This is a genomic window from Pectobacterium zantedeschiae (genome assembly GCF_004137795.1).
In the GTDB taxonomy this organism is placed as follows: domain Bacteria; phylum Pseudomonadota; class Gammaproteobacteria; order Enterobacterales; family Enterobacteriaceae; genus Pectobacterium; species Pectobacterium zantedeschiae.
This window is the reverse complement of record NZ_NWTM01000001.1, coordinates 2,417,219-2,474,889: the sequence shown is the minus strand read 5'-3', so window position 1 is coordinate 2,474,889 and position 57,671 is coordinate 2,417,219. Positions and strand designations below refer to the sequence as shown.

General features: G+C 51.4%; 53 protein-coding genes (2 of these 53 running past the window's edge). 33 read left to right on the top strand and 20 right to left on the bottom strand.

Translation table 11 applies throughout. The features are described 5' to 3' along the window. From CLR69_RS11195 to CLR69_RS11165, 7 genes are all read right to left on the bottom strand, one after another. Positions 1–645: the 5' portion of a 4-hydroxy-tetrahydrodipicolinate synthase family protein gene (locus tag CLR69_RS11195; protein ID WP_129703124.1), read on the bottom strand. It extends 273 nt beyond the left edge of the window; the window shows 645 of its 918 coding nt (coding positions 1–645); the start codon lies at positions 643–645; its stop codon lies off the left edge, out of view. A gap of 68 nt (positions 646–713) precedes the next feature. Then, complete coding sequence (locus CLR69_RS11190; RefSeq protein WP_129703126.1) at positions 714–1,418, bottom strand: TetR/AcrR family transcriptional regulator; 705 nt, start codon at positions 1,416–1,418, stop codon at positions 714–716. A 59-nt stretch (positions 1,419–1,477) separates the two neighbouring features. Then, complete coding sequence (locus CLR69_RS11185) at positions 1,478–2,758, bottom strand: M20 aminoacylase family protein (protein ID WP_129712681.1); 1,281 nt, start codon at positions 2,756–2,758, stop codon at positions 1,478–1,480. Next, on the bottom strand, positions 2,751–4,496 hold the full coding sequence (locus CLR69_RS11180) for an ABC transporter ATP-binding protein (RefSeq protein WP_129712680.1): 1,746 nt from the start codon (positions 4,494–4,496) through the stop codon (positions 2,751–2,753). Before CLR69_RS11180 ends, CLR69_RS11185 begins: the two co-directional genes overlap by 8 nt. Next, positions 4,493–5,428 carry an ABC transporter permease gene (locus tag CLR69_RS11175; protein WP_129712679.1) on the bottom strand — a complete coding sequence of 312 codons (936 nt, stop codon included), beginning with the start codon at positions 5,426–5,428 and terminating at the stop codon, positions 4,493–4,495. Before CLR69_RS11175 ends, CLR69_RS11180 begins: the two co-directional genes overlap by 4 nt. 1 nt (position 5,429) lies before the next feature. Next, a complete protein-coding gene (locus CLR69_RS11170) occupies positions 5,430–6,416 on the bottom strand; it encodes an ABC transporter permease (RefSeq protein WP_129712678.1) in 987 nt (328 codons plus the stop codon). A 53-nt stretch (positions 6,417–6,469) separates the two neighbouring features. Continuing rightward, positions 6,470–8,056 carry an ABC transporter substrate-binding protein gene (locus CLR69_RS11165; RefSeq protein WP_129703135.1) on the bottom strand — a complete coding sequence of 529 codons (1,587 nt, stop codon included), beginning with the start codon at positions 8,054–8,056 and terminating at the stop codon, positions 6,470–6,472. Between the two features lie 782 nt (positions 8,057–8,838). Here CLR69_RS11165 and CLR69_RS11160 point away from each other — a divergent pair. Further along, positions 8,839–11,097, top strand: a complete 2,259-nt coding sequence (locus CLR69_RS11160) for a molybdopterin-dependent oxidoreductase (RefSeq protein WP_129712677.1) — start codon at positions 8,839–8,841, stop codon at positions 11,095–11,097. A gap of 65 nt (positions 11,098–11,162) precedes the next feature. Then, the gene (gene tcdA / locus CLR69_RS11155) at positions 11,163–11,981 is read left to right on the top strand and encodes a tRNA cyclic N6-threonylcarbamoyladenosine(37) synthase TcdA (RefSeq protein WP_129703139.1); all 819 of its coding nucleotides are present in this window, start codon (positions 11,163–11,165) and stop codon (positions 11,979–11,981) included. Positions 11,982–11,995: 14 nt separating this feature from the next. Here tcdA and csdE read toward each other — a convergent pair whose 3' ends face one another. Together csdE and csdA are read right to left on the bottom strand one after the other, a co-directional pair. Next, positions 11,996–12,451: a cysteine desulfurase sulfur acceptor subunit CsdE gene (gene csdE / locus CLR69_RS11150; protein WP_129703141.1), complete on the bottom strand. Its 456-nt coding sequence runs from the start codon at positions 12,449–12,451 to the stop codon at positions 11,996–11,998. A 67-nt stretch (positions 12,452–12,518) separates the two neighbouring features. Next, the gene (gene csdA / locus CLR69_RS11145; RefSeq protein ID WP_129712676.1) at positions 12,519–13,724 is read right to left on the bottom strand and encodes a cysteine desulfurase CsdA; all 1,206 of its coding nucleotides are present in this window, start codon (positions 13,722–13,724) and stop codon (positions 12,519–12,521) included. Between the two features lie 183 nt (positions 13,725–13,907). Here csdA and CLR69_RS11140 point away from each other — a divergent pair, with 183 nt between their 5' ends. The 4 genes from CLR69_RS11140 (at position 13,908) to rlmM (ending at position 17,200) form a co-directional block, all read left to right on the top strand. Beyond that, positions 13,908–14,129 (top strand): YgdI/YgdR family lipoprotein, encoded by a 222-nt coding sequence (locus CLR69_RS11140; RefSeq protein WP_012773616.1) that lies wholly within the window; start codon positions 13,908–13,910, stop codon positions 14,127–14,129. Between the two features lie 536 nt (positions 14,130–14,665). Further along, complete coding sequence (locus CLR69_RS11135; protein ID WP_129703146.1) at positions 14,666–15,589, top strand: transcriptional regulator GcvA; 924 nt, start codon at positions 14,666–14,668, stop codon at positions 15,587–15,589. A 122-nt stretch (positions 15,590–15,711) separates the two neighbouring features. Next, positions 15,712–16,107 (top strand): DUF423 domain-containing protein, encoded by a 396-nt coding sequence (locus CLR69_RS11130; RefSeq protein WP_129712675.1) that lies wholly within the window; start codon positions 15,712–15,714, stop codon positions 16,105–16,107. After that, positions 16,100–17,200: a 23S rRNA (cytidine(2498)-2'-O)-methyltransferase RlmM gene (gene rlmM, locus CLR69_RS11125; protein ID WP_129712674.1), complete on the top strand. Its 1,101-nt coding sequence runs from the start codon at positions 16,100–16,102 to the stop codon at positions 17,198–17,200. The genes CLR69_RS11130 and rlmM overlap by 8 nt, the downstream gene beginning before the upstream one ends. Before the next feature lie 56 nt (positions 17,201–17,256). Here the strand turns inward: rlmM and xni are convergent, their stop codons facing one another. The 3 genes from xni to queF form a co-directional block, all read right to left on the bottom strand. Beyond that, complete coding sequence (gene xni / locus CLR69_RS11120; protein ID WP_129712673.1) at positions 17,257–18,054, bottom strand: flap endonuclease Xni; 798 nt, start codon at positions 18,052–18,054, stop codon at positions 17,257–17,259. Between the two features lie 65 nt (positions 18,055–18,119). Beyond that, complete coding sequence (gene ppnN / locus CLR69_RS11115) at positions 18,120–19,484, bottom strand: nucleotide 5'-monophosphate nucleosidase PpnN (RefSeq protein ID WP_107171152.1); 1,365 nt, start codon at positions 19,482–19,484, stop codon at positions 18,120–18,122. A gap of 457 nt (positions 19,485–19,941) precedes the next feature. Continuing rightward, complete coding sequence (queF, locus tag CLR69_RS11110) at positions 19,942–20,790, bottom strand: NADPH-dependent 7-cyano-7-deazaguanine reductase QueF (RefSeq protein WP_129712672.1); 849 nt, start codon at positions 20,788–20,790, stop codon at positions 19,942–19,944. A 70-nt stretch (positions 20,791–20,860) separates the two neighbouring features. Between queF and syd the strand changes: the two genes are divergently transcribed. The 4 genes from syd (at position 20,861) to CLR69_RS11090 (ending at position 23,961) form a co-directional block, all read left to right on the top strand. After that, entirely contained in the window at positions 20,861–21,409 is a 549-nt protein-coding gene (gene syd, locus CLR69_RS11105) for a SecY-interacting protein (protein WP_129712865.1), read from the top strand. 900 nt (positions 21,410–22,309) lie between these two features. Beyond that, complete coding sequence (locus CLR69_RS11100; RefSeq protein ID WP_129703155.1) at positions 22,310–22,660, top strand: YqcC family protein; 351 nt, start codon at positions 22,310–22,312, stop codon at positions 22,658–22,660. Next, complete coding sequence (gene truC, locus CLR69_RS11095; RefSeq protein ID WP_129703157.1) at positions 22,653–23,438, top strand: tRNA pseudouridine(65) synthase TruC; 786 nt, start codon at positions 22,653–22,655, stop codon at positions 23,436–23,438. Before CLR69_RS11100 ends, truC begins: the two co-directional genes overlap by 8 nt. A 67-nt stretch (positions 23,439–23,505) precedes the next feature. Continuing rightward, entirely contained in the window at positions 23,506–23,961 is a 456-nt protein-coding gene (locus CLR69_RS11090) for a flavodoxin (RefSeq protein WP_129703159.1), read from the top strand. Positions 23,962–24,067: 106 nt separating this feature from the next. On the opposite strand, the gene CLR69_RS11085 is transcribed toward CLR69_RS11090, so the two are convergent. The 4 genes from CLR69_RS11085 to map form a co-directional block, all read right to left on the bottom strand. After that, on the bottom strand, positions 24,068–24,457 hold the full coding sequence (locus CLR69_RS11085) for a DUF3461 family protein (RefSeq protein WP_010284811.1): 390 nt from the start codon (positions 24,455–24,457) through the stop codon (positions 24,068–24,070). Positions 24,458–24,726: 269 nt separating this feature from the next. Continuing rightward, positions 24,727–25,554 carry a 2,3,4,5-tetrahydropyridine-2,6-dicarboxylate N-succinyltransferase gene (dapD, locus tag CLR69_RS11080; RefSeq protein ID WP_005975903.1) on the bottom strand — a complete coding sequence of 276 codons (828 nt, stop codon included), beginning with the start codon at positions 25,552–25,554 and terminating at the stop codon, positions 24,727–24,729. A 28-nt stretch (positions 25,555–25,582) separates the two neighbouring features. Further along, entirely contained in the window at positions 25,583–28,267 is a 2,685-nt protein-coding gene (glnD, locus tag CLR69_RS11075) for a bifunctional uridylyltransferase/uridylyl-removing protein GlnD (protein ID WP_242451640.1), read from the bottom strand. 143 nt (positions 28,268–28,410) lie between these two features. Beyond that, entirely contained in the window at positions 28,411–29,205 is a 795-nt protein-coding gene (gene map / locus CLR69_RS11070; RefSeq protein WP_129703163.1) for a type I methionyl aminopeptidase, read from the bottom strand. A gap of 344 nt (positions 29,206–29,549) precedes the next feature. Here map and rpsB point away from each other — a divergent pair, with 344 nt between their 5' ends. From rpsB to tilS, 19 genes are all read left to right on the top strand, one after another. Beyond that, on the top strand, positions 29,550–30,275 hold the full coding sequence (gene rpsB / locus CLR69_RS11065) for a 30S ribosomal protein S2 (protein ID WP_010284816.1): 726 nt from the start codon (positions 29,550–29,552) through the stop codon (positions 30,273–30,275). 134 nt (positions 30,276–30,409) lie between these two features. Next, positions 30,410–31,261 (top strand): translation elongation factor Ts, encoded by an 852-nt coding sequence (tsf, locus tag CLR69_RS11060; protein WP_010296401.1) that lies wholly within the window; start codon positions 30,410–30,412, stop codon positions 31,259–31,261. A gap of 169 nt (positions 31,262–31,430) precedes the next feature. Next, positions 31,431–32,156: a UMP kinase gene (gene pyrH, locus CLR69_RS11055; protein ID WP_005975910.1), complete on the top strand. Its 726-nt coding sequence runs from the start codon at positions 31,431–31,433 to the stop codon at positions 32,154–32,156. A 125-nt stretch (positions 32,157–32,281) separates the two neighbouring features. Then, positions 32,282–32,839 (top strand): ribosome recycling factor, encoded by a 558-nt coding sequence (gene frr / locus CLR69_RS11050; protein ID WP_129703167.1) that lies wholly within the window; start codon positions 32,282–32,284, stop codon positions 32,837–32,839. 442 nt (positions 32,840–33,281) lie between these two features. Beyond that, the gene (gene ispC, locus CLR69_RS11045) at positions 33,282–34,478 is read left to right on the top strand and encodes a 1-deoxy-D-xylulose-5-phosphate reductoisomerase (protein ID WP_129712670.1); all 1,197 of its coding nucleotides are present in this window, start codon (positions 33,282–33,284) and stop codon (positions 34,476–34,478) included. Positions 34,479–34,675: 197 nt separating this feature from the next. Then, positions 34,676–35,437 (top strand): (2E,6E)-farnesyl-diphosphate-specific ditrans,polycis-undecaprenyl-diphosphate synthase, encoded by a 762-nt coding sequence (gene ispU / locus CLR69_RS11040; RefSeq protein ID WP_129712669.1) that lies wholly within the window; start codon positions 34,676–34,678, stop codon positions 35,435–35,437. A 9-nt stretch (positions 35,438–35,446) separates the two neighbouring features. Next, on the top strand, positions 35,447–36,304 hold the full coding sequence (cdsA, locus tag CLR69_RS11035) for a phosphatidate cytidylyltransferase (RefSeq protein WP_129703173.1): 858 nt from the start codon (positions 35,447–35,449) through the stop codon (positions 36,302–36,304). A gap of 21 nt (positions 36,305–36,325) precedes the next feature. Further along, a complete protein-coding gene (gene rseP / locus CLR69_RS11030) occupies positions 36,326–37,681 on the top strand; it encodes a sigma E protease regulator RseP (protein WP_129703175.1) in 1,356 nt (451 codons plus the stop codon). A gap of 35 nt (positions 37,682–37,716) precedes the next feature. After that, positions 37,717–40,149, top strand: coding sequence for an outer membrane protein assembly factor BamA (gene bamA, locus CLR69_RS11025; protein ID WP_129712668.1), 2,433 nt, complete (start codon positions 37,717–37,719; stop codon positions 40,147–40,149). A gap of 140 nt (positions 40,150–40,289) precedes the next feature. Then, positions 40,290–40,787 (top strand): molecular chaperone Skp, encoded by a 498-nt coding sequence (gene skp / locus CLR69_RS11020; RefSeq protein ID WP_010296419.1) that lies wholly within the window; start codon positions 40,290–40,292, stop codon positions 40,785–40,787. Positions 40,788–40,790: 3 nt separating this feature from the next. After that, positions 40,791–41,813 carry a UDP-3-O-(3-hydroxymyristoyl)glucosamine N-acyltransferase gene (gene lpxD, locus CLR69_RS11015; protein ID WP_129712667.1) on the top strand — a complete coding sequence of 341 codons (1,023 nt, stop codon included), beginning with the start codon at positions 40,791–40,793 and terminating at the stop codon, positions 41,811–41,813. Positions 41,814–41,914: 101 nt separating this feature from the next. After that, complete coding sequence (gene fabZ, locus CLR69_RS11010) at positions 41,915–42,370, top strand: 3-hydroxyacyl-ACP dehydratase FabZ (protein WP_010284842.1); 456 nt, start codon at positions 41,915–41,917, stop codon at positions 42,368–42,370. 4 nt (positions 42,371–42,374) lie between these two features. After that, positions 42,375–43,163: an acyl-ACP--UDP-N-acetylglucosamine O-acyltransferase gene (lpxA, locus tag CLR69_RS11005; protein WP_129703180.1), complete on the top strand. Its 789-nt coding sequence runs from the start codon at positions 42,375–42,377 to the stop codon at positions 43,161–43,163. A gap of 3 nt (positions 43,164–43,166) precedes the next feature. Beyond that, entirely contained in the window at positions 43,167–44,318 is a 1,152-nt protein-coding gene (gene lpxB, locus CLR69_RS11000) for a lipid-A-disaccharide synthase (RefSeq protein ID WP_129703182.1), read from the top strand. Positions 44,319–44,339: 21 nt separating this feature from the next. Further along, positions 44,340–44,936, top strand: coding sequence for a ribonuclease HII (rnhB, locus tag CLR69_RS10995; RefSeq protein WP_129712666.1), 597 nt, complete (start codon positions 44,340–44,342; stop codon positions 44,934–44,936). A 76-nt stretch (positions 44,937–45,012) separates the two neighbouring features. Next, the gene (gene dnaE / locus CLR69_RS10990) at positions 45,013–48,495 is read left to right on the top strand and encodes a DNA polymerase III subunit alpha (protein WP_129712665.1); all 3,483 of its coding nucleotides are present in this window, start codon (positions 45,013–45,015) and stop codon (positions 48,493–48,495) included. Positions 48,496–48,507: 12 nt separating this feature from the next. Beyond that, the gene (gene accA, locus CLR69_RS10985) at positions 48,508–49,467 is read left to right on the top strand and encodes an acetyl-CoA carboxylase carboxyl transferase subunit alpha (RefSeq protein ID WP_129703188.1); all 960 of its coding nucleotides are present in this window, start codon (positions 48,508–48,510) and stop codon (positions 49,465–49,467) included. Positions 49,468–49,618: 151 nt separating this feature from the next. Further along, entirely contained in the window at positions 49,619–50,008 is a 390-nt protein-coding gene (locus tag CLR69_RS10980) for a VOC family protein (protein ID WP_129712664.1), read from the top strand. Then, entirely contained in the window at positions 49,998–51,332 is a 1,335-nt protein-coding gene (gene tilS / locus CLR69_RS10975) for a tRNA lysidine(34) synthetase TilS (RefSeq protein ID WP_129712663.1), read from the top strand. Before CLR69_RS10980 ends, tilS begins: the two co-directional genes overlap by 11 nt. 109 nt (positions 51,333–51,441) lie before the next feature. Here the strand turns inward: tilS and rof are convergent, their stop codons facing one another. Both rof and CLR69_RS10965 read right to left on the bottom strand, forming a co-directional pair. After that, positions 51,442–51,702, bottom strand: a complete 261-nt coding sequence (gene rof, locus CLR69_RS10970) for a Rho-binding antiterminator (RefSeq protein ID WP_012773648.1) — start codon at positions 51,700–51,702, stop codon at positions 51,442–51,444. Further along, the gene (locus CLR69_RS10965) at positions 51,689–51,889 is read right to left on the bottom strand and encodes a YaeP family protein (RefSeq protein WP_015731006.1); all 201 of its coding nucleotides are present in this window, start codon (positions 51,887–51,889) and stop codon (positions 51,689–51,691) included. The genes rof and CLR69_RS10965 overlap by 14 nt, the downstream gene beginning before the upstream one ends. 240 nt (positions 51,890–52,129) lie before the next feature. Here CLR69_RS10965 and CLR69_RS10960 point away from each other — a divergent pair, with 240 nt between their 5' ends. Beyond that, positions 52,130–52,684 carry a YaeQ family protein gene (locus tag CLR69_RS10960; RefSeq protein ID WP_129703194.1) on the top strand — a complete coding sequence of 185 codons (555 nt, stop codon included), beginning with the start codon at positions 52,130–52,132 and terminating at the stop codon, positions 52,682–52,684. A 68-nt stretch (positions 52,685–52,752) separates the two neighbouring features. After that, a complete protein-coding gene (nlpE, locus tag CLR69_RS10955; protein WP_129712662.1) occupies positions 52,753–53,451 on the top strand; it encodes an envelope stress response activation lipoprotein NlpE in 699 nt (232 codons plus the stop codon). A gap of 72 nt (positions 53,452–53,523) precedes the next feature. Here nlpE and mutS read toward each other — a convergent pair whose 3' ends face one another. Further along, a complete protein-coding gene (mutS, locus tag CLR69_RS10950; RefSeq protein WP_129712661.1) occupies positions 53,524–56,088 on the bottom strand; it encodes a DNA mismatch repair protein MutS in 2,565 nt (854 codons plus the stop codon). A 101-nt stretch (positions 56,089–56,189) separates the two neighbouring features. Between mutS and CLR69_RS10945 the strand changes: the two genes are divergently transcribed. Together CLR69_RS10945 and CLR69_RS10940 are read left to right on the top strand one after the other, a co-directional pair. Then, a complete protein-coding gene (locus CLR69_RS10945) occupies positions 56,190–56,369 on the top strand; it encodes a hypothetical protein (protein ID WP_129712660.1) in 180 nt (59 codons plus the stop codon). Positions 56,370–56,562: 193 nt separating this feature from the next. Then, positions 56,563–57,357 carry a DUF4225 domain-containing protein gene (locus CLR69_RS10940; protein ID WP_129712659.1) on the top strand — a complete coding sequence of 265 codons (795 nt, stop codon included), beginning with the start codon at positions 56,563–56,565 and terminating at the stop codon, positions 57,355–57,357. Between the two features lie 14 nt (positions 57,358–57,371). On the opposite strand, the gene CLR69_RS10935 is transcribed toward CLR69_RS10940, so the two are convergent. Next, positions 57,372–57,671: the 3' portion of a hypothetical protein gene (locus CLR69_RS10935; RefSeq protein WP_129712658.1), read on the bottom strand. 45 nt of this gene lie beyond the right edge of the window; the window shows 300 of its 345 coding nt (coding positions 46–345); its start codon lies beyond the right edge, outside the window; it ends in the stop codon at positions 57,372–57,374.

The window sequence follows — 57,671 nt, the reverse complement described above, 5'->3', positions numbered from 1 at the left end:
AATATTTCCCGTCATGTTGGCTGTTCCATGGCCTCCCAGCGACATGGTTGGCACCACTAAACCTAGGTTGGGCGAGTCGCAGCACATCACCGAAACATCAGGATTACCTGCCAGAACTTGTGCGACCTGACCCACGCGAGTCGTGGATTCTTTATGAATAACGTAGTTCGGGTGTTTGAAAATACGCAGCAGCGATGTCCAGTGCAGATCCGTTTTCACGCGTGGCGGGTTGTTATAAATTCCTAACGGCAAATCGGTCGCGTCTGCAATTTCCAGGAAGTAGCTTTCGATATCGCTCTCGCTGGCACAGATATAAGCCGGTGCGGCGATAATGGCACCGTCTGCGCCGTTGTCATGTGCATAGCGAACATAGTCAATGGTGGTATCGGTATTGTTACCGGTACAGCCGTAGAACAGCTTCATTTTACTGGTGCTGTATTGTGCGGTACGGCGGATGATCGCTTTTCTCTCATCTGGGGACAGCATGGAAACTTCCCCTGTTGAGCCCATAATCAAAACGGCAGCCGTGCCGTTGTCTTCCTGGAATTTTAATAACGTCTCAAATGCGCCGAAATCCACGCTACCATCGTCATTAAAAGGTGTGATGAGGGCTACAAAGGACCCTTCAATTTTTTCTCTGCTCATGTCTGTTTCCTGTCGGTTTAAACATATTATGGATAAATAAAAAATCAGGACGGGTTAATCTCGTCTGCTTAAATACGGATTTTGGGGACTTCAGTCAGCGGTGCTGCGATAAAGCCCGCCTCGACAAAACGTAATAGATGCGACAGCACGCGGTCGTCATCGCGGTTGTCACATAGCCCTTTGGAGAGCAGCGCCAGACGGCCAGAACGCGGATCGGCGTCGGTTAATACGTGCATGGCAGCACCACGGGCAAATTCATAGCGCCAGATCACCTCTGCGCGCGATAACGACGGCAACGCATGAGTAAATGCATCGATAAAACGGTGGGCAACCTGATCGAACTGAGCCGAAAGCAAGGCGGTGACTTCCAGACCTGGCGTCGCGCGTAGGTGCTGTAATAGTCGAACGACAATACGTCCACCGTCAGGCGTGCGGGCCGTTTTAACCAGTGGGCGCAATAGTGCATCCAGCAGCGAGGCAACGGGCAGAACACCACCTTGATTGGCTTTTTCCACCTCATCCAGCAGACGCGTTCTTTCGTCATTTAACGGGCCAAGAACATGGTCCAGCACAGCACGCAGCAATCCTTCTTTCGAACCAAAGTAATAATTCACTGATGCCACGTTCACGTTGGTGGCTTCGGTGATTTCACGAATCGTCGTGAGTTCACTTCCTTTGCTGGCGAAGATCGTGATGGCTTCACGCAGGATGCGCTGTTTAATGTCTGCCTCTTTTTCTTTGCTTTGCGCTTTGGTTTTCAATAACTCCACCATGATTCATCCTTTTTGTTCTTGCGCGACGCCGGATGTACCGTCGTCATGCATTGTTATATTTAGGCCGTGAGAGAATGGGCTGCCGTTCTCGCGATATCACCTTTCGATAAACCCAGCTCCTGATAAACCAAGATCGCCCAATAGCGGATCCCTAATGGGAGCAGCGCATCATTAAAGTCGTAGTGCGGGGTATGCAGGTGATGTACGTTGGCCGTACCTTTGTCGCTGTTTCCTAGCATCATGAACGCGCCGGGACGCTGTTCCAGCATGTAGGCAAAGTCTTCTGCGCCCAGCAGCGGCGTCATGGCGGTTTCAACCTGTTCGAGCCCGGCCACCTGCGCAGCGGCGTTAATGGCTAGTTGCGTGGCGTGTGTATCATTAACCAGCGCGGGATATTGCCGTTCATAGTGCACATCGGCCGTCGCACCAAAGCCCTGCGCAGTGCTGTGCGCCAGTTCTCGCAGACGTATTTCCAGCAGGTGGCGAACGCTCGCCGAGTAGCTCCGCCCAGTTCCCTTAAGGATGACGCTGTCAGGGATAACGTTCGGGGCATTGATATCGCCGCCCTGAATATGCCCAATGCTGAGCACCGCTGCGTCCATCGCGGGGACGTTGCGACTGATTATCGTCTGTAGGCCCAGCATAAATTGTGCGGCAGGCAGCGTTGGATCGATAGAAAGGTGGACGCCTGAACCGCCATGCCCACCTGTGCCGTGAAACGTGACCTGCCAGGTATCGCTGGCCGCCAGCATCGGGCCGCTGCGAATAGCGAACTTACCGACCTCGATACCGGGCTTGTTGTGGAGGCCAAACAGTCGATTGCAGGGGAACGTGGTCAGCAGGCCGTCATTTAGCATGGCAATCCCGCCGCCTAATCCTTCCTCTGCCGGTTGGAAAATAAAGTGCACGGTGCCAGCGAAGTCGGGGTGCAGAGACAAATAGCGTGCGGCACCCAATAGCATGGTGGTGTGTCCATCATGTCCACAGGCGTGCATTTTCCCTGCGTGTACCGAGGCATAAGGCAGAGCGGTTTTTTCACTGATATATAGCGCATCCATATCAGCGCGCAGGCCGATGCTGTCTTCACTGGGATAGCGGCCGCGTAAGGTGGCGACCACGCCCGTTCCACCGATGCCTGTGGTGACGGCAAGCCCCCATTCTGTCAGTTTTTCTGCCACCAGTTGGGCAGTAGCAAACTCTTCGAAGCCGATTTCTGGGTGCTGATGAATATGGTGACGAATCGCAATCAGTTCAGGCAAAAAATCCTGAATGACCGATTCCATCTTCGTTTGGTCAATGACAGTCGATGTGCTCGCTTTGTGTTCACCGTGCTTATCCATGTGCCTGCCTGCTCATCTGCTGTGGAGACACAGGCGCTTCGCGCAGCTCGCTACCGGGGGCGGCATCGATCAGTTTACGGGTATACGGATGCTGTGGCTGATGCCAGATACTGTGGTGATCGCCACTTTCCACACAGCGTCCGTTTTGCATGACCATGACCCGGTCGGCGATATAGCGCACCACCGCGAGATCATGAGAAATAAACAGCAGCGACAGGCCCATTTCGTTTTTTAACTCCACCAGCAGATTGAGAATTTGCGCCTGAATAGAGACATCGAGCGCGGATACGGGCTCGTCGCAAATCACCAGTGAAGGGCGTACTACCAGCGCCCGAGCAATACCGATACGCTGACGCTGCCCGCCGGAAAACTCATGGGGATAGCGATTCAGGCTGCTTTGCGGCAGACCGACGCGCTCGATGATATTGTTGATCGCCTGTTGTCGTTGCGGACGATCGCCAAGGCCATGCACAACCAGCGGTGTTTCAAGAATGTGCTGAATGCTATGGCGTGGATTCAGCGAGGCATAGGGGTCCTGAAAGATCATCTGTACTCGCTGACGTAACGTTTTCAACCGCGATTCTTTTAGCGTGGTGATATCTTGCCCATCAAAAACGATCTGCCCGTGTGAAGGTGGTAACAGACGCAGAATGGTTTTGGACAAGGTTGATTTACCACAGCCGGATTCGCCCACCAGACCCAGCGTTTCTCCGGGTAAAATTGTCAGTGACACATCGTCAACCGCCAGCACCTTGCCCTGCGGTGTTGAATAGCGGGTCTGAATATTTTGCAGCGAGAGCAGCGGTTGCTGGCCCGTATCGATGGCTCGGTGAATCAAGCTAGGTGGCGTCAGCAACGTAAAACTTGAGTCATCGTTCGTCGTCGCGTGATGGATTTCCGCTAGCCGATGGGTACGGTAATGTCTGTCCTGCTCCATATGTAGCGATGTTGCCAGCAGCCCACGTGTGTAGTTATGCTTGGGGGAAACGTTATGCTTGGGTGAAAGGCTGTGCGTAGGCGACTGAAACAGTTCGGCTGCCTGTGCTTCTTCTACTTTTTGCCCGGAATACATCACCGCTACGCGGTCGGCCCATTGCGCTACCAGTCCAAGATCGTGGGTAATCAGCAGCAGGCTCATTGAAAATTCACGACGCAGATTATCCAGCAGTGCCAAAATTTGTGCCTGAATGGTGACGTCCAGCGCCGTGGTTGGCTCATCGGCAATTAGCAAACGCGGACGGCACGCCACTGCCATGGCGATCATGACGCGCTGACGCTGACCGCCAGATAGATTATGCGGATAGTCATCCACTCGTCTGGCTGGCTCAGGGATCTTGACCAGATCCAGCAGCTCGATAGTGCGAGTTCGTGCCTGTGCTGGCGTTAGCGCTTCATGCAACCGCAGCGTTTCACTAATCTGTTGCCCGATAGAGAGCACTGGATTGAGCGAAGTCATCGGTTCCTGAAAAATCATCGACAGCGCATTGCCACGCAGTTGGCGCATTTTTCGATCTGGCAGGGTAAGCAAATCGTGTCCGTCAAACAGAATACGGCCGCTGATTTTTCCCGGCTCGGCGACCAGTCGCATCAGGGACAGCGCTGTCGCGGATTTACCACAGCCAGATTCACCGACTAGCGCCAGCGTTTCTCCGGCATTAATCGTCAGGTTTAGCCCTCGAACAGCTTGGTGGTAGGGAAAATCGACGCGTAAATCTTGAATATCGACCAGTGGCTTCATGCGCTTCTCCCCCCTAAGCGTGGATTCAGGGCATCGTTCAACGCGTCGCCCACCAGATTCAGTGACAGCACGGTTAATACCAGTGCAGTGCCGGGCAGGGCGGTAAGAAACCAGGCGGTACGCAGCGATTCGCGGCCAGCGCCGATCATGCTGCCCCAGCTCACGCGGTTCGGATCGCCAAAACCTAAGAAGGATAAGGCGGACTCAATCAAAATGGCCGAGGCGACCATGACCGACGTGGTGACGATGATTGACGGCAGCGCGTTTGGCAGCATTTCCTGAAAGATGATACGCAGGCTGGAAAATCCCTGACTGCGTGCGGCTAACACAAAATCGCTTTCACGCAGCGAGCGAAATTCGGCCCGCACCAGACGTGCAATCGTTGGCCAAGCGGCAATACCGATGGCCAGAGAAATCAGCGTAACCGAAGGGGAACCGATGGCGACCAGTACCACGACCAGCAAAAAGGTCGGAAAGGTCTGGAACAGTTCGGTGATGTGAACCAACAGGTCATCAATCCGACCGCCAAAATAGCCCGCTAATGCACCGACGACAGTGCCAATTAACAGACTGACCATCACGGCCGAGAAGCCGATTTGCAAGGAAACCTGTGAGCCATGGACGATTCCAGCAGCGACATCTCGGCCCATTGAATCAGTTCCCAGTGGGAAATTAGGGTTTTCACCCGGCCACAAGAAAGGCTGAGCGACCATATCCAGTGGATCGCCGGGATACAGTAACGGCGCAAGCACCGCCATCAGAAATACCGTAATCAGCAACAGCAGGCCAGCCATCCCCGCGGGATTACGGATAAATGCGCGTACCTCCGGCGACAGGCGAAAAGGCGTTTTTAACGTGCGAGTCGTCACTGCGCTAGCGCCATCAACTGTGGCTTTCTTTGGCGCGAGGTTTTCAGGAGAAAGGTCATTCATATCAGCGAGCCTTAATTCGGGGATCGAGCCAGGATTGCAGTAAGTCCACCAGCACGTTAGCCAAAATGACGAGGAATGCGGAAAGCAGCAGGACACCCAGCAAGACGTTGAAGTCGCGTGCCATCACTGCTTCCAGCGCCAAACGGCCCAACCCAGGCCAGCTAAAGACCGTCTCGACCACGGCCGCTCCGCCCAGCAGATTGCCGAAGTGCATACCCGCAACGGTAGTAATTGGCAGCAGCGCACAGCGCAGAATGTGTCTGAGGGTGACCCACAGCGGCGACAGCCCTTTGGCATGCGCGGTGCGCACGAAATCCTGCTGAGCGATTTCCAGCATGGCCGCTCGGGTCAGGCGGGCATAAATGGCAATAAAAAAGCTGCTCAGCGCCAGTACCGGGAGAATGGCATGCTGCAACATATCCTTGAAATATGCCCAGCCAGTCAGATTTGCGCCGATGGTGATGTTGCCGCCGCTTGGCAGCCAATCAAGATGAACGGAAAACAGAATCAGCGTCATCAGGCCGATCCAAAATCCCGGTGTGGAATAGAGCAGCAGCGCGAGCAGAGAAAGCAGGCGATCGGGCCATTTACCCGCCCACACCGCCATTATCGCTCCCAGTGCGATACCGATAACGATGGCGAATACCTGTGACAGCAGCATCAGGAACAGGGTGCCCGGTAGTCGTGACAGAATCAGGTCCATCACCGGTGCGTTGTAGCGGGGAGAAAAACCGAGGCTGAACTGTGCCAAATTGCCCAAATAAACCGAGAGCTGTTGCAGTATGGGCTGATCGAGACCGAATTGGGCGCGTAGGTGTGCCATAGTCGCTTCGGTTGCATTACCAGACTCGCCTGCCAGCACATCAACGGCGTCTCCCGGCACCAACTGCAACAGGAAAAACACCAGAATGATAATGCCAATCGCCGTTGGCAGCGCATGAAGCAGAGTACGCCACAGTACGCGCCCGATTCGTTCTACTTTATTCATCACATACCTTCATGAGAGTTCCCCTGCCAGCGCAGGGGAATGCTGTATTACGATTACTGATCCAGCCACACGTCGGCCAGGCTACCGTTAACACCTTGAATATCCGTGACGACGTTATGCACACGCTTGTTGTAAATGGTCTGGCGCTTAATCTGGAGCAGGTTCAAATCAGGAATATCCGTGGCGATGATGCGTTGGAACTGTTTGTACAATTCCACGCGTTTTTCAGGATCGGTTTCCACCGAAGCCTGCTCAAGCAGACGGTCTACTTCTGGGTTGCTGTAATGTGAGCCGTTGCCGAAAGGCACGCCCGGTTGATAAGTTTTTGACCAGTACAGGCGCTGCACGCCTACCGCTGGATCGAACAGGTTTGAAATAGAGCCGTTGTTGAAGTCAAAGTCGCGGTCGGTATAAACGCGCTTAACAAAAGTGGCAAAATCTTGAGAGCGAATGGTGACGTCAATACCGACTTTAGCCAGCGACGATTTAAGGTATTCCGCTACGCGTTTGAAGCTGTCGCCATAGGGCATGAAGTCATGTACCAGCTTGAAGCGGATACCGTTTGCCTGACGTGGGAAGCCCGCCTCGTCCAACAGCTTGTTTGCTTTGGCAATATCGAAGCCATAAGGTGACGGCGTCGTATCATGGAACTGTGCCAACTCCGGCGTAATCGGCGTTGGTGAGTTGACCGCATAGCCGTACCACACCACGTTTTTCAACACCTCAATATTGATGCTGTGCGCAATAGCCTGACGAACTTTCAGGTTCTTCAGATAAGGGTTATCCAGATTGAACTCGATGCGGGTTTGCGTCGGGCTGTAACCATAGCCAGCGGTTTCAATGCCCAGCTTGGGGTTCTTCTTGATGCGTTCAATTTCACTCAGTGGAACGGGAGAGTCGCTTCCCAGATCCAATGCACCGGTTTCAAGCGCAATCGTGCGAGTGGCGGCATCGGGGATGATCTTCACCACCAGTTTATCGACGTACGGCTTAGGGCTGTCCCAATAGTTCGGGTTACGTTCATAAAGGATATGGCTGCCACGCACCCATTCCTTGAACACAAACGGGCCAGTACCAATCGGCGCGGTATTGTGAGGATTAGACAGAATGTCTGTGCCTTCGTATAAGTGCTTCGGCACGATAGGTGCTTCATTGGCGGAGAATGCGCTCAGCAGATAAGGTGCAGGTTTTGACAGTTCCAGGATCGCGGTGTACGGATCGGGGGTCTTCACTTCGGTGACGTTGGCAAACGTGCCCTGACCACGTGAATTGTATTTTTTGACGGTCAGAATGGAAAACGCGACATCCGCAGAAGTGAAGTCTTGCCCGTCATGCCATTTCACGCCTTTGCGCAGGTGGAACGTATACTGTTTACCGTCCGGGCTAACCGACCAACTGGTCGCAAGCTGCGGGGTTGGTTTCATATCGAAATCGTAATTCAACAGCCCTTCAATCACCTTAGCGTTGATCTTCATCACCGCACCGCTGGTGCTAACCAGGCTGGTTAAGACAGGCGGTTCAGGTTCGGCCAAAAAATTCAGCGTGCCGCCACGTTTAGGCGTCAATGTTTCAGCCTGTGTGGCAAGGCTGAAGAGCGAAGACGTCAGAATCAGCGCTGACAAGAATAGATTTTTTTTCATATTTCCCATCCGTATGCAGAGGGCAGAGGTGTGCTCCCCGCTTTTATTTTTTAATAGCGTGTTTTGAATGATGTGTTTGAGGCGACAACGCACATTTCTCTGAGGAAGAGAAATGAGGGCAACATCGGGGCAGTAATGAGATATACCCGTCATACTTCAAGTTGCATGTGCGTTGGCTGCGCTACTCGGCACACTTACGTGCACCTCGCCCCGTTGGGGCCGCTGCCAGCAGCGTTCAAATCTGCCTTTGGCAGATTTGTCAGTCACCCGAATCACTTACCTAAGTAAGTTCATCTGGATGAAATGAGAGACATCCTGCCTCTCACCGAAGGCTAGCCGTTGGCTGGTCAAATTCGTTCCAGACGAATTTGTCCCTCTCTTGCCGCCTTTCTGAAACTCGAACTATTTAGGGTATAGCTGTGTGGCGTAATGGTTTTCATGCTGCGTTCCTGGTTTGAATAACGAAAAAATAATAAAACTGCATGAATTTTAAAGCGGGTCACTTAAGCCTCATTTTAGGAGAAACATGGAGATGAGGTTCCCACAGGGACACTTCACCCCGTGGTCGCTCCGTGTATCTCGGTTCTTAAAACGATCGGCATTATCCTGAACCACCTCTTTATTTTCTGGTTAAACCCTAGCCCAACATGTGTTTTAAACGAACGTTTAAATATGGATAACGAATGCAAAATTATGCATAAGCTATTCACTCTTCTTGCTGTTGGGGACATAGATAATTCAGGTTATTATCCACCCTGCTAATTACTTATCCTGAGGTTGTCGTGGCGATTAAACGTTATCCACATCTTGCGCATTGGGGCGCGTTTACCGCTGTGGTTGAAGACGGCAGGCTGATTCGATGCGAGCCGTTTGTTGACGATCCTGCACCTTCCGCTATGCTCGATTCCATTGTGCCGCTGGTGTATTCCGACCGGCGTATCCGTCGACCTTCGGTACGTCGTTCCTGGCTCCAAAAACGAGAAAATAGCGACAGGACGCTGCGTGGTCGGGAAGACTTTGTTGAGGTAGATTGGGACGTAGCTCTCGATCTGGTCGCGCAGGAAAATCGCCGTATTCGCGATCGCTATGGTGCGGATGGCCTCTTTGCTGGCTCTTACGGCTGGTCGTCTGCTGGGCGTTATCACCACGCGCGTTCTCAGGTGCGACGCTTCTATTTTTCCGGCGGTGGTGCGGTTGACCAACAGGGAAATTACAGTTGGGGATCCGCGCAATTCTTCCTGCCTTATGTGATTGGCACCTTCCATCCGCTGACGGGCAAGGTGACCGAATGGCGCAGCGTTGCCGAGCACTGTGATATTTTCCTCGCGTTTGGTGGTCTGGCGTTGAGAAATTCGCAGATAGCTTCAGGCGGTGCCGGGCACCATACACTTAAGCCTGCATTGGAAGCACTGGTGGCGAAAGGGATTCCCGTTATTAACATCAGCCCGATGCGCGACGATTGCCCTGAGTTTGTGAATGCCGAGTGGATTCCCATCCGTCCGAATACCGATGTTGCCCTGATGCTGGCGCTGGGCTATGAGATTCAGCGCTTGGGAGCTGATGATAAGGATTTCCTGCAACGCTACTGCGTCGGGTATGAGCAACTGAGTGACTATTTACACGGTCGCGGCGATGGCGTGGTGAAAACGCCCGAATGGGCCAGCGATATCACGGGCATTCCCGCTAAGCGCATCCGGCGTCTGGCGCAGCAGCTAATTGGCGTGCGTAGCTTCATTACCTGTTCTTATTCCGTTCAGCGCGCACACCGTGGCGAACAGCCTTACTGGATGATGATCGCACTGTCTTCAATGCTGGGGCAGGTGGGATTACCGGGCGGTGGCTTCTCCTTCGGCCATGGTTCGATGAACAGCGTTGGTAACGAGCGGATTTCAACGCCTGCGCCCGCTTCGCCTTCCAGCCCAAACGCAGGGAGCGCGATCCCCGTGGCGCGTATCGCGGATATGCTATTGCATCCGGGAACGCCTTATACCTTTCGGGGTGAAACCCATACTTATCCCGATGTTCACCTGATTCACTGGGCGGGCGGTAATCCGTTCCATCATCACCAGCAGTTGAACCGCTTGGTGGACGGTTGGCGTAAACCAGATACGGTGATTGTGCAGGATATCGTCTGGACGCCAGCGGCGCAGATGGCCGACATCGTGCTGCCCGTTACCACTACGCTGGAGCGTAACGATATCGGCGGATCGTCCCGCGATCGCTTTATCTTTGCTATGCATCAAGCGATTACACCGCAGCATCAGGCACGTAATGATGTGGATATTTTCAGCGAGCTGGCAGAGCGTCTGGGCTATAAAGACACGTTTACACAAAATCGCAACGAGCAGCAGTGGGTGGAGCACCTTTATGAGGAATGTCGGGCAAGGCAGCGAGACGCCGCTGACAGCTGGCCGTCATTTGAGGACTTCTGGCAGCAGGGACATGTAGAAATCCCGATGGATGAAAAGCCGTTTGTGTTCTTTGAAGATTTTCGCCGCGATCCGCAGCATCATGCCTTGAGTACACCAAGCGGTAAGATCGAACTGTTCAGCTCGGCTATTGCCAGCTATGGCTATGCCGATTTTGCGCCGCATCCTGAGTGGCAGCCTCCCGTTGAATGGCTAGGGGCCAAAAGTACGGAAGAATGGCCGCTGCACTTTATTTCCATTCAGCCCTCTGACCGTTTGCACAGCCAATTGGCCGCCACGCCGCAGGTTGCCGCGAATAAGACCGCTGGAAAAGAGACGTTGTACATGCATCCGCAGGATGCTACCGCACGGAATATTACCGATCGTTCGCAGGTCGAAGTCAGAAACGCGCGTGGTCGTATTCTGGCTGGCGTACAGATTACTGACGGTGTAACACCTGGCGTGGTGATCATGTCTACTGGCGCCTGGTTTGAGCCCGGTTTTGGTCAGAAAACGTGGCATCCGGTTGAGCAATCAGGAAATGCGAATGTATTAACGCTGGATATCGGCACATCGCCGCTGACGCAGGGGCCGAACGCGATGAGCTGTCTGGTAGATGTTGTGCGGGTTTAGCGCTATTCTGAGCCGCTTTTCGCTGTGTTATTTTCTTGTGATTTTGTTTTCGTAAGGTTGGTTGAATGAATACGCAATTATCCGAAGCCTATTTGCAACGCTTCGGCGGCACCGCACGGTTATATGGTCAACAGGCGCTGGCGCTGTTTTCTCAGGCTCACGTTTGCGTGATTGGTATCGGCGGCGTCGGTTCCTGGGCGGCTGAGGCGCTCGCGCGTACCGGCATCGGCGCGATTACGCTGATCGATATGGATGATGTGTGTGTCAGTAATACCAACCGACAGATCCACGCGCTGCGTCAGCACACCGGGCAGTCGAAGACGGAAGTGATGGCTGAACGTATTCTGGCGATCAACCCGGAGTGCAACGTCACCTGCGTGGATGATTTCATCAGTGCGGAAAACGTGGCGGAGCTGCTCGACCAAAATTTTAGCTATGTGATTGATGCTATTGATAGTGTGCGTCCGAAGGCTGCGCTGCTCTCCTACTGTCGTCGCTATAAGATCCCCGTGGTGACAACCGGCGGCGCGGGTGGGCAGATCGATCCGACTCGGATTGAGGTCGTCGATCTGGCTAAAACCATTCAGGATCCGCTGGCTGCCAAGCTGCGTGAACGGCTAAAGCATGATTTTAACGTAGTGAAAAACAGCAAAGGAAAACTGGGTATCGACTGTGTATTTTCCAGTGAACCGTTGGTTTATCCGCAGCCTGACGGCTCCGTCTGTGCGTCTCGTAGTACGGCTGATGGCGTGATGCGTATGGATTGTGCGTCAGGTTTTGGTGCGGCGACGATGGTCACCGCAACCTTTGGGTTTGTTGCGGTATCTCATGTGCTGAAGAAAATGATAGCGAAAATGGAACGAGCGTCTGCGGTGCAGAAATAGCATAGCGTAATCTGCTATTTGCTCGCTGCTTCTCGTTCGGCAATGTCCTTGATTCTGGCGGCTAAGGCGGCCAGACCGCTTGAACGTGAAGCGCTGAGCTGAGCCCGTAGCCCCAGCGTATCGAACAGCGCCAGCGGATCCTGCTGTAACAGCGCTTCTGGCGTTTTTCCCTCAGCGGCGGTTAACAATACCGCCAGTAATCCCCGCACGATGCGCCCGTCGCTATCACCGTAAAAATGTAGCCTGCCGTCTTCCTGACGTTGGTAACCTAGCCAGACGCGATTTTCACAGCCGGATAATGAAATATCCTCGGTTTTTAGTGCATCAGGCAGCGCTGGTAGCGTCTTTGCCAGCAAAATGAGCTGTCGATAGCGATCTTCCCATGCCCGGCAATTATCAAATCGTGCCAGCAGATCGGCAACGGTGATGGGGGGGCCAAAGGGATGTGTGTTGTCGGTTGTCTCGGTCATAGTCCGTGGTCGATCAATAGGTTGTGGGCGACAATAGTATGTAGTTGATTATCGTTTGTAGCGTCGGTTAGTCACGCAGTAATTCAAGGGCATTGCCCATCGCGGCGATCAGCGCAGCAACATCTTGCTGGTTATTATACGGGGCAAACGAAGCACGGATCGTGCCGCTTACGCCGAGTGCGTCCATTAACGGCTGCGCACAGTGGTGTCCGGCGCGCAGTGCGATGCCGCTTTCGGCCAACAGCGTAATTAGATCGCTGTGGTGTACATCGGCAATATCAAAGGACAGCACGCTGGAATGTGGGCTACGGAAACTGCGAAAGCCGGGAAACTGCGACAGATGCGTTTCGGCAAGCTGCGCCAACTGCTGGCTGTGCTGCTCTGCGGCGTGCCAATCCAGCGTGGTCAGCCAGTCTAATGCTGCAGACAAGCCAAGCACGCCAGCAATATGCGGCGTACCCGCTTCAAACCGCTGTGGAATGGCCTGCGGTAGGAAGCCGTCAAAGGAAACCTGCGTCATCATTTTCCCGCCGCCTTGCCACGGCGTCATGCTTTCCAGCAATGCCGTTTTGCCATATAGCACGCCAATTCCAGTGGGGGCATAAAGCTTGTGCCCGGAAAAGGCGTAGAAATCGATATCCAACGCCTGCACATCTGGTGGGCAATGAACGATGCCCTGCGCGCCGTCAATCACCACCACCGCGCCATAGCGGTGAGCCAGCGTAATCGCACGCGCCAGATCGGGCTGACCACCCGTTACGTTTGACATCTGACCCAGCGCCAGCAGGCGGGTTCTTGGCGTGATCAATGTGGTTAATTGTTCAATATCCGGTAAGAAATCTGCGCCTATCGGTAACTTCACTACGCTTGCGCCAGTTTGCTGCGCCACCATCAGCCACGGAATGAGATTAGCGTGATGTTCCGCTTCGCTAACGATGATTTCATCGCCCGGTTGAAGTCGAGGGCGGGCATAGCTCTGTGCGACCAGATTGATCGCTTCCGTCGTGCCTCTGGTCCAGACAATTGAACGCGGATCGTCCGCATGAAGTAAGGTGGAGACTTGCTCACGAGCGTTTTCAAAGCGCTGCGTTAGCGCCTGTGCGCCGCGATGCTGGCTGCGATGTACCGTGCCACTCTCGCTGCAATAGAACTGCTGCACGGCATCAATGACGGACTGCGGTTTCAGTGCGGTCGCGGCGCTATCAAGATATACCGTCGAATGCTGGAGTGCAGGGAACTGTTGGCGAAAAGTTGCAGGGTTAAACGGTGTCATGAGCATCCTCTTGTAGAGGAGAGATCCTGTCCCATTTTATCGAGAGAGACAAGTTTAGGACTATGCCTAATGCGATTTTATGGAAAAAAAAACAATTATTGCTACGCTTTAAAGTGTTAATTTTCAGGATTTCCTGATGCATAGGGTTAACTAGAAAACATTTAAATTCATTGAGGGTTAACTATGAAGAATAAAATTTCTATTTTTGCCGCTATCGTGATGGCGTTTTCTCTGGCTGCCTGTTCGAGTAATTACGTCATGCATACTAATGACGGGCGTACCATCGTGGCTGAAGGGAAACCGAAGGTTGACGATGAAACCGGTATGATCAGCTATACCGATGCTTATGGTCAGCAACAGCAAATTAACCGAGATAATGTGAAAGAAATGGTGAAAGGGAAATAGTACCGTTTGCCTGCCAGCACACGTTGTCTGTTAATCTGCGCCAGAGTCAAATAAGGCTGTGATAGCGTTCAGATGCGAAACGTGAGCAAAAAAAAGCACCGCAATTTGCGGTGCTACACAAAAAATCACTTTGGACAGACAGGGTAAATGTACAGGAAGTGAATAGGGTAGACTCGCTACCACATCTGCAAAAGGCAGACAAACAAATAGCAAACACAACATCACAACCACAAGCCAAAAGCACCTTAGGTTACCCCTCCGCACTTTTCGTTCCGGCCCAGGAAGTTGCGCTAATATAGGTATTTGCTGGTACATCCTCAACGGACAAATTATAATGTCTCGGATTACAAAAACTAATATATGTACCCGTCATCTTTTTGTTGCAGAAAGTCTGGCTGTTGCCGAAGGTCTTAATCGCTTAGCCAGCTAATTGGCTAGAGATCTTTCCCGTTGTTGCCTTTCTGTATCTTAAGATTTAATGGGTACGAATGTACCTGATAAATCGCTGATTTAGCGCAAACAAAAAGATTTCATTCATGTCAAAACGTCTACCTCCGCTCAACGCATTGCGCGTTTTTGATGCGGCGGCTCGCCATTTAAGCTTTACCAAAGCGGCAGAAGAGCTGTTTGTCACGCAGGCTGCTGTCAGCCATCAGATTAAATCACTGGAAGATTTTTTGGGGCTGAAATTATTCCGCCGTCGTAATCGTTCCCTGTTACTGACCGAAGAAGGTCAGAGTTACTATCTTGATATCAAAGAGATCTTCTCATCGCTGAATGACGCGACGCGTAAGCTGCAATCTCGTAGCGCGAAGGGCGCGTTAACGGTGAGCCTGCTGCCCAGCTTTGCTATTCATTGGCTGGTGCCGCGTCTTTCGAGCTTTAACTCTGACTACCCGGGGATTGATGTTCGTATTCAGGCAGTGGATCGTGACGAAGATCGTCTGGCCGATGATGTGGATGTCGCTATTTTCTACGGTCGGGGAAATTGGCCGGGATTGCGGGTGGAAAAGCTGTACGCCGAGTATCTTCTGCCTGTTTGTTCGCCCGTGTTGCTGACGGGAGATCATCCGTTGAAGACACCGGACGATTTGGTTGCACACACGCTGCTGCACGATGCATCGCGCCGTGACTGGTTGTCCTATACCCGCCAGCTTGGTGTACAGATTAACGTGCAGCAGGGGCCGATTTTCAGCCACAGTGCGATGGTGTTGCAGGCAGCGATTCACGGACAGGGCGTGGCGCTGGCGAATAACGTGATGGCGCAAACGGAACTCGAAGCCGGAAGGCTCGTGTGCCCGTTTAACGATGTGCTTGTCAGCCGGAATGCTTTTTATCTGGTATGTCATGACAGTCAGGCAGAACTGGGTAAAATAGCCGCCTTTCGCCATTGGATTCTGGCGCGGGCAGCCAGCGAGCAGGAAAAGTTTCGCTTCCGCTATGACAACGGTACGCGCTGAAGTTGCAATCGTTGATTGTCGAAGGTGATTGACCGAATAACTCACGTAGATAACTTCGATGATAGATAACTACGATGATAGATAACTACGATGATAGATAACTACGTTTATAGGTAATAACGATGAATAGTCGTTTCATGTTGGTATTTGCTGCTATTAGTGGCTTTACTTTTGTCGCGCTAGGCGCGTTTGGTTCCCACGTTCTCAGTAAAACGCTGGGTGCAACGGAATTGGGCTGGTTGAAAACTGGCCTCGAGTATCAAGCATTTCACACGCTAGCGATTCTGGCGCTGGCGGTTGCGATGCAACAGCGAGCCAATCTGTGGTTTTACTGGAGCAGCGTTTTTCTGGCGTTGGGAACGGTACTCTTCAGCGGAAGTTTGTACTGTCTGGCGCTTTCTCACCTGAAACTGTGGGTTTATGTGACGCCGATTGGCGGAGCCTGTTTTCTGGTGGGATGGGTATTAATGTTGATTGGCGCACTGCGTCTGAAGAGAAAGGCTGAACGCCATGAATAAAGTCATTTTGTATTGCCGCCCTGGTTTTGAGAAAGAGTGTGCGGCGGAAATAACGGAAAAAGCCACGCAGCACAATGCCTTCGGTTTCGCACGGGTAAAAGAAAACAGTGGTTACGTCGTGTTTGAATGCTACCAGCATGAAGATGCCGAGCGTCTGGTAAAAACGCTGCCGTTTCATGAGCTGATTTTTGCCCGTCAGATGTTTGTCTGCGGCGAACTGTTGCGAGATCTACCACCGGAAGACCGCATCACGCCGATTGTTGGTATGTTGACCGGAGCGATTGAACGGGCTGGGGAACTGCGTGTTGAAGTTCCTGACACTAATGAAAGCAAAGAGTTGATGAAGTTCTGCCGCAAGTTCACCGTACCGCTACGTGCGGCGTTGCGTGAACACAAAATTCTACTGGGTTATGAAAAAGCGGATCGACCCGTGCTTCATGTGTTGTTCATTGCGCCTGGCTGCTGCTATGTCGGTTACTCTTATAGCAATAACAACTCACCGTTTTATATGGGGATCCCACGCCTTAAGTTCCCTTCTGATGCGCCAAGCCGTTCGACGCTGAAACTTGAAGAAGCATTTCACGTTTTTGTTCCTGCGGATGAGTGGGATGAGCGTCTGGGCAGCGGGATGTACGCGGTGGATTTAGGCGCTTGCCCCGGCGGCTGGACCTATCAGTTGGTCAAGCGCAGCATGATGGTTTATGCGGTAGACAACGGACCAATGGCACCGAGCTTGATGGAAACTGGGCAGGTGATGCACCATCAAGCGGATGGTTTCCGTTTCGAACCACCGCGCAATAATGTGTATTGGCTGGTGTGCGACATGGTAGAAAAACCCGCTAAAGTCACAAGCCTGATGAGTGATTGGCTGATTAAGGGCTGGTGTCGTGAAACGATATTCAACCTGAAGTTGCCGATGAAGAAGCGCTATGAAGAAGTGTCACAGAATCTGGAACGACTGCGTGAACGCCTGAGTGAGAATGGTATTAATGCCGAAGTACATGCCAAGCATTTGTATCATGACCGTGAAGAAGTCACTGTGCATGTGCGTCGTTTCTGGAGTGCGGTGCCTGGCCGACGCGACGAGCGATAGTACTTGCAGATGCGTATCTGGAGTCATTCAGGTACGCATCTGTATTAATCCTGCTGCTAGTTAGGATGGGGCTGAACGCTGCTCTGCACGGGTAGCCTCAATTGTTGCAGATTGCCATTAAGCGTTAAATCGGTTCGCAGTGTGGCAACCTGACGACTGATCAGCGCCATTTCTTTATGCTGTTCCAACTTTTTACGCCACTTCTCTGGCACGGCATCTAATTGCTGGTACAACGCGTCCAGACTTCCTGCCTGTTGCAACAGCTGTGCGGCACTTTTAGGGCCAATACCCGCGACGCCCGGAATTTTGCTGCTGCTAATCCCTGCCAGCCCCCAGTAGTCAGTCAACTGTTGCGGTGAGACACCAAATTCCTGTTCGATAAACGGCAGATCCAACCAGCGCTTCTGAAAGTAATCCCGGATCTGAATATGTGGTGCCAATAACTGGCAGTACCCTTTGTCGGTCGACACAATTGTCGCCTGATGACCCGCAGAGGACAGCTTGGTAGCGAGCGTGGCAGCCAGATCGTCGGCTTCATTACCGGGGCTATGCCAGCTTTCTACGCCAACTGTGGCAAATGCTGTTTTAATCTGTGGGAGTTCCTGTTTCAGATTATCCGGCATTGGCGTACGTCCCGCCTTGTAGTCAGGCAGGAGTTGATGACGCCAACTGGTGTTGCGATCTTCATCATCAAGTTCTTCATGATCAAAGACGGCAACCGCGTGCGTAGGTTGGCTGTGCTGTATAAGCTGATGCAACGCATGTTGGCATGCCGTTATACAGGGCGAACCTTGTACCGCATGAATGCGACGAATCAGATTGAGCGCGTCGACAATCAGCAAATGGACGGGCATCGCATCATTCCTGAAAGAAGGGGGGAAGTCGGGCTTCCCCACGTAGGTGTTGGTTAAGTGAGCAGTTATGAGCAGATTTCGTAGCACGGAATATAGGCGCTGCCGGGCAGCTTCATGCGCTGCTGTGCGACAAAGCCCTGTAACAGCGTATCCATGCTTTTCATCATCTGCGGGTCACCATGAATTTTGTATGGCCCACGTTGCTCTATAGCCTGAATACCGACTTCCTTCACATTACCAGCCACGATGCCGGAGAATGCCCGACGCAGTGCGGCAGCAAGCTCTTCAGCTGGCTGATTCGGATGCAGGTTAAGGTCGGCCATATTCTCGTGGCTCGGCTCGAAGGGGAGTTGCAGATCCGGTGCGATGCGCAGTGACCAGTTAAAGCTATAGGCATCGCCAGTGTGGCGGCGGCTCTCTTTCACCAGTGGCATTGCTTTCTTCATCTGACGTGCAACTTCCGCGGCGTCATTAATGATGATCGAATAGTAGCGACGAGCCTGACGACCCAATGTGCCAACAATAAATTCGTCCAGCACGCGGAAATAGTCTGCGCTTTCTTCCGGTCCAGTCAGGATAATCGGTAACACCTGTTCGCTATTTTCTGGGTTCATCATGATGCCCAGCAGATAGAGGAACTCTTCTGCCGTTCCAACCCCGCCGGGGAAAATAATGATGCCATGCCCGATACGGACGAAGGCTTCCAGACGCTTTTCGATATCCGGCATGATGATCAGTTCATTGACCAGTGGGTTCGGCGGCTCGGCGGCAATGATGGACGGTTCGGTCATACCGATGAAACGCCCCTCTTTGTAGCGCTGCTGTGCATGGCCGACGGCGGCACCTTTCATTGGTGCTTCCATCGCGCCCGGACCACAGCCCGTGCAGATATTCAGTTCACGCAGGCCAAGCTGGCTGCCCACTTTGCGGGCATACAGGTATTCGATTTCATTAATCGAGTGACCACCCCAACAGACCACCATATTCGGTTCTTCCCCGACGTGGAGCGCCTTGGCATTACGCAGGATAGAAAACACCAGATTGGTGATGTGAGCAGAATTTTCCAGATTCAGGTTTTGATAGCGACCTGCGCTGGCGATTTGGCCGTTGACGAAAAGAATATCGCGCAAAACGGCGAACAGGTTAGCTTGCAAGGCTCGAATGATGTTGCCATCAACGAAGGCGTCTTCCGGCGGGTTCACCAGTTCCAGTTTGACGCCGCGTTCACGGCGCAGCACGTTGATATCAAAGTCTTCATAACGAGACAGTAGCTCTTTACTGTTATCTGTCTGGCTACCGGAATTCAGTACGGCGAGGGAACAGTTGCGAAACAAACGGTAGAGATCGCTGCTGGCCGTGCTTTTCAGCATGTCGACTTCCAACTGCGATAACAAATCCATCGATCCCAATGGGCTGATATGTGTAATCAATTTTGCTCCTTGAAACGCAATATAATTCGCGATGCCATGCTGGCGATTGCGAGCACGTTCCGTTGTTACACGCTCGACGTTTCAGCAACATGGCACGAATGTCATTCATTTAAGCCGTTATGCGGAACGCGTATGGGTTAAATGCCGCTGGCTTAAATAAAACCTACTTGAGCACCGTTCAGACGTTGTGGATCTTTTGTTGTCTGGCATACCACCTTAACGCGCTGCCATCATTTTTTCCAATGTTGACGCCAGTCTATCGCCTAACTTGCGTGACGCTACGCATATACCCGTCATACTTTAAGTTGCATGCACGTTGGCTTCACGACTCAGCACACTTGCGTGTACCTAGCCCCAACGTGCCAATGCTTTGCGTTGTTTAAAACGCTAACGTTTTGTCCTGAAATTCGAATTATTTAGGGTATCTTTGCGCGCAAGCGCGCGGCTTATCAGTCGGTTACTGGCGTGGCAGACGGCCAGTTGGTGCGTTAAACGGAGTGTTACTGCGCCACGGGTTGATATCCAGCCCACCGCGTCGGGTGTAACGCGCATAAACGCTAAGTTTTTCCGGCTGGTAATAGTACATGAGGTCGTTAAAAATTCGTTCCACACACTGTTCGTGAAATTCGTTATGATGACGAAACGAAACAATGTAGCGCAGCAGTGCTTCGCGATTAATGCGCTTACCGCGATAGTGGATCTGTACGGAGCCCCAGTCGGGCTGATGGGTGATCAAACAGTTGGATTTCAGCAGGTGGCTGACCAGTGTTTCTTCAACGATAGTCGCATCCTGTTCGTTTGTTGCCAGATAGTCGGCGTTGAAGTCGTAACTGTCGATCTGGATGTCTTGATCGTCGATGCACTCGCCCGTGAATGCGGCTATCGGTTGACCTTCAAGCTCGCTGAGTTTGAAAAGCGTGACGCTGACGTCTCCCTGTGCGCAGCGCGCCAGATCGTTGGCTAACGTTGTGCGTACGCTTTCCCAACTGTCGAATGTCGTCTGATTAAAGCTGTTCAGATACAGCTTAAAACTTTTTGACTCAATCAGATTCAGGCTTTCGGCATTAAGGTGCATTTCACCAACCGCCACCTGAGGCACACCGCGGTTGTTTAGCCAGGAAAGCTCATAGAGCGTCCAGATATCTGCGCCATGAAAAGGCAAGTTATCAGGATAGATACCGAGTGGATCGCGGTTTAGGCTACGTGGAACGGGTTGCAGAAGATCTGCATCATAGCGATCGTGGTAGGGCGTGGGTTTGCCCAGTGTTAGCCCGCTTAGGGCCTGATGCTTGTCATAAACGGACATGCTGTTACCTTGATGTGATAAGCGTGATGGCGAATAGTGTAACCTTACTAGAAGAGTGATGAGAAAAATTATGGAGCATGAGGTTGTTTCTGCACTGGCGGCGTTCACCCAGCGCTATGTTGCCTGTTGGCAGCAGGAAAAGGGGCATTTGCCTGCCAGTGAAGCCCTTTACGGTATACCTTCCCCGTGTATTGTCGAAAATCATGAGGATACGGTTTACTGGTCGCCACAGCCTTTTGCCCCTTCAGCCGCATTGGATGGTGTGGAACGCGCACTGGAAATCTGCTTACATCCTGATGTTCACGCTTTCTACACCGCGCAGTATGCTGGTGATATGGCGGCGCAGTTTGATTCACTATCTTGCCAACTGTTGCAGGTGTGGAGTGAAGAGGACTTTACCCGCATGCAGGAAAACCTGATTGGCCATTTGTTAACGCAGAAGCGCCTTAAGCTTACACCGACGCTGTTTTTAGCGACGACCGATTCTGAGATGACAATGGTATCGTTGTGTAATGTTTCTGGGGAGATCGTCCTTGAAGAATTCGGAACGAAGAGACGTCAGTGCTTAGCGCCGACGCTGGCGGCCTTTCTTTCAGGACTTAACCCGTTAGCGCTCTAATGGTTAATCGAATTTCACTTTCGGCTTTGTGAGAGATCTCTTACATTTGCTGTAAGAAATATCTTATCTTTAATGTTGAAAATAGGTTTCATTTTTATTTTTTTGTTATAAATCATTTGTTTGAGTCAGTAATTTACAGTGTCTCGTAAGGGCGGTTGAGAAACATTGTCACTTACCCCTTGCCGAAAGCTGACAATTAATACATCTTATTACTTAAATTAGTAACCGGTTACAGTGTGTGTAACGGTGACTGTCGGTAACAAGATAACGTTACTGTACTCGGAGTGTTTTCAGGAAGAGACATTGTTTCAGGAAGGAACAGTAGTTTCAGGAAGAAGCGCGATTTTCAGGAAGAAACACGGTTTCAGGATGAAATCAGGGACACCTCCAGGAAGGAGACCGAGAGCCGATTAGGAATGTCGGTGGGGCAGGAGCCTAAAGGGATTGAATCACGGAAGATACAGGATGGAAACGTCAGGACGAAAGTGGGACGCCAGCAAGGATTGTGGGTCAGGATGACCGAAAAGGAAAAGTTTTCATGGATGAGCAGGGATGCAAATGTGTAGCGGGATAGCTATAAAACGAACCGGGGGTACTGAGCAATCAGTACCCCCAACTTTTTGCCTATCTGACAAGTTCCCCCTCCCCAGGCGCATTGATGTAGCACCCATGCTATGAAGAGAAAATGCGCAAAAAACGTTATACCAGAGTGACCGCTGAAGTTTGACGTGGAAAACGCAGTGATGACATTCAATGTAAAAATGACTATCAGTCACGCTTGCCCTGCTTGCCAGCCACGCTTGCACACATACCATCCAGGAAAATGCACGGATTGGGTCAGGCTGATATCAATGCTATGCTTTGCCGCCATTACTGTTGGCTTCAAGTGCGAGAAACCACATGAGCAGAGAGAATCAGATTCGCCAGTCATTATTCGATATTGAGCGCGCATTGAGGGAAAGCCCTTTTTGGCAGGTTGTTCCACCGGAAGAAGAAGCGTTTAACAGTACTGAGCCTTTTAGCCTCGATACCATGCGTCCCGAAGAGTGGTTGCAATGGGTCTTCTTGCCGCGCATGCACGCTTTGTTGGATAGCGATTTAGCGCTGCCTGCCGAGCTGGCTCTGCTCCCCTATTTTGAAGACGCGCTGGAAGGCACACCGGAACAGACTGCGGCGGTTTTGTTGCGTATCAAGCAGCTTGATGAGCTGTTCAACCCCGATGTACAGGATGGCGCAGTGCACGATGCTTGAGATTATTTATCAGGATGAGCATCTGGTTGCCGTCAATAAACCGAGTGGCTGGCTGGTACATCGTAGTTGGCTGGATCGCAAAGAGAAGGTCGTGGTGATGCAGACAGTGCGCGATCAGGTTGGTCAGCACGTATATACCGTTCATCGCCTCGATAGGCCGACATCTGGCGTTTTACTGTTAGCGTTGTCCAGTGAGGTGGCGCGAGCACTATCCCAGCAGTTTGAATCACATCAGATGCAGAAAACGTACCATGCCGTTGTGCGCGGCTATGTGCTGGATGATGGTGTGATCGACTATGCGCTCACCGAAGAGCTGGACAAGATTGCCGATAAGTTTACTAATCCTGATAAAGCGCCGCAGCCTGCCGTCACGCATTACCGCTCTTTAGCACAGGCTGAGATGCCGGTTGCCATCGGCCGTTACCCAACAGCACGCTACAGTTTGATGGAGTTGAAACCGCAGACCGGGCGTAAACATCAGCTTCGCCGCCATATGTCACATCTCCACCATCCGATTATCGGCGATACCGCGCACGGTGACCTGCGACACAACCGTGGCATGGAGACGCATTTCTCCTGCGGCAGACTCATGCTGCATGCCAGCGAGTTGCAACTGAATCATCCTGTGAGTGGGCTGCCATTGACGTTGCAGGCACGTTGGGATGCACCATGGCAGGGGGTGATGAGACAGTTCTGCTGGCAGGGTATTCTCCCTGATTTTGAAGGGGTTGAGTTTCCCGCCGACTCGGGTCAGGATAGCGGGCATCTCATCGGGTAATATCTGTCGTATTGCCTTTGTATAGCTTTTATATCAAACACATCGAATTCAAAAGGGAGTCAGACGCATGGCGCAGATTGGTATTTTTGTTGGTACGGTCTACGGGAATGCATTGCTGGTGGCCGAAGAAGCCGAAAATATTCTTAAGGATCGTGGTCACGAAGTTAAGGTCTTTGAGGATGCGACGCTGGAGTCCTGGTTGGATTATCGTGAGCATGCCGTTTTAGTTGTAACGTCAACGACGGGACAAGGCCAACTGCCTGATTCTATCGTTCCGCTTTATGCAGCGCTGCGTGAAAAAGGCGGCTATCAGCCCACGTTGCGCTATGGCGTCATTGCGCTAGGTGACAGCAGCTATCCGAATTTCTGCGCGGGCGGCCATCTGTTCGATGCGCTGTTGCAGGAAATCGGTGCTACGCGTCTGGGCGACATTTTGGATATTGATGCGGTCGAAAATCCTGAGCCTGAAGTCATTTCATGCCCGTGGGTTGAAGAATGGGCCGATTTGATTGATGCACAGTGATATGGTGCTGAGATAAGAAACGGGAGCTTGTAACGCTCCCGTTTTTGTTGCTTCTCATCATCACTGTGTGTTTTAGCGACGATGATGCTTAGATACGAGATCGCACTTAGCGATTTTTGGTCAACTTCTCTAAATCCGCTTCGATTTCGGTAATTTTGTTGGAAACGACGCTTTCCAGATGACGCAGATCGTCGAGGATTTTGCGTTTCAGATCGACTTCAACCTGTTCCTGCTGGCAGATCTTGTCTAATTCATCAATCACATAGCGCAGATTTGGGCTGATCTCGTTGATCTCTTTATAGCCCTGCCCGCTGTTGTCTGCCACGATGGTCTTGCGCTGGCGTGGATATTTGAACTTCACGCTTTTAGCAAAAAACTCGCCTTTATCCTTACGGAAATAGATCTTCAGGATGTCGTTATTCGCTTCCTGACGCAGGCTATAGCGATCGATATCATCGGGATTGGTAATGCCCAGGCTTTTTAGATTGTCATACATAGCGTCACCTTCTCGGTTTTTAGATATATCCGTCATACTTCACGTTGCATGTGCGTTGGCTGCGATACTTGGCCAACTTGCATGGGCCTTGCCCCGTTGGGGCCGCTGCAAGCAGCGTTCAAATCTGCCTTTGGCCGAATAGTCCTGATTATCATGCCAGCGAGAACCTACGCTGTTTATACCCGCTATACCGAAGTATTTAGGGGCATATAAATAACTTATCGTTCGAACATAAAGAAACGGCGGGTGATTAACCCGCCGTTTCTAGTTTAGTCGATGGAGCGTAATAGCTCATTGATGCCCACTTTGCCGCGGGTTTTCGCATCCACTTTCTTCACAATGATGGCACAGTACATGCTGTGGCTACCATCTTTGGACGGCAGGTTGCCGGAAACCACGACGGAACCCGCAGGAACGCGGCCATAGTGAATTTCACCGGTTTCACGATCGTAAATACGGGTGCTCTGGCTGATGAACACGCCCATAGAGATAACAGAACCTTCTTCAACGACAACGCCTTCTACCACTTCGGAGCGTGCACCGATGAAGCAGTTATCTTCGATGATGGTTGGGTTAGCCTGTAACGGCTCCAGAACACCACCGATGCCGACGCCGCCGGACAGGTGAACGTTTTTACCGATTTGGGCGCAGGAACCTACGGTTACCCACGTATCTACCATCGTGCCTTCATCGACGTAAGCGCCGATGTTGACGTAAGACGGCATCAGCACGGTATTACGTGCGATATAGGCACCGCGACGTACGCTGGCTGGCGGTGCAACGCGAACGCCTTCACGCTGGAAACGCGCTTCATCATAGTCAGCGAATTTCATTGGTACTTTGTCGAAAAAGCGAGTTTCTCCGCCTTCGATAAGGTGGTTATCGTTAATACGGAAAGAGAGCAGCACGGCTTTCTTCAGCCACTGATGGGTAACCCACTGGCCGTCGATTTTTTCTGCAACGCGCAGGGCGCCGCTATCCAGCAGGCTAATCGCCTGATTAACGGCTTCACGCGTGACGGTGTCTGCGTTTGCCGGAGTGATTTCTGCGCGGCGCTCGAAAGCCGTCTCAATGATGTTCTGTAATTGTTGGTGCATCCTGATTTCTCTTTCCTGATTGTAAAAATTAACTCAATGGTACTTTATCGTTTGGGTTAAGGGCTTCTGTCAACCGTTCTTGCAATTTAAGACGCAATTCCGGCTTCAATGCCCGCCTGTCGCTATCGGCCAGAATGAAAAGATCTTCTACTCGCTCGCCGATCGTGGAAATTCGCGCACCGTGCAGTGACAGATTGAGATCGGCAAAAATCTCACCGATTCGTGCCAGCAGCCCCGGTTGGTCGAGAGCACTGAGCTCCATATAGCTGCGTCTGTCCGTATGCGTCGGCAGGAAGTTGACTTCGGTTGGCACACTGAAATGACGCAGTTTGGGTGATGGCCGTCGTACGCGCGGATGCTGGTAGTGTCGGTGGGTCAGCGACTGTTCCAGCGCATGACGTATCATTTCATGCCGATCCTGTGCCAGCGGGCTACCGTCTGGTTCCAGCACAATAAAGGTATCCATCGCCATGCCGTCGCGGCTGGTAAAAATCTGCGCGTCGTGCACGCTAAGATTGCGCCTATCTAGCTCACCAGCGACGGCCGCGAAAAGATAAGGTCTGTCCGGGCTCCAGATAAAGATCTCTGTACCGCCACGGCTTGCCTGATGGCTAATCAGCACCAGCGGCTTGTTAGTATCATGCTCCAGTAGATGGCGCGCATGCCAGGCAAGCTGATTTGGCGAGTGGCGCAGGAAATAATCAGCACGACAGCGGCTCCAGATGTTGTGCAGCGCTTCTTCGTCAATGTTATCCATGCGCAGCAGCGCCAGTGCCTGCAAGCGGTGGTGTCGGACGCGTTCACGTAAATCTGGCGTGTTTTGCATGCCACGGCGCAGCTGTTTCTCGGTAGCAAAATAGAGTTCACGCAACAGGCTCTGCTTCCAACTGTTCCACAGCGTTTCATTGGTGGCGCAGATATCCGCAACTGTCAGGCTGACCAGATAGCGTAAGCGGGTTTCGCTTTGCACTTCCGTAGCAAATTGCTGAATAACCGTGGGATCCTGAATGTCGCGACGTTGCGCAGTGACGGACATCAGCAGATGGCAACGCACCAGCCAGGAAACCAATTGAGCTTCGCGTGAGTTCAGTCCGTGCAGCGCGGCAAACTCCAGTACATCTTGCGCGCCCAGTTCAGAGTGATCGCCTCCACGGCCTTTGGCGATATCGTGGAACAGCGCCGCTAGCAGCAATAATTCGGGCTGGGGCAGGCGAGGGTAGAGCTCTACGCACAGCGGATGCTGTGGTCGCGTATCCTCGTCGGCGAAGCTTTCCAGCTTGAGTAGAACGCGGATCGTGTGTTCATCCACGGTATAGGCGTGAAACAGATCGAACTGCATCTGGCCGACGATATTGCCCCACAGCGGCATATACGCCCACAGCACGCTATGGCGATGCATCGGCAATAGCGCACGGCTTACCGCATGCGGATGGCGCAGAATATTCATGAACAGCTGACGCGCTTCTGGGATGGTGCAAAGCGGGCTGGCAAGATGACGACGCGCATGGCGCAGTTGGCGCAATGTGGTTGAGTAGATGCCACTGATGTCACGGTTACGCACCATCAGGTAGAACATACGCATGATGGCTTCCGGCTTTTTGATAAACAGGTTTTCATCACGCAGGTCTACCAGATTGCCGCGTAGCTGGAATTCATCGTCAAGCGGGCGGGGTTTTTCACTGGCATCCAGCGCCAGAATGGCTTCGTCAAAGAGCTGTAATAGCATCTGGTTCAACTCGCTGACGCGACGCGTCATGCGGTAGAAATCCTTCATCATGCGCTCTACTGGGGTATTGCCTTCACCCTGATATTGCAACAGCTGCGCGACGTTAAGCTGCCTGTCGAAAAGCAGACGGTTATCGTAACGCGGCAGGATCAGGTGCAGGGCGAAGCGGATGCGCCACAAAAAGCTTTGGCATTCGTTAAGTTCTTTACGTTCAGCTTCTGTCAGAAAGCCGAAACCGACCATCTCGTTGAGCGAGGTCGCGCCGAAGTGGCGTCTTGCGACCCACAGCAGCGTGTGAATGTCGCGTAACCCACCCGGACTACTCTTGATATCAGGCTCAAGATTGTAACTGGTGCTGTGATAGCGTTGATGACGCTCCTGCTGTTCGGCGATTTTTGCCGGAAAAAACGTGGATGACGGCCAAAATTCATCACTGAATACGTGTTTTTGCAGCGTGAGAAACAGTGCAACATCGCCACATATCATGCGCGATTCGATCAGATTAGTCGCGACGGAAATATCTGCACGCCCTTCCTGTAAGCACTCTTCCAGCGTTCTGACGCTATGGCCGACTTCCAGTTTTAAATCCCACAGCAGGGTAATGAATTGGCCGACGCGCTGGGAATGTTCCTCACTAAGCGCTGTTTGGCTTAATACCAGCACGTCGATATCGGAAAGCGGGTGTAGCTCGCCGCGGCCATATCCGCCTACGGCGACCAAAGAGGTTTGAGCGATATTCTCAAAGCCGTGGAAATACCACAGTCGTTGTAACAGGCGATCAATGAACAAGGTTCTGGCATCAATCAGCTTTTCTGCGCTGACGCCGGAACGGAATTCTGAACCAAGCCAAAGCTGGAATAGCTCCAACTGCTGTTTCAACGTCTGACAATTTAGCATGTCATCAGCGTAGGTCAGCGGTGACGCGGGGGGCTGTGCTGCTACAGTGCCATCTACAAGGCTGTCGGATGAGGACACGTCAGGTGGCATATTGTCTGGCGAAAAGCGTTTATCTGTCATAGCGCAGCCCATAAAAAACGCAGAGCGCGTTTTTCAACGTCGCTTGCGACGGCCCGAAGAGAGGCGTGCTTTTTGCACGCCATAAAAAAAGCCGGCATCTGCCGGCTTAGTGTTTACTGTTCATGCGTGATGATGTTGGGGATGGTGTCATCCTTTCGCAACGTCATTATTTCACAGCCGTTATCGGTTACCACAATAGTATGCTCGTACTGTGCCGACAAGCTACGATCTTTGGTTTTTACCGTCCAGCCGTCTTTCATCGTACGAATGCGGAAATCTCCGGCATTAAGCATAGGTTCGATCGTAAAGGCCATACCTGCCTGCAATACCACGCCGCCGTCATCTGCATCGTAGTGCAGGACCTGTGGCTCTTCGTGGAAGCCCTTACCGATGCCGTGACCACAATACTCACGCACCACGGAGAAGTTATTCCCTTCCGCAAACTGTTGAATTGCCTTGCCCAGCGTACGCAGGCGGATACCCGGCTTAACCATTTTCAGTGCCAGATAGAGGCTTTCCTGCGTGATGCGGCAGAGGCGCTCGCCCAGAATGGTTGGTTTGCCTGCGATAAACATTTTTGACGTATCGCCGTGGAAGCCGTCTTTGATCACCGTGACGTCGATGTTGACGATATCGCCATCTTTTAAAATACGCTCGTCGCTAGGAATCCCGTGGCACACCACTTCATTGATGGAGATGCAGACGGATTTTGGGAAGCCGTGGTAGCCCAGACAAGCAGAAATGGCCTGCTGCTTGTTGGTGATGTGATCATGACAGATTCTGTCTAATTCGGCGGTACTCACGCCCGGTACGACATGGGGTTCTATGATTTCCAGGACTTCGGCAGCCAGACGACCAGCTACGCGCATTTTTTCGATGTCTTCAGAGGTTTTGATTGAAATTGCCATTGATGATTGTCCGCAGGTGCCTGTTAAGCACGAAAATTAAGAGCGATAACTAATAACTTATGTTACCAGCCCTGCCGCTGGCTTGCCAAATTATCATTCGGATTAGTGGATTGGAGAATAACAAAAGTTGGTGTCGTGGGGAGATTTATGGTATAAAGCGCGCCGATGATCCGGCTGGATATCGGTTATACGGTATCTAACCACATCGACTAAACTCACTTTGTGTAAATAACACACACATGTCGGCACGTTCGCCGGGGTGCTCCTGAGGTGTTTCACCGGATGGGGTCGGCGCAATGGGACATGTGGAGGCATAACCCCATACTTAATTAATAGAGGTAATCATGGCAACTGTTTCCATGCGCGATATGCTCAAGGCTGGCGTACACTTTGGTCACCAGACCCGTTACTGGAACCCGAAAATGAAGCCATTCATCTTCGGTGCGCGTAACAAAGTTCACATCATCAACCTTGAAAAAACTGTACCAATGTTCAACGACGCTCTGGCTGAGCTGAGCAAAATTGCTTCTCGCAAAGGCAAAATCCTGTTCGTTGGTACTAAGCGCGCAGCAAGCGAAGCGGTAAAAGATGCAGCCAACAACTGCGATCAGTTCTTCGTGAACCATCGTTGGTTGGGCGGTATGCTGACTAACTGGAAAACCGTTCGTCAGTCCATCAAACGTTTGAAAGATCTGGAAACCCAATCTCAAGACGGCACGTTCGACAAGCTGACCAAAAAAGAGGCGCTGATGCGCACTCGTGAACTGGACAAGCTGGAAAACAGCCTGGGCGGTATCAAAGATATGGGCGGTCTGCCAGACGCGCTGTTCGTTATCGACGCCGATCACGAGCACATCGCAATCAAAGAAGCTAACAACCTGGGTATTCCGGTATTCGCAGTGGTTGATACCAACTCCGATCCAGATGGCGTTGACTACATCATCCCTGGTAACGATGACGCAATCCGTGCAGTTAGCCTGTACCTGAGCGCTGTTGCTACTGCTGTCCGCGAAGGCCGTTCTCAAGATCTGGCTGTGCAGGCAGAAGAAGGCTTAGTAGAAGCTGAATAATAAGTCTGGCTCGTTGAGCCCTTATTAACCAGGTAGTACTAGTTTGGTTAGGGGCCTTTTTATGGCCCCTTTTTCACTTTTAAAGCTGTTTGGTCGTGACGGCCGGGCAGGACAAATCTTCCGAGGATTTTAGAATGGCTGAAATTACCGCATCCCTGGTAAAAGAGCTGCGTGAGCGTACCGCTGCTGGCATGATGGAATGTAAGAAAGCGCTGGTTGAAGCTAACGGCGACATCGAGCTTGCAATTGAAAACATGCGTAAATCTGGCGCGATTAAAGCGGCGAAGAAAGCAGGCAACGTTGCTGCTGATGGCGTAATCAAGACTAAGATCGACGGTAACTATGCTGTGATTCTGGAAGTTAACTGCCAGACTGACTTCGTTGCTAAAGATGGTGGTTTCCAGGCATTTGCTGACAAAGTGCTGGACGCTGCGGTTGCAGGCAAAATCACTGATGTTGACGTGCTGAAAGCACAGTTCGAAGAAGAGCGTGTTGCACTGGTTGCTAAAATCGGTGAGAACATCAACATTCGCCGCGTTTCTGCTCTGGAAGGCGAAGTTCTGGGTAACTACCAACACGGTGCTCGCATTGGTGTTCTGGTTGCCGCTAAAGGTGCTGACGAAGAGCTGGTTAAACACCTAGCTATGCACGTTGCTGCAAGCAAGCCTGAATTCGTTAAGCCAGAAGACGTGTCTGCTGAAGTGGTAGAGAAAGAGTACCAGGTTCAGTTAGAAATCGCGATGCAGTCTGGCAAGCCGAAAGAAATCGCAGAGAAAATGGTTGAAGGCCGCATGAAGAAATTCACCGGCGAAGTTTCTCTGACTGGTCAGCCTTTCGTTATGGATCCAGCTAAGTCTGTTGGTCAACTGCTGAAAGAGCATAATGCTGACGTGACTAACTTCATCCGCTTCGAAGTAGGTGAAGGTATTGAGAAAGTTGAGACTGACTTTGCTGCTGAAGTTGCAGCAATGAGTAAGCAGTCTTAATAGTAAAAAAAGAGCCGCCAGTTGGCGGTTCCTTTTTATCTAGCCTCACTCGTTTTAGTTCGCTTGGCTTCCTGTATTCAGATGGGAGCCAGGTGGAGCAGTTTTGATTTTTACAGTATTGATTTATACACCCCCCCAATACCACGACAGCCTGTAGGATAAGAACACCATGGCAACCAATGCAAAACCCGTCTATCAACGAATCCTGCTGAAGCTCAGTGGCGAAGCTTTACAGGGAACTGAAGGTTTTGGTATCGATGCGAGCATTCTGGATCGCATGGCTCAGGAAGTGAAAGAACTGGTTGAGTTAGGCATTCAAGTCGGTGTGGTTATCGGCGGTGGTAACCTGTTTCGTGGCGCGGGTCTGGCTAAAGCGGGTATGAACCGCGTTGTGGGCGACCACATGGGAATGCTGGCGACCGTCATGAATGGTCTGGCAATGCGTGATGCGTTGCACCGTGCCTATGTGAACGCTCGCCTGATGTCTGCGATTCCCCTGAATGGCGTCTGTGACAACTATAGTTGGGCAGAGGCGATCAGCCTGCTGCGTAATAATCGCGTGGTGATTTTCTCCGCCGGAACAGGCAATCCTTTCTTTACCACTGATTCCGCAGCTTGCCTGCGCGGCATTGAGATTGAAGCGGATGTTGTATTGAAAGCGACCAAGGTCGATGGCGTCTATTCTGCCGATCCGGTACAAGATCCTTCAGCGACGATGTATGAAACGCTAACCTATCAAGACGTGTTAGAACGTGAACTGAAAGTGATGGATCTTGCTGCGTTCACGCTGGCACGCGATCATAATTTGCCAATCCGTGTTTTCAACATGAACAAGCCCGGCGCACTGCGTCGTGTTGTCATGGGTGAAAAAGAAGGGACGTTGATCAGCCAGTAACGTCAATTATGGGGTAATATATTGTCAGTATTGCGCCATACGCCAGCCGAGCGCTGGCATTAATTATTCACCGGGTCATGTACTGACATGGCCTGCCAGGCAACCAGTTTTCAAGGGTTCACAACGTGACTAATGAAATCAGAAAAGATGCTGAAACGCGCATGGACAAATGTGTTGAAGCGTTTAAAAACCAGATCAACAGAATCCGTACTGGACGTGCATCGCCTAGTATTCTTGATGGCATTCAGGTTGAATACTATGGCAGCGCAACGCCATTGCGCCAACTCGCTAACGTCGTGGTAGAAGACTCCCGTACGCTGGCGATTTCAGTATTCGATCGTACGCTTGGTCCCGCGGTTGAGAAAGCGATCATGGCTTCTGACCTCGGTCTGAATCCATCTTCTGCTGGTACTGTCATCCGCGTTCCGTTGCCACCGCTGACGGAAGAGCGTCGTAAAGATCTGATCAAAGTGGTTCGTGGCGAAGCAGAGCAGGGGCGTATCTCTGTACGCAACGTGCGCCGTGATGCTAACGACAAGTTTAAAGCACTGTTGAAAGACAAAGCGATCAGTGAAGATGAAGAACGTCGTGCTCAGGACGATGTGCAGAAATTGACTGACATCTTCATTAAGAAAGTAGACGTCGCACTGGCAGAAAAAGAAGCGGAGCTGATGGAGTTTTAATCAGCCTGTTAGATATTGCGTCGCAGGAAGCTGGGGCTTTCCCTTTTTCCGGCGGCGCTTTATTTTTTATACTCGTCATACCTCAAGTTGCATGTGCGTTGGCTACGATACTCGGCCAACTTGCGTGGGCCCTACCCCGTTAGAGCCCACGCAAGCAGCGTTCAAATCTGCCAAAGGCAGATTTGTCAGTCACCCGAATCACTTACCTGAGTAAGCTCATCGGGATGCCTTCCCGCCTGCCTGAAACTCGAATTATTGAGAGTATTACAGTAGTTATGCAATGAATGGGTGAAGGCTAGTCCCTCTGGGCAGTAAACAATTTTTTGCTATGTATATGCCTGCAATGGTCGTGACTGTGATCAATCGCAGAGATATATCATGGTAATCGTCTCAGACTCGTGTACCTTCCTGTCATCAAATCCGGTTATTCAGAGCATTTTTAATGAAGCAACTGACAATTCTTGGTTCCACTGGCTCTATTGGCGTCAGTTCTCTGGCTGTAATTAAAGCCAACCCCGATAAATTTGCCGTACGTGCGCTATCCGCTGGTTATAACGTCAAACTGATGCTGGAACAGTGCCTCACTTTCCAACCTATCTATGCATCAATGGCTGATGAAGCCTCTGCCACTGCTCTGCGTCAGCAATTGGCGGAATACGGCTGCAAAACAGAGGTTCTGGCAGGAGAACAGGCGGCGTGCGAGCTTGCTGCACTTGACGGTGTCGATCAGGTCATGGCTGCGATTGTGGGTGCTGCCGGGCTGTTACCGACGCTGTCGGCAATACATGCCGGAAAACAGGTGTTGTTGGCGAATAAAGAATCACTGGTCACCTGTGGGCGTCTCTTTATGGATGCTGTCGCGCAAAGCGGTGCGCAACTTTTACCGATTGATAGTGAACATAATGCGATTTTTCAGAGTTTACCTGAGCAAATTCAGCGTCAATTAGGCTACGCTTCATTGTCGCAACATGGGGTCGAACGTATTGTTTTGACCGGTTCTGGTGGGCCGTTTCGTGAAACTCCCGTGTCGGCATTGACAGACATGACACCGGATCAGGCGTGCGCGCACCCAAACTGGTCAATGGGGCGCAAGATTTCGGTTGATTCTGCCACGATGATGAACAAGGGGCTGGAGTATATCGAAGCGCGTTGGTTGTTTAATGCTTCTGCCGAACAAATGGAAGTGATTATTCATCCGCAGTCGGTCATTCATTCTATGGTGCGTTACCGTGATGGCAGCGTTCTGGCGCAGTTGGGCTCGCCCGATATGCGTACGCCGATTGCGCATGCAATGGCTTATCCTGAGCGTGTGGCATCGGGCGCAAAAGCGTTAGATTTTTGCCAGATTGGCGCGCTGACATTTTTGGCGCCAGACTATGCGCGCTATCCTTGTTTACAGTTGGCGATTGATGCTTGTAATAATGGACAGTCTGCCACCACAGCATTGAACGCCGCGAATGAAATTGCGGTGGCGGCATTTTTGCAGTCGCAGATACGCTTTACGGATATTGCGGCGGTAAATCAGCATGTTATTGAACAGCTTGCATTGCCAGAACCCGCCAGTGTTGATGATGTTCTGTTTATCGACAACTGGGCTAGACAGGTCGCAACACAGACTCTGACACATTACGCGCGGTAGCCGGATAGACCCATGGCACAATTTGTTCATGTGCGGTGGAGGTGGTATAGTCTGCGCCACTCAATGGTTGATTATGCGAAATTTGTTTAATCGACCGTGAAGCTAAGCCGTGATCGTTCACGGCTTTTTTTGCGCTACGGGGTCTGATGTTACGGAAGGACTGTTGTATTTCTTGCTTGAGGAAATAAGTACGCGTTATGCCGTCCGATAATCAAAAGAATACTAACGATCTGCCACTCGCCGGGCCACGGCATGTTGCCATTATTATGGATGGCAATGGTCGCTGGGCAAAAAGCCGGGGGAAGATGCGGATTTTTGGCCATCAGGCTGGTGTAAAGGCTGTGCGACGTTCAGTCAGTTTCGCAGTGAGCCAAGGGCTGGATGCACTGACACTTTACGCATTTAGCAGTGAAAACTGGAATCGTCCGGCGCAGGAAGTTTCCGCACTCATGGAGCTGTTTGTTCGGGCGCTGGATAGCGAAGTGAAAAGCCTGCACAAACACAATGTTCGCTTGCGGGTGATTGGCGATATCGGCCGTTTCAGCCCGCGTTTACAAGAGCGAATTCGTCGTTCAGAATTGCTGACAGAAAAGAATCAGGGGCTAACACTGAATATTGCCGCGAATTATGGCGGCCGTTGGGATATTATTCAGGGAGTACGGCAACTTGCAGAGCAGGTGCAAGAAGGTATTCTGCGGCCTGATAGCATTAATGAAGCGTCATTATGTCAGTACATCTGTCTGAATGAGCTGGCTCCGGTTGATTTGGTGATCAGAACCGGTGGAGAACACCGCATCAGTAATTTTCTTCTGTGGCAAATTGCTTATGCTGAACTTTACTTCACTGATGTCCTCTGGCCTGATTTCGATGAACAAGTCTTTGAAGGTGCGCTGAATGCTTTTGCACAACGCGAGCGCCGCTTCGGGGGAACAACACCTATCGATGCTGATGCATCCTAGGGGGAACTTTTGCTGAAGTATCGCCTGATTACTGCTTTTATTTTGATCCCGATTGTTATTGCAGCACTTTTCTTGCTGCCTCCTCTGGGATTCACGCTTGTGACGCTGGCTGTTTGTATGCTGGCAGCATGGGAATGGGGTCAACTGGCGGGTTTTGCCTCTTATGGTCAACGCCTGTGGCTCGCGATCCTTTGTGGCTTCTTGCTGGCGCTGATGCTGTTATCGCTCCCGGCCTACCATTATTCCGTTCATATTCCGCAAATCAGTATCGCGCTCTGGTCATCACTAGTGTGGTGGGGTGTTGCTCTGCTGTTGGTTCTGTTCTACCCAGCTTCCGCCTCTTTCTGGCGTCATTCACGCGCACTGCGACTCGTGTTTGGCATCATGACGATCGTGCCGTTTTTTTGGGGCATGGTTGCGCTTCGTCATTACGATTACGCGATTAATCCATTCGCTGGTGCCTGGTGGCTGTTGTACGTCATGCTGCTGGTCTGGGGTGCGGACAGCGGTGCCTATATGTTCGGCAAGTTGTTTGGTAAGCGTAAACTTGCGCCAAAAGTCTCGCCTGGCAAAACCTGGGAAGGCTTTCTCGGCGGCCTGGCAACTTCAGCGCTAATCTCCGTGCTGTTTAGCCTCTATGCCCCATTAACGATAGCGCCAGCGACGTTGTTGATATGTTCTATCGCCGCTGCGCTGGCCTCGGTATTGGGTGATTTGACGGAAAGCATGTTCAAACGCGAGGCTGGCATTAAAGACAGTAGCCATTTGATTCCGGGGCATGGTGGCGTGCTCGATCGTATCGATAGCCTGACGGCTGCGGTTCCTGTGTTCTCTTGCCTGATGCTGCTGTTGTTTAAAGTGGCTTAGAATAAAGCGGTAGAGCTATTTATGCTGAGTTTTCTCTGGAATCTTGCCGCGTTTATCATCGCACTGGGTGTGTTGGTCACCGTCCATGAGTTTGGACATTTTTGGGTGGCTCGTCGCTGTGGTGTGAAGGTGGAACGCTTCTCTGTCGGCTTTGGCCGCGCACTATGGCGTCGCCGCGACCGTACCGGTACGGAATTCGTGATTGCGCTGATCCCGCTTGGCGGCTACGTGAAGATGCTGGATGAGCGTGTCGACACGGTAGCGCCAGAGTTTCGCCACCAATCATTTAATAGTAAAACTGTCTGGCAACGGGCGGCTATTGTCAGCGCCGGTCCGATCGCTAATTTCCTGTTTGCCATTGTGGCGTACTGGCTGGTGTTTATTCTCGGTGTGCCGGGCGTGCGGCCGGTAGTGGGTGAAATACTGCCCAATTCCATCGCGGCGCAGGCGGAAATGTCAGCAGGAATGGAACTAAAGTCTGTTGATGGTATCGAAACGCCTGATTGGGATACCGCGCGTCTGGCGTTGATCGGTAAAATCGGCGATAGCGATGTCGTGATCGGAACTGCACCTTTAGGCTCCGATCGTGTTATCCAGAAAACGCTGGATTTGCGTGAGTGGCAGTTTGAGCCTGATAAGCAAGATCCTGCCGCATCGCTCGGGATTATCCCGCGCGGTCCGCAAATCGAGCCTGTATTGCATCAAGTGCAGGCCGGTTCGGCGGCGGAAAAAGCAGGTTTGCAAGTCGGGGATAGGATCGTTAAAGTCGACGGGCAGGCGCTAGCGCAATGGCGTGATTTTGTTATCGCCGTGCGTGATAACCCCGGACAATCTATTGCTCTGGAGGTGGATCGACACGGTGCCGCGGTACCGTTGACGTTAACGCCAGACAGCAAATCTGTGGGAAGTGGCAGAGTTGAAGGTCTGGCTGGTGTTATGCCAAGCGTGACGCCGCTGCCTGAAGAATACAGGACTGTGCGCCAGTATGGGCCGTTCAGTGCTGCCTATCAGGCAACAGATAAAACCTGGCAACTGATGAAATTGACCGTCAGTATGTTAGGGAAACTGGTTATGGGTGATGTTAAGCTAAATAACCTGAGTGGTCCTATTTCGATTGCTCAGGGGGCTGGAATGTCAGCAGATTATGGATTGATTTATTACCTGATGTTTTTGGCCTTAATCAGTGTCAATTTGGGGATCATCAATCTGTTCCCTCTGCCGGTATTGGATGGTGGACACCTGCTCTTTCTTGCGGTTGAAAAGCTGAAGGGCAGGCCGGTTTCTGAGCGTGTGCAGGACGTTAGCTATCGCATTGGTACAGTGTTGCTGATGTTGTTAATGGGACTCGCACTTTTCAATGATTTCTCTCGTCTCTAGGCGCGGGATTAGGTTAGGAAAAACGCATAACAACGATGGCGATCAAAAAGTTGCTCATAGCGTCGCTGCTGTTTAGCAGCGCAACCGTATACGGTGCAGACGGGTTCGTAGTGAAGGATATTCATTTCGAGGGCCTGCAAAGGGTTGCCGTCGGGGCGGCACTACTCAGTATGCCAGTCCGCGTTGGTGATACCATCGGTGACGATGATATCGGTAATACCATCCGTGCCTTGTTTGCGACCGGAAATTTTGAAGATGTTCGCGTCCTGCGCGATGGCGAAACGCTGATTGTGCAGGTGAAAGAACGTCCGACAATCGCCAGCGTCACGTTTTCCGGCAATAAGTCAGTTAAAGACGACATGCTGAAAGAAAACCTGGAAGCCTCGGGCGTGCGCGTCGGTGAAGCGCTAGACCGCACTGCGCTCACCAGCATTGAAAAAGGACTGGAAGATTTCTACTACAGCGTTGGTAAGTACAGTGCGTCGGTTAAAGCCGTTGTCACGCCACTGCCGCGTAACCGCGTAGACCTGAAACTGGTCTTCACGGAAGGTGTTTCTGCCAAGATTCAGCAGATTAATATTGTTGGTAACAAAGCATTCAGTTCTGACGAATTGATCTCCCGCTTCCAACTGCGTGACGAAGTGCCGTGGTGGAATGTGGTCGGTGACCGTAAATACCAGAAACAAAAACTGTCTGGCGATCTGGAAACCCTACGGAGTTTCTATCTGGATCGCGGCTATGCACGTTTCAACATCGATTCCACGCAGGTGAGTCTGACGCCAGATAAGAAAGGCATCTATATCACCATCAATATGACGGAAGGCGAGCAGTACAAGCTGTCCGGCGTTGCGGTGAAAGGCAATCTGGCGGGTCACTCTGCGGAAATTGAAGGGTTGACAAAGATCGAACCGGGTGAACTCTACAACGGGACGAAAGTGACCCGGATGGAAGAGGACATCAAGAAGCTGCTGGGTCGTTATGGCTATGCTTATCCGCGCGTGGTCACACAGCCGGAAATTAATGACGCAGATAAGACGGTGAGATTAAACATCAACGTTGATGCGGGTAACCGCTTCTATGTGCGTCATATCCGTTTTGACGGTAATGACACCTCGAAAGATTCTGTTCTGCGTCGTGAAATGCGCCAGATGGAAGGTGCCTGGTTAGGCAACGATCTGGTTGAACAGGGCAAAGAGCGTCTAAACCGACTGGGATACTTTGAAAGCGTTGATGTAGAAACGCAGCGCGTTCCCGGTGTGGCCGATCAGGTTGATGTAACGTATAAAGTCAAAGAGCGTAATACGGGTACATTCAACTTTGGTGTCGGTTTCGGTACGGAAAGTGGTGTGAGCTTCCAGGCGGGGGTTCAGCAGGATAACTGGCTGGGTACGGGTAACTCCGTTGGTATCAGCGGGACTAAAAACGACTACCAGACGTATGTCGAGCTGTCACTGACCGACCCGTACTTTACCGTAGATGGTGTTAGCCTCGGTGGACGCATTTTCTATAATAAATTTGAAGCGTCTGATGCCGATCTATCCGACTACACCAACGTGAGTTATGGCGTTGGCAGCACCTTGGGTTTCCCGATTAACGAGAATAACTCACTGCGTGTCGGTCTGGATTATGTGCATAACGATCTGTCGGACATGAGACCGCAGGTGGCGATGTGGCGTTATCTGAATTCCGTTGGGGTTAATCCTGAGGTTGTTGTTGGTAATAGTAATAAGTCAAGTGCGGACTTTAAAGCGAACGATTTCTTCCTGAATACTGGGTGGTCATACAACAATCTGGATCGCGGTTACTTCCCGACAAAAGGAACACGAGCATCCGCAAACGCCAAGATCGCGGTGCCGGGTTCGGACAATGAATACTACAAACTGACGTTTGATTCGACAAGCTACTATCCGTTGACCGAGAGTGGAAAATGGGTGGTGATGGGCCGTACGCGCGCAGGCTTTGCTGATGGTATCGGGAGTAAAGAAGTGCCGTTCTACGATAACTTCTATGCCGGTGGTTCCAGCACGGTGCGCGGCTTCCAGTCGAACACGATTGGGCCTAAAGCGGCGTATTATAACTGTGCTAATTCGACTCAGCCTTATTCTTCGTGCAAAATTGATTCAACCAATCTGGACGATGCCGTTGGCGGTAACGCGATGGCGGTGTTGAGTGCGGAGCTGATCGTGCCGACGCCGTTTATCAGTGACAAATACGCGAGTTCCGTACGTACTTCCTTCTTTGTTGATGGTGGTACAGTATGGGATACCAACTGGAAAAATACACAGGAAACTATTGACGCAGGTGTACCGGATTACAGCAAAGCGAGTAACTTCCGTGTTTCCAGCGGTATCGCATTGCAGTGGATGTCTCCGCTTGGGCCATTGGTCTTCTCCTATGCCCAGCCGGTTAAAAAGTACGATGGAGACAAGTCGGAACAATTCCAGTTTAACATTGGCAAAACCTGGTAGTGTGACGTCGTAGGTCGTATGCAGGGAATGTCGCATCGCTGCTCATTGACATCAATGCTGGAAATACAGCTGATGTCATGACGCTATGCCCATCATTAAAGTGTAAAGACACAAATTTAGGTTAGGTTGAGGAGTTTATAGTGAAAAAGTGGTTATGTGCCGCAGGCCTCGGTTTAGCATTGGCTGCTTCAGCCAGCGTTCAGGCTGCTGACAAGATTGCCGTTGTTAACGTTTCCAGCATCTTCCAACAGTTGCCACAGCGGGAAACCGTTGGCAAACAGCTGGAAAACGAGTTCAAAGGCCGCGCTTCTGAACTGCAATCAATGGAAAACGACTTACAGACCAAGATGCAGAAGTTGCAGCGTGATGGCTCTACCATGAAAGCGAGCGATCGCAGCAAAATGGAAAAAGACGTCATGGCGCAGCGCGAGCAGTTCTCTACGAAAGCACAGGCTTTTGAACAGGACAACCGTCGTCGTCAGACTGAAGAACGCAACAAAATCCTGAGCCGTATTCAGGATGCAGTGAAAGCCGTTGCAACCAAAGAAGGTTATGATGTTGTGATTGACGCTAACGCTGTTGCGTATGTCGCCAATGCCAAAGACATTACTGCCGATGTGCTGAAACAGGTTAAATAATACATGTATTCAATTCGACTGGACGCGTTAGCTCAACAGTTGGATGCACAATTACACGGTGATGGCGATATCGTCATCACCGGTGTTGCTTCTATGCATTCGGCAAAAACTGGGCAAATTACGTTTCTTTCCGACAGTCGTTACCGTGAGCAACTGGCCGGGACGCAAGCGTCTGCGGTCGTGCTGACGGAAGCGGATTTACCTTACTGTCAGGTTGCTGCGCTGGTAGTGAAAAATCCCTACCTTACCTATGCTCGCATGGCACAGCTGTTGGATACGACGCCGCAACCGGCCACTGATATTGCTCCGAGTGCTGTGATTGCTCCCGATGCAACTCTGGGTCAGCAGGTGTCCGTTGGCGCCAATGCCGTCATCGAATCTGGTGCGCAGTTGGGGGATGGCGTTGTCATCGGCCCAGGCTGTTTTATTGGTAAACATGCGCGTATTGGTTCAGGTACCCGTTTGTGGGCAAATGTAACGATTTATCACCGCGTTGAGATTGGTGAGCATTGCCTGATCCAGTCTGGAACGGTGATCGGTTCTGATGGCTTTGGTTATGCCAACGATCGCGGCAACTGGGTGAAGATCCCGCAGTTGGGGACGGTCAGAATTGGCGATCGGGTTGAGATTGGCGCGAGCACGACCATCGATCGTGGTGCGTTGGATGATACGGTCATTGGCAATGGTGTTATCATTGATAACCAATGTCAGATTGCGCACAACGTCGTGATTGGCGACAATACCGCGGTAGCGGGTGGCGTCATTATGGCGGGGAGCTTGAAAATTGGTCGTTATTGCATGATCGGTGGTGCCAGCGTGATTAACGGGCACATGGAGATCTGCGATAAAGTGACGGTAACGGGAATGGGTATGGTCATGCGACCAATCACTGAACCTGGGGTATACTCTTCGGGCATTCCTTTGCAACCCAATAAAGTGTGGCGCAAAACTGCAGCGCTGGTGATGAATATTGATGAGATAAGCAAACGGTTAAAAGCCGTTGAACGAAAAGTCGATAACGTTTAATCACTCGCGTTTTATTTGCGGCCTGCCTGAAGACACCTAATTTAGGGTCTGCGCAGGCCGTGTTGTTGATGGCATCAGTTTTTATGGACAGGAAGAGTATTTTGACTACTGACACTCATACTCTGCATATTGAAGAGATTTTAGAATTATTACCGCACCGTTTCCCGTTTTTACTGGTTGATCGGGTACTGGATTTTGAAGAAGGGAAATTTCTGCGGGCGGTGAAAAACGTCTCTTTCAACGAACCCTTCTTTCAGGGGCATTTCCCAGGGAAACCGATTTTTCCTGGCGTTCTGATTCTGGAAGCAATGGCTCAGGCTACGGGTATTCTGGCGTTCAAAAGCGTCGGTAAACTGGAGCCGGGTGAGCTGTATTATTTCGCCGCTGTGGACGAAGCGCGCTTTAAGCGCCCCGTGCAGCCAGGCGATCAAATGATCCTTGAAGTTGAATTCATTAAAGAGCGTCGTGGCGTTGCGCGCTTTAAAGGTGTTGCCAAAGTTGATGGCGAAGTGGCCTGTGAAGCGTCAATGATGTGTGCTCGCCGTCGGGAGTCCTGATAACGTGATTGATCAAACCGCCTTTATTCACCCTAGTTCGATTGTTGAAGACGGTGCCATTATTGGTGCTGGCGTTCATATTGGCCCTTTCTGCTATATCGGTTCTCAGGTTGAGATCGGTGCAGGTACGGTGCTGAAATCGCATGTCGTCGTCAATGGCGTCACTAAGATTGGTCGCGACAACGAAATCTATCAGTTCACGTCAATTGGTGAAGTGAATCAGGATCTCAAATATGCTGGGGAACCGACCCGCGTTGAGATTGGCGATCGTAACCGTATCCGTGAAAGCGTCACGATTCATCGTGGCACGTCGCAGGGCGGTGGGTTGACTAAAGTCGGTAGCGATAACCTGTTGATGATCAACACGCATATCGCACACGACTGTGTCGTGGGCAATCGCTGTATTCTGGCGAATAACGCTACGCTGGGTGGCCACGTATCCGTCGATGATTTTGCGATTATCGGTGGGATGACGGCTGTGCACCAGTTCTGCATTATCGGTGCCCACGTCATGGTTGGTGGATGCTCTGGTGTCGCGCAAGACGTGCCGCCGTATGTTATCGCTCAGGGTAACCATGCCACGCCATTTGGCCTGAACATTGAAGGCCTGAAGCGTCGTGGATTCGAAAAAGAAACGCTGCATGCGATCCGCAACGCATACAAGCTGCTCTACCGTAGCGGTAAAACGCTGGATGAGGTGAAACCGGAAATTGAAGCTCTGGCGGCTGAACATCCGGCTGTGCAGGCATTCACCGATTTCTTTGCCCGTTCCACTCGCGGCATCATTCGTTAATCCATGTCATCACGTCCTTTGACTATTGGGCTGGTCGCCGGGGAAACTTCCGGCGACATCCTAGGCGCAGGTCTTATCCGGGCGCTAAAAGAAAAGGTGCCCGATGCGCGGTTTGTCGGCGTCGCCGGGCCGCGTATGCAGGCTGAAGGCTGTGAAGCCTGGTACGAGATGGAAGAGCTGGCCGTTATGGGCATTGTTGAGGTGCTCGAACGGCTCCCTCGTCTGCTTAAAATTCGGCGGGATTTAACCCAGCGCTTTAGTGAGCTCCAGCCCGATGTTTTCGTGGGCATTGATGCACCTGATTTTAATATCACGCTGGAGGGCAACCTCAAAAAGCGCGGTATCAATACTATTCACTACGTCAGCCCGTCCGTGTGGGCATGGCGTCAAAAACGCGTTTTCAAAATAGGTAAAGCAACCAATCTGGTGCTGGCCTTCTTGCCTTTTGAAAAAGCGTTTTACGATCGTTTCAATGTGCCTTGTCGCTTTATTGGTCATACGATGGCTGATGCGATGCCGCTGCATCCCGATAAACTGGCCGCCCGTGCGACGTTGGGTATTGCGCCCGATGCGCATTGTCTGGCGCTGTTGCCGGGCAGTCGCGGTGCAGAAGTTGAAATGCTTAGCGCGGATTTTCTCAATACGGCAGTGTTACTACGTCAGCATTTTCCCGATCTGGAAATCGTTGTTCCGCTAGTGAACAGTAAGCGACGTGAACAGTTCGAACGGATCAAAAGCAGTGTGGCACCCGATCTGCGTGTGCATCTGCTGGATGGGCAGGCGCGTGAAGCCATGATTGCCAGTGATGCGGCGCTATTGGCATCCGGTACGGCAGCGTTAGAGTGCATGCTGGCGAAATGCCCGATGGTTGTGGGTTATCGTATGAAGCCTTTTACCTTCTGGCTCGCACAGCGCTTGGTTAAAACGCAGTGGGTGTCTCTGCCAAATTTGCTGGCTGGGCGCGAGCTGGTAACCGAATTGCTACAGACCGACTGTACGCCGGATAAGTTAGCTGCTGCGTTACTGCCGCTATTTAGTGATACCCAAAAAACGGCTGAGCTGCGCACAACATTTGTGGATTTGCATCAGCAGATTCGCTGTAACGCTGATGAGCAGGCGGCTCAGGCGGTACTGGAATTAGTAAAGTCGTGTTAATAAATGCATGTTAATAAAACCATGAGTGAAAAATTTATTTACCCGCAGGCGACCTGTATCGCTGGTGTTGATGAGGTGGGCCGTGGTCCTCTGGTTGGTGCAGTCGTGACGGCTGCGGTGATTCTTGACCCTACTAGGCCAATTGTCGGGTTAGCGGATTCCAAACAGCTGAGTGAAAAACGACGGCTAGCGCTCTATGATGAAATCAAAGAGAAGGCGCTGGCGTGGAGCCTTGGCCGTGCGGAACCGGAAGAGATTGACCAACTGAATATCTTGCATGCTACGATGTTAGCGATGCAGCGTGCGGTGGCTGGATTGGCTATCGTGCCCGATTTTGTTCTCATTGATGGCAATCGGTGTCCAGCGTTGGTGATGCCCTCGCAGGCGGTCGTTAAAGGGGATAGCCGCGTAGCAGAAATCAGCGCGGCCTCGATTATGGCGAAAGTGACTCGCGATCGTGAGATGGTCGAGTTGGATCAACGCTTCCCCGACTATGGTTTTGCCCAACACAAAGGCTATCCAACGGCTTTTCATCTGGAGAAGCTTGCTGCACTGGGTGCGACAGAGTTTCACCGTCGGAGCTTCGCGCCAGTCAAACGTGTATTAGGACTGGCGTAAAACATCATCATTAACTCTCTGTGTTGTGATATCACTATTGCAACGCTGACTACTCGATAAATTCTGGGATCTGGAGATGGCCGAACCACGTTTTGTTCACCTGCGTGTTCATAGTGACTATTCCATGATCGATGGGCTGGCCAAAGTCGGTCCGCTGGTAAAAAAAGCGGCGGCACTTGGTATGCCAGCGCTGGCGATTACCGATTTTACCAACCTGTGTGGGCTGGTTAAATTTTATGGCGGCGCGCATGGCGCGGGGGTCAAACCTATCATCGGCGCAGACTTCTATGTCGAAAGCGATGAATTAGGGGATGAACTGGCACATCTCACCGTGCTGGCCATGAATAATGATGGTTACCAGAACCTCACGTTGCTGATTTCCCATGCTTATCAACGCGGTTATGGCGCTGCCGGGCCGACGATTGACCGTGATTGGCTGGTTGAACATCAAGAAGGGCTGATTTTACTGTCTGGTGGTCGCCGGGGTGATGTTGGGCGATTTTTGCTGCGCGGTAATCAGGCGCAGGCCGAACAGTGCCTGGCATTTTATATGGAGCACTTTCCCCAGCGTTATTACCTGGAACTGACTCGCACGTCCCGCCCTGACGAAGAAAGTTATATACACGCGGCCGTAGAGTTGGCAACCAAGTACGCGTTGCCCGTTGTGGCGACTAATGAAGTGTGCTTCATCAGCACTGATGATTTTGACGCTCACGAAATTCGCGTTGCCATTCATGATGGCTACACGCTCGACGATCCCAAACGCCCACGTCATTACAGCCCGCAGCAGTACATGCGCTCGGAAGAGGAAATGTGCGAGCTGTTTGCTGATATTCCCGAAGCGCTGGTGAACAGCGTTGAAATTGCCAAACGCTGTAACGTAACGATCCGCCTGGGCGAATATTTCCTGCCGCAGTTCCCGACGGGCGATATGAGCACAGCAGATTTTCTGGTTCAGTGCTCGAAAAAAGGGCTGGAGGATCGTCTCGAATTCCTGTTCCCCGACCCGGAAGTGCGTGCCGCGCGTCGGCCTGAATATGATGAACGTCTGGATATTGAACTGGGCGTAATCAACCAGATGGGGTTCCCCGGCTACTTCCTGATCGTCATGGAGTTTATTCAGTGGTCGAAAGATAACGATGTGCCTGTTGGTCCGGGGCGTGGTTCTGGTGCGGGCTCTTTGGTTGCTTACGCGCTGAAAATCACCGATCTGGATCCGCTGGAATTTGACCTGCTGTTCGAACGTTTCCTCAACCCGGAACGTGTCTCCATGCCTGACTTCGACGTCGATTTCTGCATGGAAAAACGCGATAAGGTTATCGATCATGTCGCGGAAATGTACGGGCGTGATGCGGTATCGCAGATTATCACTTTCGGTACAATGGCGGCAAAAGCGGTTATTCGTGACGTAGGGCGCGTGCTCGGGCATCCGTATGGGTTTGTCGATCGTATTTCAAAACTGGTGCCGCCCGATCCGGGCATGACGCTGGAAAAAGCCTTCGCTGCTGAACCGCAACTGCCAGAAATTTATGAAGCCGATGAGGAAGTTAAGGCCCTCATTGATATGGCGCGTAAACTTGAAGGGGTAACGCGTAACGCCGGTAAACATGCGGGTGGGGTAGTGATATCCCCCACCAAGATTACCGATTTCGCACCGCTGTATTGCGATGCGGAAGGGAACCATCCGGTTACCCAATTTGACAAAAACGATGTGGAATATGCCGGGCTGGTGAAGTTCGACTTCCTTGGCCTGCGTACACTGACCATCATCGACTGGGCGCTGGAGATGATTAACGCCCGTCGCGCGAAGCAAGGTCAGGAACCGATTGATATCGCGGCCATTCCGCTCGACGATAAGAAAAGTTTCGATATGCTGCAACGCTCGGAAACCACAGCGGTATTCCAGCTTGAATCGCGCGGCATGAAAGACCTGATCAAGCGTCTAAAGCCCGACTGCTTTGAAGATATGATCGCACTGGTGGCACTGTTCCGCCCTGGCCCACTGCAATCCGGCATGGTGGATAACTTCATCGACCGTAAGCATGGTCGAGAAGCGATTTCGTACCCTGATATTGAATGGCAGCACGAGTCACTCAAGCCCGTGTTGGAGCCGACCTACGGTATTATCCTCTATCAGGAACAGGTCATGCAGATCGCACAGGTTCTGGCGGGATATACGCTGGGCGGTGCGGACATGTTGCGTCGTGCGATGGGGAAAAAGAACCCGGTTGAAATGGCGAAGCAGCGTGGTGGCTTTGAAGATGGTGCCAAATCGCGTGGCGTCAACGGCGAATTGGCGGTTAAGATTTTCGACCTGGTGGAAAAATTCGCTGGTTACGGCTTTAATAAATCCCACTCCGCTGCTTATGCACTGGTGTCTTATCAAACGCTGTGGCTGAAAGCGCACTATCCGGCAGAATTCATGGCGGCGGTGATGACGGCCGATATGGACAACACGGATAAAGTGGTGGGCTTGGTTGATGAGTGCTGGCGGATGGGATTAAAAATCTTGCCCCCCGACATCAATAGCGGGCTGTATCACTTCCACGTTAACGACGATGGCGAGATTGTTTATGGCATCGGCGCGATTAAAGGTGTCGGTGAAGGCCCAATTGAGGCAATAATCGAAGCGCGTAATCAGGGCGGCTATTTTAGAGAGTTGTTTGACCTCTGTGCGCGTACCGACATTAAAAAACTGAACCGCCGCGTGCTGGAAAAGCTGATTATGTCCGGGGCGTTTGACCGACTAGGGCCGCATCGCGCTGCGCTGATGAATGCATTGGCTGATGCGCTAAAAGCCGCCGATCAGCATGCTAAAGCCGAAGCGATTGGTCAGGTGGATATGTTCGGTGTACTGGCCGATGCGCCTGAGCAGGTCGAGCAATCCTACAGTACCGTGCCACCGTGGCCGGAGCAGGTCGTATTGGATGGTGAGCGGGAGACGCTGGGGTTGTATCTGACCGGCCACCCGATCACGCAATATATTAAGGAAATTGAACGCTATGCCGGTGGCGTACGTTTAAAAGATATGCACCCGACGGATCGGGGTAAAATGACCACTGCCGTTGGGCTGGTGTTGGCAGCTCGCGTTATGGTCACCAAGCGGGGCAACCGTATTGGCGTCTGTACATTGGACGATCGTTCCGGTCGGCTCGAGATTATGTTGTTTACCGATGCGTTGGAAAAATATCAGCATTTACTTGAGAAAGACCGTATCCTTATCGCCAGTGGACAGGTCAGCTTTGATGACTTCAGCGGTGGGCTTAAAATGACCGTCCGAGAGTTAATGGATATCAGTGAAGCGCGGGAAAAATACGCGCGCGGGCTTGCTATCTCGCTGACTGACAGGCAAATTGATGACCAGCTATTAAACCGTCTCCGTCAATCGTTGGAACCCCATCGATCGGGGACGATCCCAGTGCATCTCTATTACCAGCGTGAAGATGCGCGCGCACGACTACGTTTCGGCGCAGCATGGCGTGTAACGCCTGCCGATGCGCTACTGAATGAGCTGCGCACATTAGTGGGTAATGAGCAGGTGGAACTGGAATTTGACTAATATAGGAATACTATGAGTCTGAATTTTCTTGATTTTGAGCAGCCGATTGCAGAGTTGGAAGCGAAAATTGACTCGCTGACCGCAGTCAGCCGTCAAGACGAAAAATTAGATATTAATCTGGACGAAGAAGTCCAGCGCCTGCGTGAGAAGAGCGTTGAACTGACGCGCAAAATCTTCGCCGATTTGGGTGCCTGGCAGGTTGCGCAATTAGCGCGCCATCCGCAACGTCCTTATACGCTTGATTATATTAAGCATATCTTTACCGACTTTGATGAATTGGCTGGCGATCGTGCCTATGCCGATGACAAAGCCATTGTCGGCGGGATTGCCCGTTTGGATGGACGTCCGGTGATGATCATTGGTCATCAGAAAGGTCGTGAAACCAAAGAAAAGATTCGTCGTAATTTCGGCATGCCTGCACCAGAAGGATATCGCAAAGCACTGCGCCTAATGGAAATGGCGGATCGCTTCAAGATGCCGATCATCACCTTTATCGACACGCCGGGCGCTTATCCGGGCGTTGGCGCAGAAGAACGCGGTCAGTCTGAGGCTATCGCACGCAACCTACGTGAAATGTCGACGCTGCGTGTACCAATCATCTGTACCGTTATCGGTGAAGGTGGTTCCGGTGGTGCATTGGCTATCGGCGTAGGTGACAAGGTCAATATGTTGCAGTACAGCACCTACTCTGTTATTTCACCGGAAGGCTGTGCGTCTATTCTGTGGAAGAGTGCGGATAAGGCACCGCTGGCGGCTGAAGCCATGGGCATCATCGCGCCACGTCTGAAAGAGCTGAAACTGATCGATACCGTGATTCCTGAACCGTTGGGTTCCGCGCACCGTAACGTTCCGGTAATGGCAGAGTCACTGAAAGCGCAATTGCTGGCCGATTTGCTCGACCTTGATGGTCTGAGCGAAGAAGCGTTGCTGAACCGCCGTTATCAGCGTTTGATGAATTATGGTTATTGCTAACGTACAGTGGTTATTGCTAACGCGCTAGGGTTGCTGCTGATGACGTGATTGTCTGATTGATTGTAGTGTTATCAATCAGTCTATTCTGGCGCTACTCTGAAAATCCGTTGTCAGGAATGACAGCGGATTTTTTGCTATGAGGGTTTGAATAATGTTGAAATTGCTCGATGTACATCACATTGCGGTGATTGCCTCTGACTATGCACACAGCAAGGCATTTTATTGTGACGTTCTGGGATTTACGTTGAACAATGAGGTCTACCGTGCCGCTCGGCAGTCATGGAAAGGCGATCTCTCGCTGAATGGGCGCTACACTATCGAGCTATTCTCTTTCCCTCATCCACCTACGCGTGTCAGTCGGCCGGAGGCTTGCGGTCTGCGTCATCTAGCTTTTGCTGTCGCCGATGTAGAACAGGCCATTACCTCGTTGGCACAGGCTGGCGTCATTTGTGAACCCGTAAGGATCGATCCTGAAACGCAGCAACGCTTCACGTTTTTCTCCGATCCTGACGGCCTGCCTCTCGAACTGTATGAGATCTGATATCGTGGACCGCACTGAACCTGATGATGGATTGATCCAGACGATTGTGACGCAGACGGCCGGATGCAACGCGATCTTGCTGGCCTATAGCGGTGGCCTGGACTCTAGCGTGCTATTACATCTGCTGGTAGCTATGCGTCAACGCTCCGAGCTGACTATTCGAGCGGCGTATATACATCATGGTTTAAATCCGCTGGCAGATAGCTGGGCTGAGCATTGTCGCCAGCAGTGTGAACGCTGGCAGATCCCGTTTGAGTCGCTGGCAGTGAAGGTTGAGGCACAGAACGGTGGCATTGAAGCCGCAGCCAGAGCCGCGCGCTATCAGGCGCTGCAAACGTATCTGCAAGAGGGCGAAACCCTGCTGACGGCACAGCACCTTGATGACCAGAGCGAAACCTTTTTACTGGCGCTTAAACGCGGCAGTGGGCCTGCCGGATTGTCTGCGATGGCGGCTAATAGCGTCCTTGGCCATCATCGTTTAGTTCGTCCGTTGTTAGGTGTTTCTCGCCTTGAACTGGAAACGTATGCGCAGCGACATCAGCTTCACTGGATTGAAGACGACAGCAATCAGGATGAGCGTTTCGACCGAAATTTTCTGCGCCGCCAAATTTTACCGCGATTGACGCAGCGCTGGCCGCATTTCCCCTCCGCCGTCGCACGTAGCGCCCAGCTTTGTGCCGAGCAGGAACAACTGCTTGATGAGTTGCTGGAAGAATCATTGCAGGTGCTATGCCAGTCGGATGGGGCGTTGAGCATTGATGGCCTGATCCCGCTAAGTCCGGTACGCCGTTTTGCGCTACTACGGCGCTGGCTGGCGCAGCAAGGGGCTAACATGCCCGCGCGCGATCAATTGCAACGACTCTGGGATGAGGTTGCGACGAGTCGGCAGGATGCGGAACCCATATTGCAATTGAATCAGATGCAGATCCGCCGTTTTCGCCAGCATCTCTACTTGCTGCCGCTGATGCCATCGCTCAAAGACCGTGTTCTGCCATGGCAACCGACGTCATGCTCGCTGTCATTACCTGATAATCTGGGAACGCTACAGCTTGCCGAGCGCGGGGTAGCCGTTCGCGCGCCGGAAGATAGTGAGACGGTGAGTATTCGCTTTTCTACCAGCGGGATCGTGCATATTGTTGGCAGGGCACACGGTCGACAAATCAAGAAACTCTGGCAGGAACTGGGCGTTCCACCTTGGTGGCGCGATCGGACGCCGTTGGTGTTCTACAACGATCAACTGATTGCTGCTGTGGGGAGATTCGTCACGCGAGAAGGGCAGGTCAAAGAAAATCAGCCTGTGTGGCACATGGTTTGGGAAAAATAAGCTTGGTGGAAAACGGATGTGGGTCGCGCTGAAATAAAAACGGACAACCTGAGTTGTCCGTTTTGGAAGCATTATTCAGCGTTTGCCGCTAAATGAAAGGATAAGTCCGTCAGGATTCGCTGACGACGACCTTCCCGATTTCAGGATGACTGAAACTGACGATATGGTCGAGGCGCAGTTCGCGCGTTGCACCGGATGCTTCAATCACCAGATATTCGACCTGCTTACGTGAGATCATGTCACTGGCTTTACCGGTCACAACTTCACCATTGCGTAGTTCCAGCGTCAGCGTCAGATTCTGCTGACAGGTGGCTTCCAGGCTGTCGTAATCATCACAGTTGATGGGTTGATATTCATTACTCATTGACATAATCACTCACCAATAAGTTAGCGGCGGCAAAAGCAGCCTGTTCCCTGACGGAGGATGGCAACGCCTCATTCGCGGCAATGCCATCCAGGGTTTTCAAAACACAACCCAGCGAATCGGGTATATAGCCCAGATCGCCACTGGCGATCTCTGCGTATAAGCGACGTACTAATTCACAGTATTCTTGCACTATATCCTCCCTTGAAAGCTTAGCTCGGTAGATATTCATGCATCATCACTCGTTGTGGTGCGCGATGTTGTAAGCCTACGAAGATAAACTCTATTTATCAAACCGACTATAGCATAGGGACTAACAGGATATCAGTAGTCCTTAGAGGCCTAATCTATCGGTTACGTGGTAGATATCACCTTTACTGTGAGGATCGCGCTAACTCAAGTAAACTAGGAGGGAATAAAGACGAGGTCACTGATGGCATTAAAAGCAACGGTTTACAAAGCAGTAATCAATATTGCCGATATGGATCGGAATTTTTTTCACGACGCGAACCTGACGATAGCCCAGCATCCGTCTGAAACCGAACAGCGCATGATGCTGCGGCTTTTAGCATGGATTTGCCATGCTGATGAAAACTTGCGCTTTACCAAAGGGCTCAGCGCAGATGACGAGCCTGAAATCTGGCGACGTAATGATACGATGGAATTGGAATTGTGGATTGAGCTAGGCCTGCCGGATGAAAAGCGGCTGAAGAAAGCCTGTAATCAGTCCCGTTCCGTTGTCTTGTACGCCTACAGCGAGCGTGCGGCACAGGTTTGGTGGAATGCGATATCGAGTAAGGTCTCTGGGTACAAGAATCTGGCGGTCCGTTTTTTAGATGACAATCAGCTGGCTCAGCTTGCCGGATTGGTTCAGCGCACCATGTCATTGCAGGCAACAATACAGGACGGCACGATCTGGTTGTCTGACGATAAGAATAGTCTTGAAATAGCATTTTCTGAGTGGAAAATTCCTCAGACTCAGGGATGATAACAAGTTGGATACATTCCAGCACATTGAGTAAGAACGGGAAAACAGGACAGAGGGACAGAAAAATAATGATGAAAAAACTGGCTATCGGTGTGCTGTTGATTGCGGGGATTTCTGGGTTAATCGGGTGCCATACCCGCTCACAAGTTCAGGAAGAGCCCCTTAAACCAATGGCGCAAAGCTATCGTGGTGTTTTACCTTGTGCGGACTGCGGAGGGATTGATACATCACTGTTTTTGGAAAAAGACGGAACATTTGTTCTGCGCGAACAGTATCAAACGACGCGAAAAGGTGACAACACGTTCGCCTCTTATGGGCAATGGAGACGCACTGCGGATAAGCTGGTGCTGACGGATAGCGCGGGTGGAAAACGTTATTTCCGTCCGGTTGATAACACCCTTGAAATGCTGGATCAGCAAGGCTTGCCTATCAATTCGTCTCTTCCTCGTCAACTGACGGCAACCGAGCAGCCTCTGCCAAATACGCCGATGGTAATGAAGGGAATGTATCGCTATATGGCGGACGTCGCGACCTTCTCTGACTGCGCGACAGGAAAAACCTTTGTGATGGATGATAGCGCGGAGTTGGAAAGACAATATTTTCGCGTGAGAGATAAAGCCGCTGAGCCGGTATTACTTGTTCTCACTGCGCATTTTGCCATTATTCCTTCGATGGAAGAAGGACAGATGGTGAAGGCGGTTGTCCCCAACGGCAGCGATAAAGTACGCATGAAGGCGCGAGCAAACTGCGATACACAGATAGACTGATTCGACGTTTAAAAGAAAAGGCACTGATTTTCAGTGCCTTTTTGCTGTTTATTTGCCCTGTTCTGACCCGCGTTAGAGCATTTTCTTTAGCTGATACAACCAATCCAGCGCCTGACGTGGCGTGAGCGCATCGGGATCGATGGTTTCCAATGCTTCAATCGCTGGTGACGGCCCATCATTGCTCAGCAGCGCTAGCTGCGCGCCATCGATATGGCTTGATGATGCGTTATTCGACAAGGTTTCCAGCTCTTTCAGTTTCTGACGTGCCCGTTTGATCACTTCCTTTGGTACGCCTGCGAGAGCGGCGACGGCAAGACCGTAGCTTTTGCTGGCTGCACCATCCTGAACGCTGTGCATAAAGGCGATGGTATCGCCGTGTTCGCGTGCATCTAAATGGACATTCACCACCCCTTCCATTTTTTCCGGCAGGGTGGTCAGCTCAAAGTAGTGCGTTGCAAACAGCGTCATTGCTTTGATGCGGTTCGCCAGATTCTCGGCGCAGGCCCATGCCAGCGACAAACCATCATAGGTAGAAGTACCGCGACCGATTTCGTCCATCAGTACCAGGCTGTTTTCCGTGGCGTTGTGCAGAATATTCGCCGTTTCCGTCATTTCAACCATGAACGTAGAGCGACCCGATGCTAGATCGTCTGCTGCACCCACGCGAGTGAAAATACGGTCGACGGGGCCAATGACCGCCTGATCCGCTGGAACAAAGCAGCCAATATGCGCCATCAGCACAATCAGCGCTGCCTGACGCATATAGGTACTTTTGCCCCCCATGTTGGGGCCGGTAATGATCAGCATACGACGCTGTGGTGAGAGTGACAGGGGGTTTGAAATAAACGGCTCACGCAGTACCTGCTCGACGACAGGGTGACGTCCACCTGCGATTTTGATGCCGGGTTTGTCACTCAACGTCGGGCAGACATAATTCAGCGTATCGGCGCGTTCCGCCAGATTCGTCAGGACATCCAGCTCGGCTAGTGCTGCCGCACTTTGCTGAAGCTCTGCCAGATGTGGCAGCAGCAGGTCGAACAGCTCATCGTAAAGCGCTTTTTCCAGTGCCAGCGCCTTACCCTTCGAGGTCAGAACCTTGTCTTCGTACTCTTTCAGCTCTGGAATAATATAGCGTTCGGCATTTTTTAGTGTCTGGCGGCGCACATAGTGGATCGGCACCAAATGGCTTTGACCACGGCTAACCTGAATGTAATAGCCGTGCACACCATTGAAGCCGACTTTCAGCGTATCAAGCCCCAGTTTTTCACGTTCGCGAATTTCCAGACGATCCAGATAATCGCTGGCTCCGTCAGCCAACGCACGCCACTCATCCAATTCTGCATGGTAGCCTGGTGCGATGACGCCGCCGTCGCGTACCAGCACGGGAGGGGCTTCGACAACGGCGCGTTCCAGCAAATCACGCAGTTCATCAAATTGGCCAATCAGGCTGACCAAACGGTGAACGGAGTCGGTCTGCAACGGCGCAAGCTGTTCGCGAATATCGGGAAACTGCTGGAAAGCATGGCGCATGCGTGCCAGATCGCGCGGACGTGCTGTGCGTAAAGCGAGCCGTGCCAGAATACGCTCCAGATCGCCGACCTGCCGTAGGTAGGGTTGCAGATCGGGAGTGATCTCCTGCAACGCGCTAATAGCCTGTTGGCGCTGCTTGAGCGCATCAATATCGCGGCTAGGCATGTGAATCCAGCGCTTCAGCATCCGGCTGCCCATGGCTGTCACGGTGCAGTCCAGAACGGCAGCCAGCGTATTTTCTACGCCGCCGGATAGATTCTGCGTCAGTTCAAGGTTACGACGCGTTGCCGCATCCATGATGATGCCATCCTGCTGGCGTTCCATCGTAATGCCGCGAATATGTGGCAGAGAGGTGCGTTGCGTGTCTTTCGCGTATTGCAGCAAACATCCTGCGGCTCGCAGCGCAAGTTTTGCCTGCTCTACGCCAAAGCCGGTTAGGTCGCGGGTGCCAAATTGCAGATTAAGCTGCTGACGTGCGGTGTCGGGTTCAAATTCCCACAGCGGGCGGCGGCGAAGTCCATGACGATTTTCGATCAGATCCATGGACTCAAAGGATTCTGGGTAGAGTAATTCTGCTGGATTGGTGCGCTGTAATTCTGCCGCCATGGTTTCCCAATCGGCGGGCTCACTTACGCGAAAACGTCCAGAGCTGATATCCAGCGTGGCGTAACCGAATCCCCGACCGTCCTGCCAGATTGCTGCCAGCAGGTTATCCTGCTTTTCCTGCAACAGCGCTTCGTCGCTGATGGTTCCCGGCGTGACGATGCGCACGACTTTTCGTTCCACAGGGCCTTTGCTGGTTGCTGGATCGCCGATCTGTTCGCAGATCGCGACGGATTCGCCCATTTGTACCAGTCTGGCAAGGTAGTTCTCCACGGCATGGTGCGGGACGCCAGCCATCGGTATCGGTTCCCCTGCGGAAGCGCCGCGTTTCGTCAGCGAAATATCCAGCAGTTGAGAAGCCCGCTTGGCATCGTCATAGAACAGCTCGTAAAAATCGCCCATACGGTAAAACAGCAGGATTTCCGGATGTTCAGCCTTTAACCTAAAGTACTGCTGCATCATGGGAGTGTGGGCAGTGAAATCCTTGTCGGTAGAATCTTTCATATTGATTTTACTCAGTCTTAACGCTTTTGTTCATTCAGATGATGGCGTAGAGGTCGATGTTAAATCTAGCCGATGGCTCGTCACCTGAGCATTGAAATGGAATGCCAGAAGTATACTGGCTGGCAGATGAAAAACATCACCTGCGAGTGCGCTATCTTATCATCGATGGTTGTTATTTGGCGTCAGAGCGACGTTACCAGACTGAGAAAGAGATGCGTATCCGATTTTTCCACTATTGCTTGAGTACGCGAGGTGGTTCGCAAGTTTGCCCAACGTTGTAATCATCCATAAGGTAAGATTGACGTAGAAAAGTAAGGTATCAGTCTCGGAACTGGTTCAAGGAACTTACTCGTAAAGTGCTTCGCAAGAAGGGAATTGAGCCGAAGGGCTGAAAGTTAGCTGATTAGCAGAACAGATAACCAAGGGAATAGTATTGATGGTTCTCAATGTTCTTTAACGTCAAGGATGCGAAATATGGACAATTACCTAAATAGAAATAGTGTTAATAATCAATATTTTTTGGCTATGGCTCAGGCAGCCTCGTTTGATCTAATAAAGACAGCCAGAATTGTCTCCGCTCGTCATATTAACGATCTCTTTCTTAAAGCAAAATTTGAAGACGAAATTCGACGTTTTTCTAATGGAAATCTGGACATCGTTAGAAATGCCAGTAGCTCATCGGAATGTCAGGTTGCTATTAATAATATCAAGGAAGAATGTGCCAATATTGAAAAACAAGGAACGATGCTTTCTCTTGAGAAAGCCAGGGTATTTATTACCATCAACATGGAGAAAAGAGAGAAGGAATTTGGTTATACAATAAATGCAATTGGTGTGATGGTTGGTGGTGCTCAGGTTGTTTCTGGAATTGGTGTTATCGCCAGCGCGACATCTTTCGTCGGTAAGTTTATTGGTGCTCATATTGTATTAAACGGCGTAAGTTCATCTATGGAAAATTTTTTACATCTTATTGGTCATGATAGTAGCGTCGGATTTATGAAGTCTGGCTATGTACGTACAGCAGAATTCTTGGGGTTTGATAAAAGCTCAGGACTTTTAGCTTATCATTCAGTCGATCTTGTCACTTCATTCTATGGTATCGTAAAATTAACACTAAAACCAGATACTTGGAGGCTTTTTCGATATATTCCCAGCGATTATTATAGAAAAATAAACACGATGAGCAGAGCATCGCTGATGTTGAAGATGATCGGGGCTGGAAATAAGATACGAATAATGTCTGATATATATAAAGATGACTCTCTTTAAGATAATGGGCTGGATTAGCCCGTGTTCTCTTTTTTCTTTAGATAGGAATATGATTTGTATGCTAAATTCATTGGGATAAGGTAATATATGGGTAAAGTGAAGAATATCGTAAATATAAAATGGACCAATATTCCCACTCTATCATTGGAAATATTAAATATGGCATTGATGAAAAATGAAGAGATAAGAATTGCTAATATGAAAAAACCATTGAAAAATGCATTTTTCAGTGAGTGTGTTAATATCGATAAGGTTTCCTCGCTATTACCTCCACGAGAAATTAATTTTTTCATTTTAGTAATATCATCCTGAGT

Excerpts from the sequence above, each read along its gene's own strand:
- CLR69_RS11190 (WP_129703126.1), bottom strand. The coding sequence starts at position 1,418 with ATGGTGGAGTTATTGAAAACCAAAGCGCAAAGCAAAGAAAAAGAGGCA.
- CLR69_RS11185 (WP_129712681.1), bottom strand. The coding sequence starts at position 2,758 with ATGGATAAGCACGGTGAACACAAAGCGAGCACATCGACTGTCATTGAC.
- CLR69_RS11180 (WP_129712680.1), bottom strand. The coding sequence starts at position 4,496 with ATGAAGCCACTGGTCGATATTCAAGATTTACGCGTCGATTTTCCCTAC.
- CLR69_RS11175 (WP_129712679.1), bottom strand. The coding sequence starts at position 5,428 with ATGAATGACCTTTCTCCTGAAAACCTCGCGCCAAAGAAAGCCACAGTT.
- CLR69_RS11170 (WP_129712678.1), bottom strand. The coding sequence starts at position 6,416 with ATGAATAAAGTAGAACGAATCGGGCGCGTACTGTGGCGTACTCTGCTT.
- CLR69_RS11165 (WP_129703135.1), bottom strand. The coding sequence starts at position 8,056 with ATGAAAAAAAATCTATTCTTGTCAGCGCTGATTCTGACGTCTTCGCTC.
- tcdA (WP_129703139.1), top strand. The coding sequence starts at position 11,163 with ATGAATACGCAATTATCCGAAGCCTATTTGCAACGCTTCGGCGGCACC.
- csdE (WP_129703141.1), bottom strand. The coding sequence starts at position 12,451 with ATGACCGAGACAACCGACAACACACATCCCTTTGGCCCCCCCATCACC.
- csdA (WP_129712676.1), bottom strand. The coding sequence starts at position 13,724 with ATGACACCGTTTAACCCTGCAACTTTTCGCCAACAGTTCCCTGCACTC.
- CLR69_RS11140 (WP_012773616.1), top strand. The coding sequence starts at position 13,908 with ATGAAGAATAAAATTTCTATTTTTGCCGCTATCGTGATGGCGTTTTCT.
- CLR69_RS11135 (WP_129703146.1), top strand. The coding sequence starts at position 14,666 with ATGTCAAAACGTCTACCTCCGCTCAACGCATTGCGCGTTTTTGATGCG.
- CLR69_RS11130 (WP_129712675.1), top strand. The coding sequence starts at position 15,712 with ATGAATAGTCGTTTCATGTTGGTATTTGCTGCTATTAGTGGCTTTACT.
- rlmM (WP_129712674.1), top strand. The coding sequence starts at position 16,100 with ATGAATAAAGTCATTTTGTATTGCCGCCCTGGTTTTGAGAAAGAGTGT.
- xni (WP_129712673.1), bottom strand. The coding sequence starts at position 18,054 with ATGCCCGTCCATTTGCTGATTGTCGACGCGCTCAATCTGATTCGTCGC.
- queF (WP_129712672.1), bottom strand. The coding sequence starts at position 20,790 with ATGTCCGTTTATGACAAGCATCAGGCCCTAAGCGGGCTAACACTGGGC.
- syd (WP_129712865.1), top strand. The coding sequence starts at position 20,861 with ATGGAGCATGAGGTTGTTTCTGCACTGGCGGCGTTCACCCAGCGCTAT.
- CLR69_RS11100 (WP_129703155.1), top strand. The coding sequence starts at position 22,310 with ATGAGCAGAGAGAATCAGATTCGCCAGTCATTATTCGATATTGAGCGC.
- truC (WP_129703157.1), top strand. The coding sequence starts at position 22,653 with ATGCTTGAGATTATTTATCAGGATGAGCATCTGGTTGCCGTCAATAAA.
- CLR69_RS11090 (WP_129703159.1), top strand. The coding sequence starts at position 23,506 with ATGGCGCAGATTGGTATTTTTGTTGGTACGGTCTACGGGAATGCATTG.
- CLR69_RS11085 (WP_010284811.1), bottom strand. The coding sequence starts at position 24,457 with ATGTATGACAATCTAAAAAGCCTGGGCATTACCAATCCCGATGATATC.
- dapD (WP_005975903.1), bottom strand. The coding sequence starts at position 25,554 with ATGCACCAACAATTACAGAACATCATTGAGACGGCTTTCGAGCGCCGC.
- glnD (WP_242451640.1), bottom strand. The coding sequence starts at position 28,267 with ATGCCACCTGACGTGTCCTCATCCGACAGCCTTGTAGATGGCACTGTA.
- map (WP_129703163.1), bottom strand. The coding sequence starts at position 29,205 with ATGGCAATTTCAATCAAAACCTCTGAAGACATCGAAAAAATGCGCGTA.
- rpsB (WP_010284816.1), top strand. The coding sequence starts at position 29,550 with ATGGCAACTGTTTCCATGCGCGATATGCTCAAGGCTGGCGTACACTTT.
- tsf (WP_010296401.1), top strand. The coding sequence starts at position 30,410 with ATGGCTGAAATTACCGCATCCCTGGTAAAAGAGCTGCGTGAGCGTACC.
- pyrH (WP_005975910.1), top strand. The coding sequence starts at position 31,431 with ATGGCAACCAATGCAAAACCCGTCTATCAACGAATCCTGCTGAAGCTC.
- ispC (WP_129712670.1), top strand. The coding sequence starts at position 33,282 with ATGAAGCAACTGACAATTCTTGGTTCCACTGGCTCTATTGGCGTCAGT.
- ispU (WP_129712669.1), top strand. The coding sequence starts at position 34,676 with ATGCCGTCCGATAATCAAAAGAATACTAACGATCTGCCACTCGCCGGG.
- rseP (WP_129703175.1), top strand. The coding sequence starts at position 36,326 with ATGCTGAGTTTTCTCTGGAATCTTGCCGCGTTTATCATCGCACTGGGT.
- bamA (WP_129712668.1), top strand. The coding sequence starts at position 37,717 with ATGGCGATCAAAAAGTTGCTCATAGCGTCGCTGCTGTTTAGCAGCGCA.
- lpxD (WP_129712667.1), top strand. The coding sequence starts at position 40,791 with ATGTATTCAATTCGACTGGACGCGTTAGCTCAACAGTTGGATGCACAA.
- lpxB (WP_129703182.1), top strand. The coding sequence starts at position 43,167 with ATGTCATCACGTCCTTTGACTATTGGGCTGGTCGCCGGGGAAACTTCC.
- rnhB (WP_129712666.1), top strand. The coding sequence starts at position 44,340 with ATGAGTGAAAAATTTATTTACCCGCAGGCGACCTGTATCGCTGGTGTT.
- dnaE (WP_129712665.1), top strand. The coding sequence starts at position 45,013 with ATGGCCGAACCACGTTTTGTTCACCTGCGTGTTCATAGTGACTATTCC.
- accA (WP_129703188.1), top strand. The coding sequence starts at position 48,508 with ATGAGTCTGAATTTTCTTGATTTTGAGCAGCCGATTGCAGAGTTGGAA.
- CLR69_RS10980 (WP_129712664.1), top strand. The coding sequence starts at position 49,619 with ATGTTGAAATTGCTCGATGTACATCACATTGCGGTGATTGCCTCTGAC.
- tilS (WP_129712663.1), top strand. The coding sequence starts at position 49,998 with ATGAGATCTGATATCGTGGACCGCACTGAACCTGATGATGGATTGATC.
- rof (WP_012773648.1), bottom strand. The coding sequence starts at position 51,702 with ATGTCAATGAGTAATGAATATCAACCCATCAACTGTGATGATTACGAC.
- CLR69_RS10960 (WP_129703194.1), top strand. The coding sequence starts at position 52,130 with ATGGCATTAAAAGCAACGGTTTACAAAGCAGTAATCAATATTGCCGAT.
- nlpE (WP_129712662.1), top strand. The coding sequence starts at position 52,753 with ATGATGAAAAAACTGGCTATCGGTGTGCTGTTGATTGCGGGGATTTCT.
- mutS (WP_129712661.1), bottom strand. The coding sequence starts at position 56,088 with ATGAAAGATTCTACCGACAAGGATTTCACTGCCCACACTCCCATGATG.
- CLR69_RS10945 (WP_129712660.1), top strand. The coding sequence starts at position 56,190 with ATGCCAGAAGTATACTGGCTGGCAGATGAAAAACATCACCTGCGAGTG.
- CLR69_RS10940 (WP_129712659.1), top strand. The coding sequence starts at position 56,563 with ATGGACAATTACCTAAATAGAAATAGTGTTAATAATCAATATTTTTTG.